This window comes from Streptomyces sp. LUP47B (assembly GCF_001746295.1).
Taxonomy (GTDB): Bacteria; Actinomycetota; Actinomycetes; order Streptomycetales; family Streptomycetaceae; genus Streptomyces.
Genome location: NZ_MJAH01000003.1, coordinates 455,995 through 511,676, shown reverse-complemented (window position 1 = coordinate 511,676; position 55,682 = coordinate 455,995). Strand labels below are relative to the sequence as shown.

Sequence of the window (55,682 nt, the reverse complement as noted above, 5' to 3'; positions counted from 1 at the left end):
AGGAGTCGGTGGCGTACATACGGGTGCGGGTGATCACGATCCAGGCGGCGAGTACTCCGACCGCGAGCATGGCCAGGGACAGTGCGGCCGCCTTGCCGAAGTCGCCGTCCTGGGTGGCGTAGGTGTAGGCGAGCTGGTTGAGGGACCAGGTGGGGCTGATCTGGCCGGGGGCGCCGGTGGACAGCACGGTCGGCTCGACGAACACCTGGCTGCCGGAGGCGAAACTGGAGATCAGCACGAAGGCGACGTACGTGCGGACCATCGGCAGCTTGATGTGCCACATGGTCCGCCAGGCCGAGGCGCCGTCGACCTGCGCGGCCTCCAGGACATCCTTGGGGAGCGCGTTGAGCGCCCCGTACAGGACCACGATCCAGCCGCCCGCGTGCACCGCGACGCCCATCACGGTGAGGACGGCGATGACGCTGCCGCCGGACAGCGCTTCCGTGGCGCTGTGGACGTCCATCAGTTTGAGCAGGGGTGAGAACGGGCTGCTGTCCGGGCTGACCATGAACAGCCACAGCAGTGCGGCTGCCGAGCCGGTGACCGCGCCGGGCAGGTAGTAGACGAGTTGGAGCGCACTCGTCGTACGGCCGGGGCGGGCGTGCAGGGTGAAGGCGAGGGACAGGACGGTCAACAGCAGGATCGGCAGCCAGAGCAGCAGATACGTCGCCACGTTGGCGGCCGCGTCGCCGAGCCGGTAGTCCTCGAACACGGTCACCCAGTCGCGCCCGCCGGTGAAGGAGCCGTTGTCGACGAACGAGGTCCACAGGGCGTATCCGGCGGGCGCGAGCCCGAACACCACGAGGAACGCGGTGTACGGGCCGACGAGGATCCATACGGCGGCTCGGCGGGAGGGGCGGCGCCGGCGGCGGGGTGTCACCGACGCCGGGGCCGCGGCGGCGGACGGGCGGGGTGTGGTGAGCGTTTTCATCCGACCGAGTACCCGGTGGTCTTGGCCGCCGCCTCCAGCTTGCCCTGCCAACTCGTCAGCGCGCTGCGGAGGTTGCCGTCCGAGTCGATCGCCTTGACGAGCGTGTCGTTGAAGCTGCTCTGCCAGTCGGCCTCGAAGCGGACCGCGCCGAAGCCGGGACGCAGTGCGTTCGCGGCCGCGGTGAGGGCGGGCATCGGGTCGAAGGCGTAGTACGGGTCCTTCGACTTGGCCTCGCCCCACTTCGTCGCGGCTGCCGTGAAGGCGGGGTAGGTGGGCTGCTTCGCCTGGAGGCTGACGTCGGTGGTCATCCAGCGCACCAGATCCGCGGCCTCCTTGGCGCGCTCGCCGGCGTGCGAGGAGACCAGGAAGGCGCCGCCACCGACCTGTCCGGCGTAGGGCTTGTCCTCGCCGGGCCAGGTGGGCATGGGGGCCGCGGCAATCCGGCCCTTGGGCACCTTGAAGGCGGGCGCGAACATGAAGTCGCCGAACCAGGCCGGGGCCGGCAGCATCAGGATCTTGTCGCCCTTGCCGAACTTGGCGAAGCCCGGGTCGATGGGCACGACGGTGGTGACGGCCTTCTCGCGGGCGAGCGGCTGGAGCAGATCCGCGACCCGGGTGCAGTTCGCCTGGCCCAGGTCGATGTGGACCTCGGTGAGGCTCAGCGTGTCGCGGGTGGCGCAGCCGCTGCTGCCGAAGTAGATACCGGCGCCGTACTTGCCGTTGACGGCTCCGACGATGGTGCCCGGGTGTTCCCGGGCCGCCTTCAGACCGGTCTGCTGGTACTCGGCCCAGGTGTGGGGGACTTCGTAGCCGTATCGCTTCATCAGCGTCGCGTCGTACCACAGGACGGTGGGCGCGATGTCGTTGCGCAGGCAGTACGTCTTGCCGCCGAAGGTGCAGGTGTCGAGGGCGCCGGGGGTGAAGCCGTCGCGGACGGACTTGGGGACGAGGTCGTCGAGCGGAGCCGCGTAGCCGAACTTCTCGCTCGCGAGGGTCGCCGCCTCGGCCGGGTTGGCCAGGAAGACGACGTCGGGCCAGCCGCTCTTGGTGCGGTTGGCGAGCGAGATCTTGGTGGGGACGTAGCCGGCGTCGGGCGGGATGGTGACGATGCGCATCTTCAGGTCGGGGTGGGCCTTCTTGTACTGCTGGGCCGCGGGCATCCGGGTGTTGTCCACCCAGACCAGCAACTCGCCCTTGCCGCCGCCCGAACCGCCGCCGGCACCGCCACCGGTTCCTCCGCAGCCGGAGAGGACCAGAGCCAGGGCCGCGGCCGCGACCGCGGAAGCCGTGCGCCATCTCTTCATGAGGGACCGCCTTTTCGCCAGGAGTCTTACGTCGGGAGCAAGGATTGCGATAGTTTTCGCAAAACTCGATCGCCCGGCAACGTAGGAGATTCATCCGATGACGTCAACGGTTCGGACAGGATCCGGTGAGGCGAGACGGCGCACCCTGGCCGAAATCGCCGATCAGGCAGGCGTTTCGGTGTCCACGGTCTCCAAGGTGCTGCACGACAGATCCGATGTATCGGCCGAGACGCGAGCCAAGGTGCAGCGCCTGCTCGGGCAGCACGGCTATCTGGCGAAACACCGCCCGGCAGCCACCGCGGCCCCGCCCGGAGGGCTGATCGACTTCGTCATCAACGAACTCGACAGTCCCTGGGCGGTCGAGTTGATCCGGGGCGCGGAGGACGTCCTGCACGACGCGGGCATGGGGCTGGTCGTCTCCTCCACCCACGGCCGGACCAAACGCGCCCGTCACTGGCTGGACTCGCTGGCCACCCGCTCCACGCGCGGAGCGATTCTCGTGGTGCCCGAACTGACACCGGAGCAGCACGAGGAGCTGAGCCGGCTCGGCATCCCCTTCGCCCTGGTCATGCCGATCGACGAGCCTGCGCCGGGCACGCCGTGGGTGGGCGCGACCAACTGGCCCGGCGGACTGGCCGCGACCCGTCACCTCATCGAGCTGGGACACCGGCGCATCGCGATCATCAGCGGCCCGGAGCGCCGGCTCACCTCCCGGGCACGGGTCGACGGCTATCGCTCGGCGCTGGCCGAGGCGGGTCTCCCCTTCGACGCCGGGCTGGTGCGCTACGGCGACTTCACCCACAACCTCGCGCACCAACACGCCCTGGAACTCCTGGCGTTGCCCGACCGTCCGACAGCGATCTTCGCCGGCAGCGACCACCAGGCGCTGGGCACCTACCGGGCCGCCGCCGAACTGGGCCTGCGCATCCCGGCCGACGTCAGCGTGGTCGGCTTCGACGATCTGCCGTTCGCGGACTGGGTGACCCCACGCCTGACGACGGTCCGCACTCCCCTGGCCGACATGACGGCGCTGGCGGCCCGGATGGTGCTCCGGCTGCTGTCCGGGGAGCAGCCGGAGACGACTCGGGTGGAGGTGGCGACGGAACTGGTGGTGCGGGAGAGCAGCGGACGCCGTCCACCGCACTGAGCCCGCTGTGCGGGCGGCGGTCCACTCGGCGAGGTGGCGCTCGATGCGGTCTGCGGGGCGGGCTCGAGTACCCCCGGTGACTGCTGTGCCCTGTTCGGTGAGACCGCTCTGCCTCAGTACCGTGCGCCGACCACCTTGGCGGCCACGGCGTCCAGGGCCGCGAGGTCATCGGCGCTCAACTCGACGTCGAGAGCCGCGACGTTCTGCTCCAGCCACTTCACTCGCTTGGTGCCGGGGACGGGGGCCACCGGGATGCCGAGTCGCCCGCTCCGAGCGGCGACCCAGGCGAGGGCGACCTGTCCCGCGTGGGCGCCTCTGGCCTCGGTGATCTCCTTCACCGTGTCGGCGATGGCCTGATTTGCGGCGGCGGCTTCCACCGTGAACCTGGGGAGCCGGCGACGTCCGTCGTTCGCCGCCGGCGCGCCCGCGTCGAGCGTTCCGGTCAAGAAGCCGCGTCCCAGCGGAGAGTAGGCCACCAAGCTCCACCCAGTTCTGCGACCGCACCGGCGACAAGGGTCTCCGGCTCACGCGTCCACAACGAGTACTCGCTCTGCACCGCCGCGACCGGGTGAACCGCGTGCGCCGTCCGCAGTTGCTCGCCGCTGACCTCGGAGAGGCCCAGGTGGCGGACCTTGCCCTCGGCGACAAGCTCCGCCATGGCGCCGACCGACTCCTCCAGCGGGGCCTCGGAGTTGACCCGGTGGAGGTAGTACAGGTCGATGCTGTCGGTGCCGAGGCGCAGCAGCAACGCGTCGGCGGCGGCCTGGATGTAGTCGGGACCGTTCCTGATGACGACGTTGCCGCGACCGAGGCGCGCCGCGACGGCGCTATGGCGTCGGCCCGGCGGTGGGTCGCCGGACAGACGGCCCGCTACCGAGGTGGATCGCCGGTGTGAGCGCTGGGGGCGTCCCCGCCACCGGATCGACGCCCACCGGCGCCCGCCCCGCCGTCGCCCGGAGCTCTTCGTCCCGCGCGAGGTCGGACCAGCGCCGGTGTCCGCGGTCTTCCGGCCGGCCGGTCTCCCGGTCCGGGCGTGGCCCGGGGCGCCGGGTTCGCCGTGGTGGAAGCCGTCACTCGTCGTTGACCCACCGCATGAGCCGTTCCGGGCGTGGCGCGGGGCGCCGGGCTCGCCGCGGCGGAAGCCGTCACTCGTCGTTCACCCACCGCATGAGCCGTTGCAGCGGGTAGAAGCCGTCGTGGGAGAGGCCCGGCGGCATGCCGCCCGCCCTGCCGAGGGAGACCACGCGTTGCACGCCGGCGCAGGCGAGGGCGTCGCGCAGTTCCGCCTTGCGGGTGTCGGGGTACACGCCGACCGTCTGGGTGGCGACCCCGGCATGGGCGACCGCCTCGGACAGTGCGCCGACCGGGACGACGTCGACGATCTTCCCGTCGGGGTGGAAGTCCACCGGTTCCGGCGAGCGGATGACCAGGCCCCGGCCGTCGTAGCCGCCCCACACCCGGTACTCGGGATCCATGGAGCGCAGGACGTCGATCTCCTCGCGGAGCTCCCCGGCGACACGGGGGCCGCCGGCCGAGCTGAACTCCCTTGCCACGCCCAGGCGTTCGCACAGCAGGGCGGCGTAGCGGTCGGCGTCGTCCCAGGATCCCTCGACGAACTGGAAGCGGCTGGCCACACAGGCCTGCTGGTTGAAGAAGGTGGCGTCGGCGGCGCCCGCGTCGGCCGCCCGGGCCAGGCTCTCCTCGGACGCGAAGGCCTCGCGGCCGATCATCGAGATGGAGGTCTTGGGGTCGAAGGAGACGAGCTCGAAGCCCGGGCCGACGTACTTCACCGCGCTGCGGATGGTGGCCTCGCCGCCCCAGGCGACCAGCTTGTCGAAGAACTGCGGGCGGAACAGCACGCTCTCCACCGTCTCGTCGCCGCCGCGCCAGTACACCGCGGAGAACGACCGCACCACCGGGTGCCCGGGGGCGACCGCGGCCATGGTGCGCAGGATCGCGGTCGCGGTGAACAGGTCGTTCGAGGGCAGTTTCAGGAGGTTGACGCCCTTGGTGAGGGCGCCGCGCACGACGGACATCGCCGCGACTCCGGGTGCGTTGCCAGCGATGATGTGCACCAGGCGGGGCGGGAACGCGCGGGTGGCCGCGATCCGGTCGTCGGGCAGGCGTACCTCACGCCAGCCGTCGAGGACGTCCGCACCGCCGAGTTCGTGGTCGATCTGGGCGTACAGGCCGGGGCGTTGGAAGCTGCGCCACAGCACGGCGTAGGCGCGCTCCAGCACCTCCGCGGGCAGCGGGCTGACCGGGATCATCCGCTCCAGGGCTTCGGCGAGCAGGCCCGCGCGGTCCGCCTTGAGGGCCTCGCCGGTCTCCACCAGCAGGTCGATGATCTCGGCCACGGGCACGTGGAAGGCGGGGCCCGGTTCGGTGCGGGGCCACACGAGGCGGTCCAGGTCGAGGGCCGGTGCGGTGAACCGGCCGAGATCGACCGGGGCACTGTCGTCGACCTCGCCCCGGATCACGTGGACGACGGCCACGGATGCGGCCGTGGTGCCGTCGAGTGTCGTGCCGCTCATCAGTGGATCATCCCCCGCACATAGGAGTCGAGTGTCGCGGCGCAGGTGATCTTGTCGTCGCCGCCGAGGTCGCCGTAGCGCCGGATGTCCGGCAGGACCGTCGGTCCCGTGCGGCCGCAGGCGCACGGCGAGAAGTCCACGAAGACCCGGTCGCCGCTGATCAGCCCGCCCCAGCGGCCCTCCAGGGAGACGTCGAGGAAGGCGAACCGTCCCTCCACGACACCGTGTTCGGGGTTGAGGAGCCTCTCGCCCGGCTCGTCGAGCACCAGCGGGATCACCCAGGGCGGCACGTGGTAGTTGCCCTCCTCGCAGGCGAGGCAGGAGCCCTGCAGCTCGGTCATGCCGTAGCTGCGGACGCGGCGTACCCCGTCGTAGAAGGCGGTGAGCTGCTGCTGGTAGTCGTCGGGCAGGGCGCGGCCCTTGTTGCCGCCACCGCTGAGCACCAGTGTGTCCGGGTGCAGGCTGCCGTCGGGCACGCCGCGGGCGCGCAGGGCCTGGATGAGGGTGAACTGCTGGTTGTTCATGCCGGCGATCAGCAGCGGTTCGTCGCGGTGTGCGGCGATGTCGTCGACGATCGCGGTCATGGCCGCGCCGAGTTCCCCCTCGCGGGACTCGGAGGCGGCCTCGAAGGAGCTGATCTCCTGCGGGGTGGCGGTGCCCTCCGCGATCCGGCGGCGCAGCAGCGCGCTGCTCATCAGCTCGGACACCCGCATCTGGTCGTCGGTGAGCAGCCGGGTCTCGCCGGGTTGGGCGAAGACGTCGGCGTGCCAGCGGAAGCCGTCGATGGACCGCATCGGGCCGCTCGCGGGGGCGAGCAGATAGCCGCGGCGGGTGGGTTTCGGCGGCAGGGGGTCGGGCCAGCAGGTGAGGTTCTCCAGGATGTCGTGCAGGAAACTCAGGTCACCGGCATCGCAGTTGAGGAAGGAGACCTTCCCGGAGGTGCCGCTGGTGATGTACGGGCGGTGGCCGGCCGCGGTGATGCGGTCGGTCCACTCGTCGATGTCGCGGACGCCGTCCATGTCGACGTCGCCCGGTTCGACCGCGGACACGGTGGTGTACCAGCGCAGGAGCTGGTCCCAGCGGCCCGCGGTGATGAGGGAGACGGGGTACGACTTGTAGCTGGTGTGCGAGAACAGCAGCGGTACGAGGTCGTCAAGGCTCGTGACCTCGTCCACGCCGGTCTCGTCCGCCCGGGTGCGCAGCAGCGGAACGCGCTCCCGGTGGGCGGTGAAGGTCTCCCGGGCGGCCTCCAGCTGCAACGCGCCCAGTTCGCCGGCGGGTTGGTCGAAGGTGTCGCCGGAGAGGACGAGTGATCGGATCTGCTCGCGTGCGCCTGGCACAGCGTTCACCTCAATCAGTTGCGTACGTTGTCTTTTCCGCTGTGGTCTGCGCGAGGTACGAGGACTCGATCGCGTCCAGGTGTCCGCGCAGTTCCTTCGGGGTGCCGGTCATGGTGACGCGGCCGCGGTGCAGGACGTACACGCGGTCGGCGATGTCCAGCACCTTGCGCACGTGCTGTTCGACCAGCAGTGCGCCGAGGCCGCGGTCGGCCGCCTCGCGCACCGCGCGCAGGAGGCGGTCGACCACCAAGGGGGCAAGACCTAGGGAGAGTTCGTCCGCGAGGAGCAGCTTGGGCGCGCGGCACAGGGCGCGGGCCAGCGACAGCATCTGCTGCTCCCCGCCGGACAGCATGCCCGCGCCGGTTCTGAGACGCTTTTCGAGCTCGGGGAAGAGTTCCAGCGCCTGCTGGGACCTCACCCGGCCGACCCGCAGGTTGTCCGCGGTGTCTAGCCGGGTGAAGACCGCCCGCTCACCGACGTACGCCAGGCCCTGGCGGGCCCGGCGGTGCAGCGGTGCCCGGCCGGGCTCGCCCAGCCAGCGCACCTCGCCGCCCATGGCGGCGAGGCTGCCGGAGAGCGCCCGGAGGGTCGTGGTCTTGCCCGCCCCGTTGGGGCCGAGCAGGGCGACGACCTCGCCGGGCCGGACCTCGAGGTCGAGGTCGCGGACCACGGGCTGGCTGCCGTACCCGGCGGACAGGGAGCGTGCTTCTATCAGGGGTGCGTCGGTGTCCGGCACGGGCCTGCTCCTCAGCTGGACGGCAGGGCCGTCAGGACCTTGCGGACGTCGACGAAGGTCGATCCGGGCTTGGCCCACTCGATCTTCCCGTCGCGGATGGTCAGTTCGGTGGCGGTGGTGTTGTGGATGCGGTTCAGCCCCTTGATCGGCAGGGCCGTGGACGCCTTCCAGCTCAGCGGCGGGGTCAGACCGCCGGTGTCGATGCCGGCGGTGGTGTCGAGCTCCTGCACCAGAGCCTTAGCCGTGATCGTCGGGAGCGTCTTGGCGGCCTCGGTGAAGACCTTGAAGGCCACCCAGGTCGTCTCGTTGGCGCCGTTGGTGGTGTCGATGTCCTTGTCGCCCTTGGTGGCTGCGAGGAAGTCCTTCCAGGCGGCGTCGGAGGTGGGCGGGAAGTAGCCGGTGATCGCGGCGCCCTCCAGTGGGCCGCCGGCTCCGCCGGTGCTCTCGGCGAGCTGCGGGGTGAGGTTGCCGACGACGCTGCCGAGCTTCGTCTTGGCGCCTGACTGCACGTACGACTTCACGAACAGGCCCGAGGCGGTGCCCATGATGACGCTCACGCAGTCGGTGCCCTTGGTCGCGGCGGCGACCTGCGGGGCGAGGTCGGTGGCGGTGAGCGGCACCTTGATGTCCTTGGGCGCCGCTCCGCCGGCGGAGACCGCGCCGACGGTGAGGAACTGCGAGACGACGGCGGCGGCGGCCACGTCGTAGCGCACGCCGGAGATCTTCTTGCAGCCGTTCTGCACCAGTTGCCGGCCGTGGGCCGTGAAGATCACCGGGGTGCCGCCGTTGACCGGGAACGACAGCGGGTTGGAGAACTCGGCCGCCGAGACTCCGGTGCCGCCGAGGTACGGGATGCCGGCCTTCTGCAGGATGGGCATGTAGCGATCACCGGCGAGGCTGTAGGAGCCCACCACCGCGGCGACGTTCTCGGAGACCGCCTGCTGGGCGCACTTCTCGGCCTCGTCGGGGTTGTTCTTCTCGTTGCAGGTCAGCACCTTCAGGGGTGCTCCCTTGATGCCGCCGTTGGCGTTGATCCACTTCTCGTAGGCCTGGGCGGTGAGCCGGACCCCGGGCTGGGCGCTGCCCTGGGTGTCCTCCGGCGTCCAGACCATCACCTTGACCGGTGTGCCCTTCAGGGTGGAGGTCTCCTCTTTCGAACTGCCGGACGCGTCTCCCCCGCAGCCGGCGGCGAGCAGGGCACCGGCGACCGCGAGGCAGCTTGCTGCGGCGGTTCTGCGTCGGCGTGAGTGGTTCATGGTTCCTCCGCTGGGCTCGTCGTCGAGATGGCGAACAGCATGGGGTCTGTTTTGTGGTTAGTGAAGTACTCTCGGCACAATTATTTAAATGAATGCACTGTCTCGCCCCTGCCCTCGGGAGGTTCCTCGATGGACGACGTCCTGCGTTTCGCCCTGCTCGGCCTCGGGCTCGGCGCCCTCTACGCGCTCACCGCGCACGGCATCGTGCTGGTCTACCGGGGCTCCGGCGTCCTGAACTTCGCGCACGGCGCGATCGGCATGGCCGGGGCCTACGTCCAGTGGGAGCTCGCCACCCAGCACGGCGTGTCGTACTGGCCCGCCACCGCGTGCGGCGTGCTCACCTCCGCGGTGCTGGGCGTGCTCACCCACCTGTTGGTGCTCCGGCCGCTGCGCAGAGCGTCCTCGCTCGCCCGTCTGGTCGGCACCCTGGCGGTCTTCATCGTGCTCACCGCGATCGCCGTCAAGCGCTACGGAGACAGTCTGGAGCTGGTGCCGGGCAAGCTGCCCACCAAGCTGCTGACGATCGCCGGGGCGACGGTCTCCGAGGACCGCATGTGGCTGATCGGCATCGCGCTCGTCGCGACCCTGCTCCTGCACCTGCTCTACAAGCGCACCCTGTTCGGCCTGGGCACCAGCGCGGTCGCGGAGGACGAGGCCACGGCCGCCTCGCTCGGCTGGTCCCCGGACCTGATCGCCACCGGCAACTGGGCACTGGGCTCGGCGCTCGCGGGCCTGACGGCCATCCTGATCGTGCCGGTCATCGGCCTGTCGGTGACCGGACTCACCACCCTCCTGCTGAGCGCCCTGGCCGCCGCCCTGGTCGGCAGGTTCTCCTCGTTCCCCGTCACGCTGGCGGGTGGCCTGGTCATCGGCCTCGTACAGTCCGAGCTGACCCGGTTCGGCTCCGACGTCACCGGGCTCGCCGCCTCGGTGCCCTTCCTCTTCATCGCCCTGGTACTGGTCGCACGCGGCCGGGCGCTGCCGCTGCGCGGCACGTTCCTGGACCGGCTGCCCGGTCTGGGCACCGGCAAGGTACGCCCCCTGCCGTTGGCGCTCGCCGTCGTGGCCGGACTGGCGCTGGTGAGCCTGGCGACGCCGCTGTGGGCCGACGCGATCACCACCACCCTGGTGTTGTCACTGATCATCCTGTCGATCGTCGTGGTCACCGGGTACGCGGGACAGGTCTCTCTCGCGGCCTACGCCCTGGCCGGGACCGGCGCCTTCCTCGCCGGACACGCAGCGGCCGACTGGGGATGGCCGTTCGAACTCTGCCTGCTCGCAGGTGTGTTGGGCACAGTGCCGATCGGCCTGCTGTTCGCACTCCCCGCGGTCCGCACCCGCGGCGTCAATCTCGCGATCATCACGCTCGGCCTCGGCACCACGCTGGAGGCGATGGTCTTCCAGAACACCGATCTGTCGACGACCCCCGGCAGCGACGGCATCGCGGTGGGCAAGCAGACGCTCTTCGGGATCAGCATCTCGGGCGTCGACCATCCGCAGCGGTACGCCGCCGTGGTGCTCGTGCTGTTCGTCGCCGCCGCGCTCGTGGTCGCCAACGTGCGGCGCAGCCGGACCGGCCGCCGGCTGATCGCCGTACGGGCGAACGAGCGGGCCGCCGCCGCCCTCGGCATCGACGTCCGCGCCGCCAAGCTCTACGCCTTCGGCCTGTCCGCGGCCATCGCCGCACTCGCCGGAGTGCTCACCGGTTTCCGCTCGACCTCGGTCGTCCTGTCCGACTTCGCGAGCTTCAACTCCATCACCGCGCTCGGCCTCGCGGTCATCGGCGGTGTCGGTTTCCTCGTCGGTCCGCTGTTCGGCGCGACCTTCGCCGCGGGCACGGTGGGTGCCCGGTTCGGAGACCTCGTGCTGCCCGGGCTCAGCGAGTGGATGCCGCTGATCGGCGGAATCATCCTGGTGCTGACCCTGGTGGGCAACCAGGACGGCATCGGGAAGGGGCTCGGCAAACGGCCGGCCAGGAACCGACGCACGCTGCCCCAGCAGCGGCCGGCGACCGTCCCGACCGACGAGCCGTCAGCCGCCCGGACCGTGACCCGCGCCGCCCCGCTCCCCCTCCAGGTGCGGGACCTCACCGTCCGCTACGGCGGTGTCGTCGCCGTCGACGGGCTCTCACTGGACGTCGGGCCGGGCCAGGTCGTGGGGCTCATCGGTCCCAACGGCGCGGGCAAGACCTCCGCCATCGACGCGGTCACCGGCTTCACCCGGGCCGCGTCGGGCAGTGTGCGCCTCGGCGACCGTGACGCGACCCGGCTGCCGGTCCACCGGCGGGCCGCCGCCGGCCTGAGCCGGTCCTTCCAGTCACTGGAGCTGTTCGAGGACATGAGCGTCCTGGACAACCTGTACGCGGCCTGCGACCGGCCCGGCCGGTGGGCGTACCTCACCGACCTGGTCCGTCCCGGCAGCCGCCCGCTGCCGGCCCACGTACTCGTCGCGGTACGGGAGTTCGGCCTCCAGAACAGTCTGGACCGGCCGGTGGGCGACCTGTCGTACGGAGAGCGCCGGCTGCTGGCCATCGCCCGCGCGGTGGCGGCCTCGCCGTCCGTGCTGCTCCTCGACGAACCGGCGGCGGGCCTGTCGGACGACGAGACCAGGGAACTGGCCCACCTGGTACGGCGGCTCGCCGAGGAGTGGGGCATGGGGGTGCTGCTCGTCGAGCACGACGTCGACATGGTGATGAGCGTCTGCGACCAGGTCGTCGTCCTGGACTTCGGCCGCCGGATCTGCGCCGGTACGCCGGAGGAGGTCCGTCGCGATCCGGCGGTACGGGCGGCCTACCTGGGCGACCTGGAGCCGGAGACGCTGGCCTGAGCGTCCGGACGACGCCGAAAACCGGAGGCGCTGGGATCAGCGCCTCCGGTGGCCGTAACAGGGACTTGTCAGGCGTCGCGCAGGTCCGCGACATACGGCTGATGGGACAGCAGCCCGCCGTCCACGCGCAGCGTGTGCCCGGTGATGAAGGCCGACTCGTCGGAGGCGAGGAACACCACCGCCGACGCGACGTCCTCCGGACGCCCCAGGCGCGGCGTGAGGTGATGACGCAGCATCGCCTCCCGGATCGCCCCGTGCGCCGAACCGGAACTGGCCGGGGTGATGATGAACCCCGGCGCGATGGCGTTGCAGCGCACGCCCTGCTTGCCGTACTGGGTGGCGACGTACTGCGTGAGGTTGATGAGGGCGGCCTTGGACGCCCCGTACGCGGGATTGCGCAGGTCGCCGGAGAGGCCGGCGCCGGACGAGGTGTTGATGATGGAGCCGCCGCCGCGCGCGACCATGTGCGGGACGGCGGCCTGGATGGCGACCATCGTCCCGCGCAGGTTGATGCGCATCGTGTCGTCCCAGACAGCCGGATCGGCGTCCACGACGGCGAGGTCCTGGCGGGCGGCCAGATGCGTGGCGGCCGCGTTGTTGTGCAGGACGTCGAGCCCGCCGTAGGTCTCGACCGCCGTGGCCACCATGGCCCGTACGCTCTCCACGTCACCGAGGTCGACGGCGACCGCCGTCGCGGAGCCCCCGGCGGCACGGATCTCCTCCGTCACCGCCTTGGCGCCGTCGAGGTTCAGGTCGGCGACCACCGTGTGGGCGCCCTCGGCCGCCAGGCGGCGGGCGGTGGCCGCACCGATGCCGGACGCGGCCCCGGTGACGACGGCAATCTTGTCCTGGAGTCGCGTCATTGCGAATCGCCTTCTCTATTCGGTGAGTTGACTTCCGACGACCGACACGAACGAGACGCACTCGCCGGGTCCGCCGCCGAGGTTGTGGGTCAGGGCGAGCGAGCGCCCCTCGGCCACGGACTTCAGGGCCCGCTCGGCCGGTGCCTCGCCCCGCAGTTGCAGCCACGCCTCGAACATCATGCGCAGGCCGGAAGCGCCGATCGGGTGGCCGAACGCCTTCAGGCCGCCGTCCGGATTGACCGGCAGCGAGCCGTCCAGGTCGAACGCCCCACTGGCGACGTCCTTCCAGCCCTGACCGCGCTCGGAGAAGCCCAGGTCCTCCATCAGCACCAGCTCGGTGGGCGTGAAGCAGTCGTGGACCTCGGCGAGCGCGAGCTCGGTGCGCGGGTCGGTGATGCCCGCCTGCCGGTAGGCCTCCTGCGCGGAGGCGACGACCTCGGGGAAGGTGGTGAAGTCGTACTCCGGGTCGAGGAGCCCGTCGGCCGGCCCCGCGGCGAAGGACAGCGCCTTCACGAAGATCGGCTTGTCGGTGTACCGGTAGGCGTCCTCGGCGCGTACGACGATCGCTGCCGCCGAGCCGTCCGAGACGCCCGAGCAGTCGAAGACGCCGAGCATGCCCGCGACGATCGGGGCCGCCTTGATGCGCTCCGGCGGCACCTCCTTGCGGAACTGGGCGCGGGGGTTGCGGGCCCCGTTGTAGTGGTTCTTCCAGGCGATCCGGGTCATGACGTCCTTCATCTCCTCCTGCGCCAGGCCGTACTTGTCGGCGTAGGCGGGGGCGAGGAGGGAGAAGTTGGCCGGGGCGGTGATCTCACCGCGGCTGTCGTCGCCCGCGCCGGGGATGGCGGTGCCGGACAGCCCGGACATCCCGGAGTCCTTGAGCTTCTCGACCCCGACGGCCATCGCGACGTCGTACGCCCCGGAGGCGACGGCGTAGCAGGCGTTGCGCAGGGCCTCGGAGCCGGTCGCGCACATGTTCTCGACGCGGGTCACCGGCTTGTTGGGCAGGTGCAGCGCCCGGCTCAGGGTCAGCCCGGACACGCCGGACGCCTGGGTGCCGAACCAGTACGCGTCGATGTCGTCGAGGGTGATGCCGGCCGAGGTGACCGCCTCGCCGACGGCGTCGATCAGCAGGTCGTCCGCCGAGCGGGTCCAGTGCTCGCCGAAGGGCGTGCAGCCCATGCCGACGATCGCGACCCGGTCCCTGATTCCGTGCGAGCCCATCAGCGTGTCTCCTCAGCCTCGCCCGTCCGTACCGGCCGGGCCTTCCAGAAGTAGTTGTGGACGCCGGACGCCGTGACCGTGCGCCGGAAGGTCATCTCCACCCGGGCGCCGATTGCGGCGTCGGCCTCGGTGGCGTCGGTGAGCTGGCAGCGGAACCGGCCGCCGCCGTCGTAGTCGACGACCACGACGAGCATCGGCGGGCTCGGCGTGGCCGCCAGCCGGTCGACGGTGAACGTGGCGACCGTGCCCCGCACGTGTGCCATCGGCTCGTCGGTCATGGCGTCGACACTGTGGCAGGAGGTGCACACCCGGTCCGGCGGCAGATGCCGGGTGCCGCACTTCTCGCACCGGGAGGCGACGAAGCCGTACTTCCAGGCGGTGCGGCGGTGTGCGGGCGGGGCGTACGGCGGCTCGGGGTCCGGCCGGCGGGGCGGTTCGCGGTCGAGCAGACCGCGCCAGGACAGATAGGTGGCGTACGGCATCGGGGCGCTGCCCTGCGCGATCTGCTCGGCGACCGGGCGGGCCGCGCGGTGGGCCGGGAGCGCGTCGGTGGTGCGCAGCAGCAGGACTCCGACGCCGTCGCCGAGCACGACGAGGGCGATGGTCTCGCCGGGCCGGGCCCGGTCGAGGACATCGGCGAGGAGCAGTCCGGGCTGGGCTGTGCCGGCATTGCCGATCGCTCCGGCCAGATCCGGGGTCACCGCCTCGGGACGGACACCCGCGGTGCGCCGTACCGACGCGCACGCGCGTGCGTGCAGGCCCGCGACCACGAAGTGGTCGATCGATCCGACGTCTACGCCCGCGTGGTCGAGGGCCGCGGTCAGCGCCTTGTCCGCGAGGGACACGTAGATCTCCTCGGCGAAGCGCTCCTCCCAGACCCGGGAGACGGGCGCCCCCGGCAGCCGCCAGCGGTCGAGGATCTCGTCGCTGACCGTGTCGTGGGCGAGCAGCTCCGCGATGACGGGGGCGCCGTTGCGGTGTCCGCCGAAGACGAAGGCCGCCGCGCCGTCGCCGCCCGCGACCTCGTCGGTGCCGCCGGGCAGGCCGGTGCGCAGGTCGGACAGGACCGTCAGCGTCGGAATCGGGGAGCGGGCCGCGGTCAGCAGCGCGCCGAGACCCGAGCGGACGGAGCCGGCCATGTCGGCGGCGAGCACGTGCTCGTCCAGGCCGAGCGCGGCGTGCACGGCGGTCGCGTTCGTCTTGTCGAGGTAGGCGGGGGCGGCGGTGGCGAGGAAGAGCTGGCCGATGCGTCCGCGCAGCCCGTCACGGGCCAGGGCGCCACGGGCCGCCTCGACGGCCATGGACGTGGTGTCCTCGTCGTAGCCCGCGACCGCGCGGGTGCCCTTGCCGCCCCGCGATCCCAGTACGGCGCCGACGTCGGCCCGGGCGAGACGGTGGTACGGCACGTAGGCGCCGTATGCGATGAGTCCGGCCATATCAGCGTCCTCCATGAGCGTGGGTGGTGTCGGTGGGCCGTTCGAAGACCGCGGCCAGGCCCTGGCCGCCGCCGAGGCACATGGTCTCCAGGCCGTAGCGGGCCTGGCGGCGGTCGAGTTCGCGCAACAGGGTGGCGAGGATACGGCCGCCGGTGGCGCCGACGGGGTGGCCCAGCGAGATGCCGGAGCCGTTGACGTTGAACCGTTCGAAGTCGGTCGGCGTCAGATCCCAGGCGCGGGTGCAGGCGAGTACCTGGGCGGCGAAGGCCTCGTTGAGTTCGATCAGGTCGATGTCGGCGAGCTTCAGGCCCGCCCGTTCCAGGGCCCGGGCGGTGGCGGGCACGGGGCCGATGCCCATCGTCTCCGGCGGTACGCCGACCACGGCCCAGGAGACCAGACGGCCCAGTGGGCGCAGGCCCAGCTCGGCGGCCCGGTCGGGGTGGGTCACGACGCAGAGCGCCGCGCCGTCGTTCTGGCCGCTGGCGTTGCCCGCGGTGACGGTGGCCTCCGGGTCCTGGCGGCCGAGTACGGGACGCAGCTTCGCGAGCTTCTCCAACGAGGAGTCGGGGCGCGGGTGTTCGTCGGTGTCGACGACCGTGTCACCCTTCCGGGTGCGTACGGTCACGGGCACGATCTCGTCGGAGAACCGGCCCTCCCGCTGGGCCGCGACGGCCTTCTCGTGGGAGCGCAGGGCGAGTTCGTCCTGTTCCTCGCGCGGGATGGCGTACTCGCGCCGCAGGTTCTCGGCGGTCTCCAGCATGCCGCCGGGGACCGGGTGGTTGACTCCTCCGGACGTGACGCGCCCGCGCGCCAGCCGGTCGTGCAGGGTGGTGCCGGCCCCGCGCACGCCCCAGCGCACCCCAGTCGTGTAGAACTCGGCCTGGCTCATGGACTCGACGCCCCCGGCCAGCACGAGGTCGCTCGCGCCGGTCTGCACCTGCATCGCGGCGGTGATGATCGCCTGGAGCCCGGAGCCGCAGCGACGGTCGATCTGCAGTCCCGGCACCTCCACGGGCAGACCGGCGTCCAGGGCGGCCACGCGGCCGATGGCCGGGGCCTCGCCGTTGGGGTAGCACTGGCCCAGCAGGACGTCGTCCACGGCGGCGGGCGGTACGCCGGTGCGTTCCAGCACGGCGCGTACGACCGTGGCGGCGAGCTCGGCCGCCGTCACGTCGCGGAAGACGCCGCCGTAGCCGCCGACGGGGGTACGCAGGGGTTCGCAGATCACTGCGTCACGCAGGGGGGCGGGCATCGGCTGGGCCTTTCTTCGGTCGTGTCGTGAGTCGTGCGGGACGTACGGGGATGCGGTCGGCGCTCACATGTACCGGCCGCCGGTCACCTCGAGCACGGCTCCGGTGACGTAGCTCGCCAGGCCGGAGGCGAGGAAGAGGACGGCCTGGGCGACCTCGGCGGGTTCGCCGGCGCGCCCCATCGGGATCTCGGCGAGCTTCGCGTCCCAGGCGGCCTTGGGCATCGCCTCGGTCATGGCGGTGCGGATCAGACCGGGCTGCACGGCGTTGACGCGGATGCCCGCTTTCGCGAGCTCCTTGGCGGAGGCCTTGGTGAGGCCGACGAGTCCCGCCTTGGCGGCGCTGTAGTTCGTCTGCCCGAAGTTGCCGACCTTGCCGGCGATGGAGGAGATGTTGACGATGCTGCCGCCCCGACCATGCGCGCGCATCGCCTCGGCGGCGTACCGGGTGCCGTTCCAGGCGCCGGTCAGATGGACGTCGACCACGGCGCGGAAGTCGGCGATTGCCATCTTGCGCAGGGTCGCGTCCCGGGTGATCCCCGCGTTGTTGACCATCACGCCGACCGGTCCGAAGGTGTCGGTACAGTGGGCGACGAGAGCCGCGACCTCGTCCTCGTCGGTGACGTCACAGCGCAGCGAGGTGGCCGCCACGCCGTTCTTGGCGAGGCGTTCGGCGGCTTCCGCCGCCGCGTCCGCGTTGATGTCGCCGAGGACGACGGACGCCCCCTCGGCGCCGAGGACTCCGGCGATCTCGAAGCCGATGCCCTGTGCGCCGCCGGTGATCACCGCGTTGTGGCCGTCCAGCAGTCCCATGTCAGCCCGTCCTGGCTCGACGCTATTCCTCTCAAATAGATAACCTATTATGCTGAAACAATCAATACAGCGATCGGCTGGGTGAGCGGGCCGGACGAGGAGAGACGCCAGGTGGACATCAGCTATCCCCCCGAGACCGAAGCGTTCCGCACCGAGGTCAGGGCCTTCCTCGCCGAGACACTGCCGCCGGACTGGAAGGGCATCGGCGCCCTCGACGAGGAGGCGGCCTGGGCCTTCGCCCGGGACTGGCGCCGGCTGCTGGCCGAGCGCCGCTACCTCTCACTGACCTGGCCCGAGCAGTACGGCGGCCGGGGCCTGACCAAGCTCCACCAGGTGGTGCTCATGGAGGAACTCGCGCTGGCCGGTGTGCCGTTCGGGTTGCCGCAGGACACCTTCGGCGTGAAGATGCTGGCCAACACGCTGCTGCGCTGGGGCACGGACGAGCAGAAGGCCCACTTTCTCCCCCGCATCCTCAGCGGCGAGGACACCTGGTGCCAGGGGTACTCGGAGCCGGACGCGGGCTCTGACCTGGCCTCCCTGCGGACGCGCGCGGTGCGTGACGGTGCGGAGTGGGTGATCGACGGCCAGAAGGTGTGGACCTCCGGCGCCCATCACTGCGACTGGATCTTCGTCCTGGCCCGCACCGACCCGGACGCCTCCAAGCATCGAGGCATCTCCTTCCTGCTCGTGCCGCTCGACCAGCCGGGCGTCGAGGTGCGGCCCTTCCGCATGATGAGCGGACAGCTGCACTTCAACGAGGTCTTCTTCAACGGCGCCCGCACCCGCGCCGACCTCGTCGTCGGCGGCGTCGACAACGGCTGGACCGTCGCCCAGAGCCTGCTCGGCGTGGAGCGCGGGGAGGAGGCGGCGACCAACCCGATCCTCTTCAAGGCGGAGGTGGAACGCCTCGTCGAGCTGGCACGCATGTACGGCAAGGACCAGGACCCGGTGATCCGGCAGCGCATCGCCTGGTGCTGGTCCAAGGTCGAGATCATGCGCTATCTCGGCTACCGGATCCTCACCGGCTGGCTCAAGGGCGCCGACCCGGGCCCCGAGACGTCGATCGCCAAGCTGTACTGGAGCGAGTACCACACCAAGGTCACCGACCTCGCGATGGACATCATGGGCCTGCACGGCCAGGTACCGGTCGGCCGCCCGCCCCTGCGCACCTACCGCACCGACGACCCCGGCGCCGCGAACTCCTCGGCGTCCTGGTCGACGACGTACCTCATCGCCCGCTCCGGCACCATCTACGCGGGGACCTCCCAGGTGCAGCGGAACATCCTCGCGGAGAAGGTACTGGGACTGCCGCGCGAGCCGAGGGCAGCGGCGGGTTAGGCCCCGGTCGGGGGCTGCGCCGACCGCTGGGGTGGGCCGCGCCGGAGGCTGGCCGGTTGCTGCGGTGGACCACGTCGGAGGCCGTATCGGCTGCGGCGGCGGACCRCGYCGGAGGCCGCATCGGCTGCGGCGCCGGACCGCGCCGGKGGCTGGCTGGCTGCGGCGGTGGACCGCGCCGGAGGCTGTGCCGGCTGCGGCGGCGGACCACGTCGAAGACCGCATCGGCTGCGGCGCCGGACCGCGCCGGAGGCTGCGCCGTATCGGCTGCTGCGGTGGGCCGCGCCGGGGTCTGGCCGGCTGCTGCGGTGGACCGCTTCGGAGGCCGCATCAGCTACGGCGGGTGGACCGTGCCGGAGGCTGTGCCGACTGCGGCGGCGGACAGCTTCGGAGGCTGGGCGAGCCGAGCGTGACGGGCTGGATCGTCATGCCCGTTGGGTCCCCGGCCGCAGTGGGTCTATCGTCGGGATCCTGGGACCAGACGATGGAGGGCGGCCGTGATGCCGCAGGACGAGGCCGTGATCGGCTGCACGGGGACAGTTCTGATCGGAACTCGCGGATCCGCGGGTCCCGGCGAGATCCTCGTGCGCGTCAGAGGCGGCTCCGAGACCTTCCTCGCCTGGTCCGAGGATCCCCTGCCCACCGGAGCGACCGTGCTCGTGATCGAGTCGCGTGGCTGTCGCGAGGTCGGCGTCATCGAGTGGGCGGATCCATTGGACGCGCTCGGCGGCGACCCTGCCGGCGCCGATTGAGGGGTAGTAGACAATGTTCGGTTACCGCGTTCCCGCTCCCGACGAGGCAATGCTGATCTCGGGGGGCCGGCGGGGACTGGGGGGCGCGCCGTTCCGAGTGGTGACGGGGCACGGCAAGTTCGTGCTCCCGATCTTCCGAAAGACCCGTTTCCTGACCCTGTCGATGTGCGAGTCCGAGGTCACCGAGACCTGTGTGACCCGGCAGGGCATCGCGCTGCACGTCCGTGCCGTCATCGCCTTCAAGGTCGGCAACGACCACGAGAGCATCATCAACGCGGGCCAGCGGTTCCTCTCCGACCAGGACCAGATGTCGGTGCTGACCGGCCGGATCTTCGCCGGTCACCTGCGGGCCATCATCGGCTCGATGACGGTCGAGGAGATCGTCACCGAGCGACAGAAGCTCGCCGCGGAGGTCCTGGACACCTCGAAGACCGAGATGGCGAAGATCGGCCTGATCGTGGACTCGCTGCAGATCCAGTCGATCGACGACGGCGACACCGGCTACATCGACGCGATGTCCGCCCCGCACAAGGCGGCCATCCAACGGCAGGCCCAGATCGCCCAGGCCCAGGCCACCCAGGCCTCGGTAGAGGCGGAGCAGGTGGCGGCCCGTAACCAGGCCGAGTACGCCCGGCAGACCGCCGTGGTCAAGGCGGAGTACTCGGCCGAGGTGGACCGCGCCCAGGCGAGGGCCGCGCAGGCCGGGCCGCTGGCGCAGGCCCACGCCCAGCAGGAGGTCCTCGACGCCCAGACGGAGCTGGCCCAGCGGCAGGCGAAACTGCGCCAGCAGCAGCTGGTGGCCGAGATCGTGAAGCCCGCCGAGGCCGAGGCCGAACGGATCAGGGTGCTCGCCGCCGCCGACGCGCAGCGGATGAAGATCCAGGCGGAGGCCGCAGCCTCCTACGACCGGGTCGCGCTCGACCGGATGCTGATCGACCAGCTCCCGCAGATCGTGAAGGAGGCCGCCGGCGGCCTCGCCGGCGCCAACGTCAACGTGCTCAACGGCGCGGACGGTCTCGGCGAGATCGCCGCCGGCCTGGTCTCGCAGGGCCTGACGATCCTGGACTCGGTCCGGCAGAACCTGAACGGCCAGGACTCCTCCGACGGCCGCCGTCCCGCGGACAGCAACGGCGACGGCAACGGCAACGGCCTGCTCCAGTTGCACGCGCGCAAGGACGGCAAGGGCGACGACGGCCGGGTCGACGTCGACTGAGTCGGTTCCCGCGATCGGCAGCCCCTAGCCGGGCCCGGGCAGGACGCGGCCTTGCAGACCCCAGGCGGGGTCGATGGGGACGCCGAGACGGTCCAGGACGGTGGGGGCCAGGTCGATGAGGCGGGGTGTGTCGAGCAGGGTGCCGCCGGGCATGCCGGGCTCGGCGAGGATGACGAAGACCTCTCGCTCGGCGCGGGTGTCGCCGCCGTGGCCACCCGTGTCGAGATGGCCGTGGTCCGTGGTGACGAGCACTGTCCAGTGCTCGTCGGCGCGGCCGGGGTGGGAGCGTCGGGCGGCGATCGCGTCCAACAGCCGCCCGAGGTGGGCGTCCTGGGAGAGGAGAGCGTTGTCGTAGGCGGGGCTGAGAGGGCCCGTGGCATGACCGGCTTCGTCGGCGGCGCCGAAGTACACGAACACGGCGTCCGGGTCGCCGTGCGTGAGCCAGTCCGCGGCGGTGTCGGCGACGACGCGGTCCGCGGCTTCGTAGCCCTCCGCCTCACCGTCGTGGAGTACCCGCAGGCCGATGGCGGGGCCGAGCGTGCCGCGGTGGACCAGCTCGGGCCACGACACCGCCGCCGCGGTACGCAGATCGGGCCGGGCGGTGACGGCGCGGCTGAGGAAGTCGGGATAGGTCGAGTAGTCGGCGCCGGTGAAGTCGTTCCCTGTCACCCCGTGACGGTCGGGCCACACCCCGGTCAGCACGCTCGACCAGCCCGGTCCGGAGTCGGTGTAGGCCATGCTGGTCGACGGCCCGTCCTCCGCCTGCCCGTCCACCTCGCCGTAGGGCAGCAGACTGGTGCCGTAGGAGCCTGCCGCCATGAGCCCCTGCAACACCGGCGCCGTGGACGGCGAGCGAAGCGACAGGGGGATTACCCGGCCCGGAGGCTGAGGCAGGGTCAGCCGGTCGAAGCGCACCCCGTCCAGTCCCACCACGAGCACCTTGCCGCGGTCACCGGGCGCCGGCCGCCCCGGCGGATGGACATCCGTCATTCCTCACCTCTCTGCCTCTCCACTTCCCTCGACGCGGGGGAGCCGCCTCCTCCCCGTCCGGGTCGACAACGGCTTCAGCTGCCCTGCACGGCACCTTCCGTCGCGCCCGCGATGAAGCCTCGGGCGAAGATCGAGAAGACGATCAGCATCGGGACGGAGGCCATGAGCACACCGGCCATCACCATGCTGTAGTCGGTGTTGTGGGCGACGTTGAGCTGGGCGAGCGCCACCTGCAGCGTGACGTGGCCGGGCTTGGTGAGCACGACGAGCGGCCAGATGTAGTCGTTCCAGGCGTTGACGAAGGCGTAGATGGCGAGGAAGGACAACCCCGGCTTGATCATGGGCAGCGTGATGTTCCAGTACTGACGGAAGAACCCGGCGCCGTCGATGCGGGCGGCGTCGAGGAGTTCGTCGGGCACGCCGGTCTGGATGTACTGGCGCAGCCAGAAGATGCCGAAGGCATTGGCGAGGGCGGGCGGGACCAGTGCCCTGAGCGTGCCGACCCAGCCGATCTTCGAGACGAGGATGAACTGCGGAAGGATGCCCAGCTGCAACGGCAGCATCATGAACCCCAGCAGCGCGGCGAAGAGCACCCTGCGTCCGGGGAAGTCGAACTTGGCGAAGGCGAAGGCGGCCAGGGAGTCGACGAACAGCACCAGGAGGGTGGTGACGGACGCGACGACGATGGTGTTGAGCATCGACCCGAAGAAGTCGATGGTCTTGAGCATGTGCCGGATGTTCTCCAGCAGATGGGAGCCGAAGGTCAGTTTCGGCGGGCTCTTGTAGATGTCCTGGGTGGTGTTGGTCGCCATGATGATCGTCCACACGAACGGGAAGACCGAGATCAGGACGGCCAGGATGAGGAAGACGTGCGCGCTCAGGCCCCTGGGGCGTCGGGACCGCCTCGCATCCACCGCCCTCGGCGTCGTGTCCGCTGCGGTCATGTTTTCCTCCCTCGTTGCACGATGCGCCAGTTGATGAGGACCAGCACGATGATCAGTACGAAGAAGGCCCACACGATGGCCGCGCCGTAGCCGTAGTCGTTGTTGACGAAGGCCGACTGGTAGAAGTACAGCAGCGTGGTCAGGCCCGCCTGGCCGGGACCGCCGAGGCTGGGGTTGGCGGCCTCGCTGGCGAAGAGGATCTGGGGTTCGCTGAAGCTCTGCAGGCCGTTGATGGTCGAGATGATGACGGTGAACAGGATGATGGGCCGCATGATCGGCATGGTGATCTGGAGGAAGGTGCGGACCGGGCCGGCGCCGTCCAGCTTGGCCGCCTCGTAGATCTCCTTCGGGATGGTCTGGAGCCCGGCCAGGTAGATGATCATGTTGTAGCCGGTCCACATCCAGGTCATCAGGAGCGCGATGACCAGTTTGATCAGCCACGGGTTGCTCAGCCACGGGACGGGCGAGATGCCGACCGTGTCCAGGATCGCGTTGACCAGGCCGAAGTTGTTGCTGAAGACCGCACCGAAGAAGATCGCCACGGCGACGATCGAGGTCACGTTCGGCACGTAGAGGGCGATGCGGTAGAAGCCCTTGAAGCGGCGCACCGAATGCAGCAGCGTCGCCAGGACCAGGGCACCGACGAGCGTGGGCACGGTGGAGAGGACCCAGATCACCAGGGTGTTGCGGATGGACAGCCAGAAGACCGGGTCCTTCCACAGGAACCGGAACTCCTGGAGCCCCACGAAGTGCATGTCGCCGATGCCGTCCCAGCGCTGGAAGGCCAGATACAGCGAGTAGAGGACCGGGAAGAACGAGAAGCCGAGGAAGACCAGGTAGAAGGGCGAGATCGCCAGGTACTGCCGCCAGTGGGACAGCACCCCGCGACGCCTGACCCGTGAGGCGCCCGGGGGCGGGGTGCGCCGCGGGCGGAACCGGGTCGGGCCCGGCCCGCCGCGGTGTTTGGGCACCGCGGCGGGTCCGGTGACCGGAGGTGAGGACACGTCAGCTCACCCCCTGCCGCTGGCCGATCTGCTTGGCCTGGCTGACCGCGTCCTTCCAGGCGTCGTCGGGCTTCTTGCCCTTGGCTTCGATGTTGGTCAGCTCGGTCAGGTAGGGAGCCATGACGGCGGCGTCGGCGGGCGCCTCATAGCTGGCCGGGATGGCCTCGGCGGCCGGGCCGAAGACCTCGATGATCTTCTGCCCGCCGAAGAAGGCGTCCGGACCCGTCATGGCCGGCATCGCGTAAGCGGCAGGACAGGCCGGGAAGATGGCGGCGTCGGTGAAGCCCCGGGCGTCGTTGGCCGGGTTCAGGATCCAGCTGATGATCTTGAACGCTTCTTCGGGGTTGCGGCACTGCTTGGGCAGGGCCAGGTAGGAGCCGCCCTGGTTGGCCGGTCCTCCGGGGTTCGGGCTGACATGCCACTTGCCCTTGGTGTTGGGAGCCGCCTGCTCGATGTCCAACGCGTGCCAGGCCGCGCCGAGTTCGGTGGTGAGGGTGCCCTTGCTGAGGGCCGCGTTGTGGGTGTTGTCGTTGATCTTTCCGTCGAGGCCGAGCTGGTAGGGGCGGACGGAGAGATCCCAGGCGGCGCGTATGTGGTCCTGGTCGCCGATGAAGTGGTTGTTCTCGTCGATGAACCGCTTGGTGCCCTGACCGACCGCGATGTTGAACACCGAGCCGAGGTTGTTGATCAGGTAGGTGCCGGGCAACGCCTTCTTCAGCTCGGCGCCGAGCGCGTAGTAGTCGTCCCAGGTCTTGGTCGCGGCGGCGACCTTCGCGGGGTCGGAGGGCAGCCCGGCCTTGTCGAACAGGTCCGCGCGGTAGTAGAGCGCGGTGGGACCGATGTCGATCGGGAAACCGATCTGCTTGCCGTCGGTGGTCTGGGCGAGCTTGGTCTTCCAGTCCAGATACTGCGAGGAGAGCTTCTTGAAGCCCAGGTCGTTCAGGTCAAGGAAGCGACTGCCGTTGGGCAGGAAGGAGGCGATGTCCTCCCCCTTGATGCCGGTGATGTCGGGCACGGCCGCGCCCGCCGCGAGGGTGGTGGTGAGCTTCTGCTTGAAGTCGCCGCCGATGGAGTTGGTGGTCAGCTTGACCTGGCTGCCGAAGTGCGTCCTGGACTCGGCGACCACCTTTTCACTGAGCGCGCCTCCCCAGTACCAGAGGGTCAGGTTCTTGCTGTCCTTGCTGCCGCTCGATCCTGAACTGCCGCCGCACGCTGCGGTGGCGCCGGCCGCGGCGGCCGTCAGGGCGGCGGCCTGAAGGAATCGTCTGCGGGAAAGATCCACGATCTTCTCCTAGTTCGGGGCGGGTTCTGCGCATCGGCCATATCCGGTATGTCCGACAGGACCTGTGAGTCGTGAGCCGTGGCGGGGGTGTGACTGGAGGGGGTGTGACGGGAAGGCCGGGTGGCTGAAGAGCATCGGCGTGGTTGGGAACCCTTCAGCCACCCGGGGTGTGTGAGCTGGTCCTCTCAGACGGTGCCGACGCGTCCACGACGGCGGGATACGCCGTTCATCCGCTTCGGCCGACCGGAGTGGGGTCCGGACCTCGCTTGAATTACGCAAGAGAGTGCACCCGATGCGCGACTTTGACAAGGGTCAAGCGGGTATCGAGACATTCATGCGTGACTTTGCTTGAGTTTGAAGACTTCGCGAGTATGGTCAGCGGCATGCTCGCTGACCGGAGACATCAGCTGATCCTTCGCGCCCTGCGCGCGGACGGGCCCATCTCGGTGGTCGCCCTGGCCGAGAAGGTCGGGGCGAGTCAAGCCACGATCCGTCGCGACCTCGTCCAACTGGAGGACGAGGGACTGCTCAAGCGGGTCTACGGCGGTGCCGCCCCCGTGGTGGGCGAGGACGACCCCTTCGCCGACGTGGCCGGCGTCCGTGTCGAGGCGAAGGACGCGCTCGCCGTCTGGTGCGCGAACCTCGTCAGGGACGGCGAGACCGTGCTGCTCGACATCGGCACCACGGCCCACCGGGTGGCCCGCCATCTGCACGGCCGGTCGCTGACCGTGATCACCAGCAACCTCGCCGTCTACGAGGAGCTCCAGGACGACAAGGACGTCCAGCTGATCCTGCTGGGCGGCGTGGTCCGCCGCGACTACCGCTCGCTGGTCGGCTTCCTCACCGAGGACAACCTGCGGCAGGTCCACGCCGACCGGTTGTTCCTCGGCACCAGCGGGGTCCGCCCCGACGGCCAGGTGCTGGACACCACCGCCGTCGAGGTGCCCGTCAAACGGGCGATGATCGCCGCCAGCGCCCAGGTGGTCCTGCTGGCGGACGCGGGCAAGTTCCCCGGAACCGGAATGGCCCGGGTGTGCGGTCCCGAGGAACTCGACGTCGTGGTGACCAACGCCCCGGTGGACGAGAAGACCGGTGGCCGTCTGCGTGAGGCGGGAGTCGAGGTGGTCGAGGTATGAGACTGACGATCCTGGGTGGCGGCGGCTTCCGCGTCCCGCTGGTCTACCGGGCCCTGCTCGGCGACCGCGGCGAAGGACGCGTCACCGACGTGACCCTGTACGACCTGGACGCCTCCCGGCTGACGACCATCGGCAAGGTCCTCACCGACCAGGCGGCCGGACACCCCGATCCGCCCCGGGTCACCCTCACCACCGACCTGGACGAGGCCGTCACCGGGGCCGACTTCGTGTTCTCGGCGATCCGGGTCGGCGGGCTCGCGGGCCGCGCGGCGGACGAGCGGATCGCCCTGGAGGAAGGCGTGCTGGGCCAGGAGACCGTCGGCGCCGGCGGCATCTCCTACGGGCTGCGCACCATCCCGGTCGCGCTCGAGATCGCCCGCCGTATCGCCGCCCTGGCCCCCGATGCCTGGGTCATCAACTTCACCAACCCGGCCGGCATGGTCACCGAGGCGATGACCGCCCTCCTCGGCGACCGCGTGATCGGGATCTGCGACTCCCCGGTGGGTCTGGGCCGCCGCGTGGCGGGGGCGCTCGGCGTCGATCCGACGCGCACCAGCCTGGACTACGTGGGTCTGAACCACCTGGGCTGGCTGTGCGGTCTGTACGCCGACGGCCGTGACCTGCTGCCGTCGCTGTTCGCGGACGAGGTCGCCCTGACCTCCTTCGAGGAGGGCAAGCTCTTCGGCGCCGACCTGCTGCGCACGCTCGGTGCGCTGCCCAACGAGTACCTGCACTACTACTACTTCCACCGTGAGTCGGTCGGCACCGCGCGGGCCGCCGAGCACACCCGGGGCGCCTTCCTCCACACCCAGCAGCAGCGCTTCTACGACTCCCTGGACACCGCGGGCGGCGGCCCGACCGCACCCCGGGCCGCCTGGAACGCCTGGGACGCCACCCGGCTGGAGCGCGAGACCACGTACATGGCGGAGAACCGTGACGCCGTCGGCATGGGCGAACGGGACTCCTGCGACCTGGAGTCGGGCGGGTACGAGCAGGTGGCCCTCGCTCTGATGCGGGCGATCGCCCGGGACGAGCGCACGACGCTCATCCTCAACGTCCGGGGCCGCGGCCGGATCCCCGCCCTGGACGACGACGCCGTCATCGAGGTCCCCTGCCATGTGGACGCCAACGGCGCACGCCCCATCGCCGGCGCCCCGTTGCCCGACCATGGCCAGGGCCTGGTGTGTGCCGTCAAGGCGGTCGAACGGGCGGTGATCCACGCCGCGACCACCGCGGAGCGGACCCACGCGGTCAAGGCGCTGACCATCCACCCGCTGATCGACTCGTACACCGTCGCCAAGCGCCTGCTGGACGCGTACCAACGGCACTTCCCCGAACTCGGGTACCTGGGCGGCTAGTCGGCTGACCCCGGGGTCGCTGATGGACGCTGCCCTGCGCTATGTCGCCATGTGGGTACGCCAGACACGACGGGCAGGTCGCGAGACAGCCGCGGATCGTCCTCCGCATTCAGGCGCCGGACGTCCCCGGTCCACGGCCCTCGAAGGTCTTGAGCGGCGGCACCGGACGCGGGCCCGTCCCCGGGACCCAGCCCGTGTCCAGTTTGCGCAGGCCCACGCCGTCCGGCGCCCAGATGTGGCAGCTGTTCAGCACACCGGCCGTGGAGCGCGGGTCGTGGGACTGCTCGCCGGCGTACCGCAGGCCCGCGTTCGCCGAGATGGCCGCCTGCACCACCGCGGGGCCCAGGACGCGGGCCAGCTCGTGCAGGTGCGAGCAGCCCAGCACCCCGCGGAACCGGTCCTGGATGGCCCGGTTGTATCCGGCGGCGACGCTGAGCCCGACCAGCCCGTCGAACACCGGGGTGATCAACGGGCACTCGGCGTGCGGGAAGGTCCGCATGTCCGCGTCGGCGTGCACGATGACCATGTCGGCGAGGCGTACCCGGACCGCGAGCACCATCCGGTGGACGACGTCGGCCGACGGTTCCGCCCAGGGGCGCACATCGCTCAGTTCCGCCTCGACCGAGATCTCGTCGCGGCCCTCCGCGTACGCGGTGACGGTGATCGTGCGGCGGTGCAGCGGGAGTTCGGAGCGCGTCATGACGACGCCTCCTGCGGAAGCGCCGGGGCCACGGCCGGAGTCTCCCCCAGCCCCGCGAACTCCGGCGGCCGGCGTTCGATGAAGCTGCGCACGCCCTCGCGGTAGTCCGGGGCGCGTTTCGCCGTGGCCAGCAGGGCGGCGGCGTGGTCGCGGCTCTCGGTGAAGGTCCTCGCCTGGTCGTCGGCGAGCTGCCGCTTGATGAGGGACATCGCGTAGGGGCTGGCCGAGCGGGCCAGTTCGGTCGCGTACGCGAGCGCCGCCGGGAGCAGCTCCGCCGGCTCGACCAGTCGGTTGACCAGCCCCATGGTCAGGGCCTCCGTCCCGGTGATCCGGCGCGAGGACAGCAGCAGGTCGGCGGCGTTCCCGTAGCCGATCAGTCTGGGCAGGATCCAGGACACGCCGTCCTCGGCCACCAGCCCGCGCGCACTGAAGGCGGCGGCGAACTTGGCGTGCGGTACGGCGAACCGGACGTCGCACATCAGCGCCTGGTTGAAGCCGATGCCGGCGCAGGCGCCGTTGACGGCCGCCACCACGGGCTTGGGGAAGGACATGGGCCGGGAGCGCGGGGGCAGCTGGTCGGTCGGCCATGGGCGGGCGCCCGACGAGGCGGCGTCCAGGACGCTCATGTCCATGCCCGGGCAGAAGCTGCGCCCGGCGCCGGTGAGCACCACGGCCCGCACCCGTGGATCGTGCTCCGCCCGGTCGAACAGGTCGTTGTAGAGCAGCTCCATCTCCAGCGTCCAGGCGTTGTGCCGCTCGGGCCGGTTCAGGGTCAGCAGCATGACCCCGTCGTCGGTGAGATCGGTGAGGATCTCCGGGGCCGGGTTCTCGGTCATCGAGGTCACTCCCGCGTATCCGTCGGCTGAACCGGCTTTATAGATAGATGAATCATCTATATACCAAACGACCGCCAGGGCACCAGATCAGGTCGTGCAAGGAGAAGATCACCGATGGCTTGACCTGGTACCCTCGATGCACTAAGACGATTCATTTAGCTATACGAGGAGCCCACCGTGGCCGAGGCAGCCCGCACCGCAGAAACGGCGACCGTGCCCGTCCCCGCCCGCAGTCGCGTCGGACGTCAGGTGCGGGTGCCGAAGACCGCCGAGCTGGTCGCCGCACACCTGCGTCGCCAGATCGTACGGGGCGAGCTGAAGCCCGGCGACGCGCTGCCCCCGGAGTCGGGCCTGATGGAGCAGTTCGGCATCTCGCGGCCCACACTGCGCGAGGCGTTCCGGGTGCTGGAGTCGGAGTCCCTGATCACGGTACGCCGCGGCGCCCACGGCGGCGCCCGAGTGAGCGCTCCGGACGCGGATGTCGCCGCCCGCTTCGCCGGCCTGATCCTCGAGTACCGGGGCGCCACCCTGGGCGACATCTATCGTGCCGCGGCCCTCATCGAGCCGCCCTGCGCCGGCCAGCTCGCCACCAAGCACACGGCCGACGACATCAAGCAGCTGCGCGACGCGGTGGCCGCCGAGAAGGCCGTCCTCGACGACCCGCTCGCCCTGGTCGACGCGCAGGACGCGTTCCACGCCCTGCTGATCGAGCTCACCGGCAACCAGACCCTGATCCTGCTGTGCGGCATGCTGCGCAACATCATCGACCGGGCCAACGCCTCGTACACGGCGGGCGCGGCCGATGCCGAGGCGCAGAAGGCGCAGGCACTCAAGGGACACCGGGCGCATGTGCGGATGGTCGGCCTGATCGAGTCCGGCAAGGCGGACGAGGCCGAGAAGCTGTGGCAGCGCCACATCTCCAGCGCGGACGACGTGGTGAACTCCGCGGGACCCAAGACGGTGCTCGAACTTCTCGACTGACCGGCCCCACATGGCCGCAGACCACCTCGCGGCGGACCCGCCCCGACTCCCCCCTTGCGCTCTTTAATCAGTTAGATAATTATAGAAGGCGTACTGAATAGTTCCTGGGGCCCGGAGGCGACGCCATGGCCGAACAGCGCAAGCCCATCTTCGACTGCGACCAGCACATGTATGAGGAGCGGGACTCTTTCACCCGCTACCTTCCGAAGGAGTTCCTCGGTGCGGCCGTCGCCCCGGTGACCCTGCCGGACGGGCGGGAGGTGATCCTCGCCGGGGACCGCATCGTCGTATGCCTTGAACCGGAGTTCGGGCAGGTCTACCGTCCCGGTTCGCTCAAGGAGATGCTCAAGGCGATGGCCTCGGGCAACCCCGAGGAGACGTACCAGTTCGAGCCGATGCACGAGTCGTACCAGAACCGCGAGGCCCGGCTGCGCGTCATGGACGAGCAGGGGCTGGACCAGACGATCATCTACCCGGGTGGCTGGGCGCTGGTCGCCGAGGAGTACGTGAAGGGCGTGGAGCCGCTCTACGCCAACTACCACTCCTTCAACCGGTACATGAACGAGGTCTGGGGCTTCAACCACCAGGGCCGCATCTACGCCCCCGCGCTGCTGTCACTGCGCGACCTGCCCAGCGCGGTCAAGGAGCTGGAGTACGTCCTGGAGCAGGGCGCCCGCTTCATCCTGCTGCCCACCGGCCCGGTCTACGGCCGCTCGCCGGGCGACCCGTACTTCGACCCGTTCTGGAAGCTGGTCAACGACGCCAAGGCCAGCGTCTGCTACCACATCAGCGAGTTCTACTACAACTCGCAGGTGGCGCCCTCCTGGGGCTACGACCCCAACCCGATCCACTTCCGGATGTCGGCCTGGCAGTGGCAGAACACCTACGGCCAGCGTCCCGTCGAGGAGACGCTGTCAGCGCTGATCTTCGACAACCTCTTCGGCCGGTTCCCCGACATCAACGTCCTGGTGTCGGAGTTCGGCTCCGAGTGGGTGCCGCACTTCGTGCGCCACATGGACAAGAGCCGGGGCATGGGCCGCAACGGCCCGTGGGTCGGCGGTCAGCTGGACGAGCGTCCCAGCCAGGTCTTCCGCAAGCACGTCCGCGTGGTGCCCTATCCCGAGGACGACATCGTGAACGTCGTCAAGCGCCTCGGCTACCACGAGTCCATCGTCATGGGCTCCGACTTCCCGCACGCCGAGGGTCTGGCCAACCCGGCCGACTTCCGCAAGCTCATCGCCGAGCTCGGTGAGTCGGCCCAGGACGACATCATGTACAACAACGCTCAGCAGCTGATCACCCGCTGAGCGTCACGGGGGAAAGACGTGGAGCCCGGTACCGGATTTCGGTACCGGGCTCAGTGCTGTCCGGCCCGTTCCGCACACGCAGCGGTGAATCGGCGCATCCGTACAGGGGCACTCGGCGGAAGCATGGGTGTGCGGGTGACCGAGAGTGAGAAGGGGTTGCGCATGCGGGGACTGCGGCCCACGGCGGCCGAAGCGGCGGGGTCGGCCGACCGGCCGTTGACGGCCCATGAAGCCGTCCGTGCCGTCGAGGCGGAGCTCGGGCGTGTTCTTGACGAACGTATGTGCCGGGCTCGGGAGACCGATCCGGTGTTCGCCCGCGATGTCGCCGACCGTGTCTCCACGTTCGTCCGGCGCGGCGGGAAGCGGCTGCGCACGGCGTTCGCGTGGTGCGGATGGCGGGCCGTCGGCGGATCGGGCGACGTCACAGCGGTCCTGCGGACGGGCGCGGCCCTCGAACTCCTCCAGGCGTGCGCCCTCATCCACGACGACGTGATGGACGGATCACCCCTGCGCCGTGGCGTCCCGGCGGTGCACGTGGATCTCGCCCGTATGCACCGGACCGCGCGGATGACGGGCCGGCCCGAAGAGTTCGCGCTGTCCGCCGCGGTCCTCGCCGGCGACCTGGCCCTGGCCTGGGCGGACGACCTGCTGACCGAGACGGCCCTCGGCTCACCACACGGCCCCGGGCTCTTCCGCGAGTGGCAGGCCATGCGCGGTGAGATGGTCGCCGGGCAGTACCGGGACATCCACGCCCAGGCCACCGGAACGTCCGGGCTCGACGAGGCGGTGAGCATCGCCACGCTCAAGAGCGCCCTGTACACGGTCGAGCGGCCCCTGGCTCTCGGCGCGGCACTGACCGGAGCCGACGCGTCCGCCCTGGACGCGTTGCGCTCCGCCGGACGGTGTGCCGGTCTTGCCTTCCAGCTCCGCGACGACCTCCTCGGTGCCTTCGGAGACCCCTCCGTGACGGGCAAACCGGCCGACGACGATCTGCGCACGCGCAAGCTCACCTACCTGCTCGCCGTCGGTGTCAGGCTCGCCGACTCCTCCGATGACGAGGAATCCGCCGACGCGCTCGCCCCGGGCACCCCCCTCCCGTCGGACGAGGCCGTGGCGCGGATGCGGGCGGCGCTGGAGCGGACCGGGGCGCGGGCCGTCGTGGAGTCGAAGATCACGCAGCTGGGAGCGACGAGTCTGCGGCACTTCGACCGGACCGGCGCGGAACCCTTCGTACGGCGGGAGTTCGCCACGCTCGTCGAACAGGCGGCGGGCGTCGCGCTGGTGCGCGCCGGGGAGGCCGCGTGAGGACCGTACCGGGGCCGACGGACCATGTCGTCGTGGTGGGCGCGGGGCTGTCCGGGCTCGCCTGTGCCCTGCACCTGCTGGGTGCGGGCCGCCGGGTGACGGTCGTCGAACGGGACGCCGGTCCGGGCGGCCGGGCCGGCCGCGTACGCCTCGGCGACTACGAGGTGGACACCGGACCCACGGTCCTGACCATGCCGCACCTGGCCGACGAGGCCTTCGCGGCCGTCGGCGACAGCCTCTACCGCCACGTCGAGCTGACGGCCCTGCACCCCGCCTACCGGGCGTGCTTCGCGGACGGGACCTCCCTCGACGTGCACACCGACGGCGAGGCGATGGAGGCCGAGGTCAGACGGTTCGCCGGACCGGCCGAAGCGGCCGGATACCGCGGACTGCGGGACTGGCTGGAGCGGCTGTACCGGGCGCAGATGCGGCGCTTCATCGACACGAACTTCGACTCGTCCTTCCAACTGCTCCACTCGGACCTGGCCCGCCTCGCGGCGCTGGGCGGCTTCGGGCGGCTGGACCGGCGCATCGCCCGCTTCCTGGCCGACCCCCGCCTGCGCCGGGTCTTCTCCTTCCAGGCCCTGTACGCCGGCGTCGCCCCGGCCAGGGCCCTGGCGGCCTACGCGGTGATCGCCTACATGGACACCGTGGCCGGCGTCTGGTTCCCCCGGGGCGGTATGCACGCGCTGCCCCGCGGGATGGCGGATGCGGCGGCCGACGCGGGTGCCGCGTTCCGCTGGTCGGCCGAGGTGACCTCGCTGGAGCGCTCGGCCGGACGGGTCCGTGCCGTACGGCTGGCCTCCGGCGAGCGGATCGCCTGCGACGCGGTGGTGCTCTCCTGCGAGCTGTCCACCGCGCACCGGCTGCTGGGGCGCGCGCCTCGACGGCCGGTGGGGCTGCGGCACTCACCGTCCGCCGTGGTCCTGCACGCGGGGACCGACCGCACGTGGCCCGGCCTCGCCCACCACACCCTGTCCTTCGGCGGGGCCTGGGAGGGCACGTTCGACGAGCTGACCCGCTCGGGGCGGCTGATGAGCGACCCGTCCCTGCTGATCACCCGGCCGACGACCCACGATCCGGCCCTGGCGCCGCCGGGCGGACACCTCCACTACGTGCTGGCGCCCTGCCCCAACACCGACATCGGCCCCGCCGCCGAGGCGTGGCGTGACCTGGGGCCGCGCTACCGGGACAGCCTGGTCGCCGAGTTGGAACGCCGGGGCCTGGACGGATTCGCGGACAGCGTCCAGGAGGAGCTGCTGGTCACCCCGCTGGACTGGACCGCGCAAGGTCACGCGGCGGGCAGCCCCTTCTCCGTCTCCCACACCTTCGCCCAGACCGGCCCGTTCCGCCCGCGCAACCTGGTGCGCGACGTCGACAACGTCGTGCTGGCCGGCTGCGGCACCACCCCCGGTGTCGGCGTTCCGACCGTGCTCATCAGCGGCAAACTCGCGGCGGCGCGTGTCACCGGGGGCGTCCCGCGCCGATCCGACCGCACCGGCCCGGCGCCACGCGCCGCACGTGTTCCCGCCCCCTCGACCGTGGAAGACGCCCATGACCCGTCGTGAACTGGACGCCGCCGGGATCACCGACCCCGCCCTGCGCGCCGCCTACACGTACTGCCGGCGGCTCAACGCCCGCCACGGCAGGACCTACTTCCTGGCCACCCGGCTGCTCCCGGTGGAGCGCCGCTCCGCGGTGCACGCGCTGTACGGCTTCGCACGCTGGGCGGACGACATCGTGGACGACCTCGACGGGCGCCGGACGCCTGAGGAGCGCGACCGGCGCCTGCGCCGCCTGGAGAGCGATCTCGCGCACGGGCTGCGTACCCGCGGCGGAGACGAGCCGGTGGTCCGGGCCGTGGCCGACACCGCCGACCGGTACGGCATCGAGACCGCGCTGTTCGCGGACTTCCTGGCCTCGATGCGCAGCGACCTGCACGTCACGGACTATCCGACCTACGCCGAGCTGCGGGCCTACATGCATGGCTCGGCCGCGGTGATCGGACTGCAGATGCTGCCCGTGCTCGGCACGGTCGTGCCGCGCGCGCAGGCGGCGCCGCACGCGGCCGACCTCGGGGTGGCGTTCCAGCTCACCAACTTCCTGCGGGACGTGGGCGAGGACCTGGACCGCGGCCGCGTCTACCTGCCGGCGGACCTGCTCGCCGCCCACGGCGTGGACCGGCCACGGCTGGAGTGGAGCCGCCGCACCGGACACGGCGACCCGCGGATCCGCGCGGCGCTGATCGCCGCCGAGGCCATGACGAGAGAGGTCTACCGGGCGGCGGAACCCGGCATCGCCCTGCTCGACCCGCGGACCCGCCCCTGCATCCGCACCGCGTTCACCCTGTACGCCGGCATTCTCGACGCGATCGCGGACCAGGACTACACGGTGCTGCACCGCCGTGCGGTGGTGTCCCGCGGTCGCCGCGCGGCCACGGCCGCCGCCGGTGTCGTACGCATCGCGGGCGGTCGGTGGCGTGCCCGCACCGCCCATGGGGTGCCCCGGGCGAGTAGCGAGGTAATCCCGACGAAAGGACCGGCGCGATGAGTGACCGACCGGAACGGGCAGGCTGGACACCGCCGTTGCGGCGACGCCGGCGGTCGGACTGGGCGACGCAGACGCCCACCTGGCGGGAGGCACGCCCGGCGCTGATCGCCGACGCGCTCAAACGGGCATCGGCCCGCCGGTCCGGAAACTGGTTCGTCGTCGGCGCCTCCCGGGACGTGCGCGCCGGTGGCCGCCCGTACGGCAGGACGGTGGGCGGTGTCGAGGTGGTGCTGTGGCGGTCGGACACCGGCGCGGTGCACGCCGGCCCGGGCGCCTGCCCGCACCTCGGTGCGCCCCTGCGCGACAGCCGGGTGGTGTGCGGCACGCTGGTGTGCCACTGGCACGGACTCACCCTGGACGGTGGGTCGTTCGCCGGCTGGGATCCCTATCCGGTCCATGACGACGGGGTCCTGGTGTGGGTCCGGCTGGACGCGGTCGGCGGCGAGGAGCCGTTGGAGCGTCCGATGGTGCCGGAACGGCCGGCGGCGGGCATCGGAGTGGACGCCGTGTTCACGACGGTCGGGCGGTGCGAACCGCAGGACGTGGTCGCCAACCGGCTCGACCCGTGGCACGGCTCGTGGTTCCACCCCTACTCGTTCGTCGACCTGACGGTGGCCCGGCCGCCGACGGCCGAGGACGACACCTTCGTCGTCGACGTCTCCTTCCGGGTGACCGGACGTCTGGTGGTGCCGGTCCGGGCGGAGTTCACGGCGCCCGGACCGCGTACGGTCGTCATGCGGATCACCGAGGGTGAGGGGTCCTCGTCCGTGGTGGAGACCCACGCCACGCCGCTGACCCGCGAGGCGGAACAGCGGCCGCGGACCGCGGTGGTCGAGGTGGTCGTCGCCGCCTCCGACCGACGCGGCTTCGCCCTCGCGCGGGCGGCCGCGCCCGTGCTGCGGCCCCTCATGCGGCGGACGGCCGGCCGACTGTGGCGCGACGACCTGGCGTACGCGGAGCGGCGATGGGCGCTGCGCAGCACGGGACGGTTCCCGGGGTAGCGCTGCGCGCGCGGTCAACCGGCGGCCGGAGGGGGCTCAGCGTCTCCCGGGCGTGCCCAGTGCGCGTAGCACAGGGGTACGGCCCGCCCGGGCACCGTCCACAGCACCTGGCCCCGGACGCCCCAGGCGGGACGGTTCCCGGGCTAGCGCTGCGCGCGCGGTCAACCGGCGGCCGGAGGGGGCTCAGCGTCTCCCGGGCGTGCCCAGTGCGCGCAGCACGGGGGTACGGCCCGCCCGGGGCACCGTCCACAGCACCTGGCCCCGGACGCCCCAGGCGGGACGGTTCCCGGGCTAGCGCTGCGCGCGCGGTCAACCGGCGGCCGGAGGGGGCTCAGCGTCTCCCGGGCGTGCCCAGTGCGCGTAGCACAGGGGTACGGCCCGCCCGGGGCACCGTCCACAGCACCTGGCCCCGGACGCCCCAGGCGGGACGGTTCCCGGGATAGCGCTGCGCGCGCGGTCAACCGGCGGCCGGAGGGGGCTCAGCGTCTCCCGGGCGTGCCCAATGCGCGTAGCACAGGGGTACGGCCCGCCCGGGGCACCGTCCACAGCACCTGGCCCCGGACGCCCCAGGCGGCGAGCAGGGACCCCGCTGCCAGGAAGCCCGTGGTGGCGGCGCGCTCCATCAGGGCCACCGGCAGGTCGCAGCGGATCGCGTCACCGGCCAGCGTCACCCCGGGGTGGGGCGTCACCACGGTGGGCCGCCGGGAGTGGGAGCCGACCGGGAAGAACGGGCAGTCGGAGCGCCACTCGTGCCGGGCGTCCACGACCCGTGCGTGCCGTGTCTCGGGGTAGACCCGGCGCAGACTCTCGACGAGGCGGTTCTGCATCGCCTCCGGTGCGGTGCCGGCGGGGACGGCGTAGGCGTGCAGTTCGACCACCGAGCCACCGGTCCGGGCGGCCCAGCGGGCGGCCTCGCCCTCGTAGCGGTTCAGGACGCTGATGTTGTCGAGGCCGTCGTAGCCGCTGGTGCCGAGGAATCCGGGGCGGTCGGCGCGGACCGGCCGGTCCAGCCAGAGCCGGGAGACGAGGAAGGCGGGGGCGGTGACGAGGGCGGCGACGTCGTCACGCCAGGCGGGGGTGCCCAGGCCGGGTGACGCCGCGACGACCGCGCGCAGCGCCCCGGGGTCGAGTGCGAGTACGGCAGCGTCGTACCGGTAGGCGGCGCCGTCGGTCCGCACCTCCACTCCCCCGCCGTCGCACGGGTGGGCCCCGTGCACGGGGGTGCCGGTGCGGACCTCCGTCCCGAGGCTGCGGAGATAGTCGCCGAGGGGCTCCCACAGGGCTTGGGGGAAGGGCTCGTTCGGCACGTCGAAGAGCAGGCCTTCGGAGGAGCCGAGGAAGTAGATGTGGAACATCAGCAGCAGTTCCGCGGCGGACAGTTCGCGCGGGTCGGCGAAGAAGCTGCGCGAGAACACCTCGAAGGCCAGGTGGTGCGCGGCCTCGGGGAAGCGGACGCGCTCCAGGAAGGCCGTCGCGCTCATGTGGTCGAAGCGTTCGTAGACCTCGGGCACACGGACGTCCAAGAGGGGCAGCGCGGCCTTGGCGTTCATCGCGGCGAGGTCGCGCCAGCCGAAGGTGGGGCTGAGGGCGACGAAGCCGAGCGCGCTGAACGGCGGTGTCCGCGGGACGCGGGCGAAGCTGTCGGTCAGCCCGCCGCTGTGCCGCAGCGGGTAGTCGGGCAGCGGCCGAAGCCGGCCGAGGCCGGGGTCGGTACGCCGCAGCAGGCCGCGCAGGTTGTAGTACTGGCGGAAGAAGGCGTGGAAGCCGCGGCTCATGGTCGCCTCGGAACCGTCGGCGAGGCGGGTGCGCCACCCCGCGAGCCGGCCGCCGAGCGACTCCTCACGTTCGTAGAGGGTCACGCGGGCGCCCCGTTCGGCCAGCAGGGTGGCCGCTGCGAGACCGGCGATCCCTCCGCCGACCACGGCGACGCCCGGCGCGTCCGCAGGGGCGAAACGGTCCCGGCCGGGCGCGGGCATCACGATCTCGGCCTTGCGGTCCCGGCCCCTCCGGGCCGCTCGCGGCGGGGCGCTCACCGGGCGTCCCCCGCCGCGGCGGAGCCGTTGCGGGCCAGGAAGGTGTGCACGATGCCGGTCTGCCATCCGGCGGCGGGTGCCGCGCGCACGCCCGTGAATCCGGCGCCGGTCAGACGCGCGGTGAAGTCGGGGACCGTGTCGAAGTCGAGGACGCTTCGCCACAGGTGACGGTAGAGGGCACGGTCACCGCTGAGGGTGCCCGCCGGGATGATCACTCCCCGGCACACGGCCGTCCACACGGCGCGGTGCGCGGGTGAGCCGCTGAGACTGTACTCGTGGACGGCGAGCCGTCCGCCCGGCCGGAGCAGCGACCGTACGGTGCCGAGGACGCCGTCCGGGTCGGTGACGTTGCGGAACAGGTAGGCGGCGAACACCGCGTCGTACGGTTCCGCATCGGCCGTCGCCGCCTCCTCGGCGGTCAGGTGCAGGAAGCGCACCTGGTCCGGCCAGGGTTTGGCCAGTGCGCGCCGCAGCATCCCGGCCGAGGCGTCGACGGCCGTGATCCGGGCGCGGGGTGCGGCCCGCAGCAGGGCCCGGGTGGAGGCGCCCGTGCCGCAGCCGAGGTCGAGGATGTGCAGGCCGGCCCCCGACCGGGGCAGCCGGAGCCGTCGGGCCGAGCGCAGGAGGTCGGTGCGGTAGCCGGGGTTGAGGGCCGTGAGGCGGTCGTAGGTGTGCGACGCGTGGTCGAAGGCGTGTGCCAGGTCCTGGTCGCGCAGCAGTGTCATCGGGGGCTCTCTCCGGTTCATGGGTCGGGCTGGGACCGCCGGGGCAGGAAGGGGAGTTCGACGGCGGTCCGGAGCATGGGCCCCACGGGGGTGTGCAGGCCGATGCTCCACTCCTCGCCGAGCGAGGTGTCACCGTCGAGGAAGCGCAGCAGACGTTCCGGCGGAACGCGTCGGAACAGGCCGGTGAAGAAGCCGGGCCCGTCGATCCGCCCGGTGTCCAGCGCTCGTAGCAGCACCGCGTCCATGGCCAGTGCCCGGCGCCCGTGCGGTGCGGGCACGATCGCGCGGCCGTCGCGCAGGGCGGCGGCGACGGCCCTGCTCTGCCGCTGCACGGCGGCGAAGGTGTAGCCGGTCGACGGGCGGGTCGCACCGCCCGCGGTACCGATCCGGAAGACGGCGGGCCCGGTCCGGCGGGCGAAGCGCGCGTCGGTCATGGGGATGACGCCCTGCTCCGCCGATTCGACGGTGAACGCCCCGAGGCCGAGGACGTCGCGACAGTAATGGGCCAGAGCGGCCTCGTACGCCGTCGTGGTCAGCGGGGCACGGGAGAACTCGGTGTACTCGACGAGCGCCCGGTCCGGCGCCAGCGGCAGCGTGTAGCCGAAGGCGAGCCCGTGGCGCGGCTGCGGCACCCGGAAATCCATCAGATCGGCGACCGCGGGGTCGAAGCGGTCCGTATCGGTGCGCACGTACCAGCCTCGGAAGTGCTGCAGCAGCAGCGTCCGGGCCGGGGGCAGGGAGCGCAGCGGGCGGGAGTCGAACACGTGGCGGGCGCGGAGTGTCAGCGTCCGGCCGTCGGACGTCGTGCAGCGGACCTCGGCGCCGTCGGCCGTGTCCTGCACGGTGTCCGCGGTGGCGCGCAGGACGCGCGAGCCGGGTGAACGGGCCAGCCGGGAGTGCACCAGCTGTTCGAACGCCGTGGACCGGAGCATGCGGTAGCGCAGCGGAGACGGGTCCACGGTGATCGTCCGGCCGTCGGTGCCGTGAACGCGGAGCCGGGACCAGGAGGCGCTGACCGCCTCGGCGAAGTCGCCGGTGCCGCGCTCCCAGTAGCACCAGGTCCGTTCGGGCGGCCGTCGCGGCCCGTCCGGCGCTTCCACCAGGGTGACGGTGGAGGAGCAGGCCGCCGCCAGGTGGTGCGCGAGGCTGAGTCCGGACGCGCCGCCGCCGACGATGATCACGTCGGAGGTCTCCGCGGGGGCCTCAGTACGTCGGCTCACCGGACACGCCGTTCGGCGGTGGCATCGCGTACCGCGCGGGCGCTGAACGCGGGGTCGTACGCGTCGGACTGGCCGCCGTCGGTGGCGGCGGCTCCCAGCACCGGTGCGCCGTTGGTGTCCACGTCTCACTCCTGATCGCAGAGGCCACGCCGGCGGCCTCCCTCTCCTCGCCCTGTCTTCCGTGCCCGGGCCGCCGGTGGATGCGCCGGACACAGACCAGCCGGAGTGGAGCCGGCGCTCTCCGCACGTCCGCCCGACCAGGTACCCGGCGGACGCACCAGGTCACCTCAGAGCGATGGACTCCACCGCTGTGAGTGCCTGTGCCAGCCCGGACGGATGCGGCGACCCCGGCACGGTCTGCCCGGCCCAGCCGGGCCCGAGCGTCAGGACGACCGGCTTCCTGCGGGCGCCCCGCACCCCCCATTCGAGCGCGGCCACGTGCTGGGCCAGCGGCCGGCTCGCGGTGGTACGCGACTGCGCCCACAGACCCACCGCGGCCGGACCGGTTCTGCGTACGGCGGCCACGAGTGACTCGACGGGCAGCGCGCCACCGAACATGCGTACCGGCAGGCCCCGTTCGGCCAGGGCGGCGGCCAGGACCTCCAACGGCAGCGTGTGGTTCTCGCCCGGTACACAGGCGAGAACTGTCGTGGCGCCGGGCCGGTCGGCGACCGCGGGCGGGGCATGGCGCCGCAGCACACCGGACACGTGCCAGGACAGGAAGTGCTCGACCTCGACGTATCTCTCGCCCGAGGTCTCCCACTTGCGGCCGACCGCCTGCAGAGTCGGCATGATCACCTCCGACCACGCCGCGACCAGGCCGTGTTCCTCGATCGCGGCGCCAAGCAACCCGTCGAGCGCGGCGGCGTCGAGACGCAGGGCCGCACGGGCGACTCCCTTGCACTCCTGACGTACGTCGCCCAGGCGCAGGCCGGTGCCGGCCCGGCTCCGGCCGCGGACGGGCAGTGGGGGCCGGACGTGAACCACCTGGGGGGCGGGCGCCTGGAGACCCTCCTCGCCCAGGGCCAGACGGGCGGCCTCGGCGGGCGGCAGTCCGGTCGCCGTCAGCGCGCACATCCGCTCCAGCCGCGCCACGTCGACGGCGGTCCAGCGGCGATGCCGGCCGCCCGTGTGCGCCGTCGGGCCCAGACCGTAGCGGCGGTCCCAGGACCGGACCGTGGTCGGTGCCACCCCCAGACGCCTCGCCACCTCACCGGTGGTCAGCCCGCCGCCACGCGACGCGCCCCGATGATCACCGTCATCTCTGTCCGGGCTCATATCCTCCATCGTACGACGCACAAACGACGCATGTTGTCTGCGTCGTTTCAGCTCACAACACTGGCACGCAGGCGCTCGGCCACTGTGCCGCCCGCCGACCGCAAGCGGTTCGGCAGGCGGCATTCCGGCCCCATCACGGGACGCACGGCAGGAGGGACAAGCCCATGACCACGAACACGCGATCCGCCGGTGTTCGCACCCAGGCCGCGGAGGAGACGCCGTGCGACGACGAACTGGCACGCGGTCTGTGCGCCGCGGACGAGACCGCGTTCGCGGCCGTCTACCGGCGCTGGGGCTCACTCGTCCACACCATGGCCACCCGCTCGCTCGGTGACGCCCATGAGGCCGAGGACGTGACCCAGCAGGTGTTCCTCGGCGCCTGGCGCGGACGGGACGGCTACCGTCCGGAGCGGGGACCGCTGGGCGCCTGGCTGGTCGGCATCGCGCGCCGGAAGATCATCGACGCGCTGTCGGCCCGGACGAGGCGTCTCACGCTGATCGACTCGATGGCCTCCGACGCCGACGCGTACCGTCACGAGGCGGGCGCCCCGGACGACGTCCTGGACCGGGTGCTCCTGGTCGACGCCCTGTCCCGGCTGCCGCGCCACCAGCGCGAGGTGCTGTGCATGGCGTTCTACGAGGACCTCACCCAGGCCCAGATCGCCGAGCACACCGGCATCCCCCTGGGCACCGTGAAGAGCCACGCCCGGCGCGGCCTGCATCGGCTGCGTGAGGGGATCGAACGAGGCCGCGCGGGCGGGAACGGCGCGTAGGCACGCACCGGAATCCGGCGCCGAGCGCATCCAGGGCGGCGCCCGCGCGCGAGACGGCCACGAGACTCCGCAGCCGTGCGGAGCGGGTGCGACCGCCCTACTGGTCGGTGAGATCCGCCGCGAGGTTCGCGATGTTGGTGAGCAGTGCCGTGCCGCGCCGGGAGTGGTCGTAGCCGGCGAGGGGGTAGCCGTTGCTCAGGCAGGCGAAGGACAGGCCGGTCTCCGGGTCCAGGAAGCCGAGTTGGTAGGCGGCTCCGGCGCTGCCGAAGAGGGCGGGCGAACCGGTGGACGGCAGGTTGCTGCCCGCGTCCGGGCCGGCCACGGTGACGAACAGGCCCATGCTGGTACGGCGGTTGGAGCCGCCCCCGTAGATCTGCTCCCCGTGCGGGTGGTCCGTCAGCCGGATCCGGGTGCCCTCCGCCACCGCCTCCGGCTTCCACAGGCCCGAGTGCTCCAGTGCCTGGAAGTACAGGGCGACATCGGCGGCCGTGGCGACCAGCGCGTGGCTGGGTTCCCCGGCGGCGAGCACTCGCGGGTCGGACAGGTACCAGGGGCCCCAGGGGTCGGGTTCCTGCTCGTCGCTCGTGCGGTCGGTGGCGGTCATCGGAGCGACGCTGCCGGCCTGACGGTCCACCGGGACGCCGAGTTCGAGCGAGGACAGGCCGAGCGGCACGGCGATCCGGTCACGCAGGTAGTCGGCGAACACCAGGCCCGTACGCCGCTCCACGATCTCGGCGATCAGCCAGGCCGCCGAGGTGAGGTGGAACTGGAAGCGGCTGCCCGGCGGGTAGTCGAGCCGCCAGCGGCCGAAGGCGGCGAGGCGCTGCTCGCGGTCGAGCATCTTCGGATAGCCGAGCGGTGCGAAGGGGAAGCCCGCGGTGTGGGTGAGCACCTGCTCGACCGTCACCGTCTCCTTCCCGTTCGGCGCGAACTCCGGGATGATCGCGGCAACGTGCTCGCCCACGTCCAGCAGGCCTTCGCCGATCAGCTTCCAGACCGCGCCCGCGACGATGGACCGCCCGACGGACTGCAGGACGTATCGCGTGGACGGTTCGGCGTCCCCCCAGGTCTCGAAGGCGACCAGCCGTCCGCCCCGCGCGACTGCGACCTGCACGGACGGCAGCGGTCCGTGCTCGACCTCCAGACGGATCCGACTCAGGAGCACGTCCAGCCGGTGCGGGTCGACACCGACGGCTTCGGGGGCGACGACCGAGTGGTCAAGCGTCACGTGGTTCTCCTTCGAGCGCGGTGGGTTCCCGAAGGCTTCGGCGTACGACCTTGCCGTTCGCGTTGCGCGGCAGGTCGTCCACGAACCACCAGCGGACAGGGACCTTGAACCCGGACAGCCGGGCGCGGGTGTGGCTTCTGAGTGCCGCGGGCTGCGGTGGGGCGCCGGGATCGGCGGGGACGACGAAGGCGACGACGGTCTGGCCGAGCCGCTCGTCCGGTACGCCGGTGACCGCGACGTCCGCCACCCCGGGGTGCGCGGACAGGACCGTCTCCACCTCGAGCGGGTGGACGTTCTCGCCACCGCGGATGATCATGTCGGTGCGTCGGCCGAGCAGGTAGAGATACCCGTCCTCCGCCACGCGGCCCAGGTCGCCGCTGTGCAGCCAGCCCTCGGCGTCGATCTTGAAGAGGTGGTCGGCGCGGGCGTGGATCTCGCCGACGCCGTCCGGCCCGGGGTCGTGGACCCTGATCTCGACACCGGGTGCGGGCCGCCCCACCGACCGCAGCAGCTCGGTGCGTCCTGCCACCGCCTCCCGGTGGTCCTGCGGGGTGAGCACGCTGATCGGCGAGCCCTCCGTCTGTCCGAACATGTTGAGCATGCGGACGCCGGGCATCGCCTCGTACGTCCGGCGCAGGGTGCCGGGGCGGACGGGCGCGCCACCGTACTGGAGGGTGCGCAGCGTCTCGTGACGGGCCTGTCCGGCCGCCAGCAGGGTCTCCAGCATCGCGGGGACCATGCTGGTGTGCGTGGTGCCCAGGTCCCGCAGCAGGGCCCAGCCCTCGACGGTGAAGCGGGGCAGGCCGGTGACGAGGGCGCCGGCGGCGAGGGCGACGGCGATGTTGCCCAGGCCCGCGATGTGGTGGAAGGGCGCGCTGCCGCCGTAGAAGCTGTCGGGGTCGAGCCCGCACAGCCGCCCGTTCACACCGGCCCGGGCGGCCAGGCGCCGTTGGCTCATGGGGACGGGCTTGGGCAGGCCCGTCGTTCCCGAGGTGTGCAGGACGGTGGCGAGGTCGTCGGGTCCGGCAGTCAACTCCCTTTCACCGAGCAGAAGTTCGGGCACGATGGCGATCCGTCGGCCGGACAGTTCGGCGACCTGCCTGCCGAGGTCGGCGAACTCGGGCTGCGCCAGCAGGACATGAGCCCGCGTCTCCTTGACCACGGCGGCGATCTCGTACGCCGTCATGCGGACGCCGAGCGGTGCGAGCGGGTGGCCGGATCCGGCGCCGCCGATCACCAGGGCGAGGGCGTCGGCGGAGGTGGCGACCAGTGCGGGCACCGGTTCGCCGGGCTCCAGGCCGAGGGTGTCCAGCCAGTCGGCCGCGCCGGCCGCACGGTCGAGGAGTTCGCGTCCGCCCCAGGTCAGGTCGCCGAACCGGACGGCGGGGCGGCCGTGGTCGTAGGCGCGGCTCACCATGGCGGTCCAGGTGGCTGTCGCCCCGGCCTCCTGTACGGCGCCCACCGGGTCAGGGCTCCAGGCGGGCCGCCGCGGTGCCGGTGACCACCTCGGCGCCGTCCTGGTTGACCGTGCGCAGGACGAAGTGGGCGACCGGACCGGTCGGGGTGTCCTCGATCGACTCGACGGTGGCCGTGGCGGTGAGGGTGTCGCCGGGCCAGACCTGGGCCTTGAAGCGCACGCCGTAGCGCAGTAGTGCCTCGGTGCCGACCCAGTCGGTCAGGACCCGGCCGGTCATGCCCATCGTCAGCATGCCGTGGGCGAACACGCCGGGATAGCCCGCCGCATCGACGGCGAACCTCTCGTCGGTGTGCAGGGGATTGAAGTCGCCGGACGCGCCCGCGTACTGCACGATCCGGGTGCGCTTGAGGTCGTCGACGAGGACGCTCTCGCGGGTCTCGCCGACCTTGATGTCGTCGGGGCTCAGGCTCATCGGGCGTCCTTCGGGGTCGCCGGGCCCTCGGGGACGACGGCCACGGTCACGGCACTGACGACCGGTTCGCCGTCGGCGTCCCGGTACTCGGTGATGCGCTCGCTGAAGAGCAGGCGGCCGGTGCGGCCCTGCTTCTCCCAGCTGCGGCCGGTGGAGAGGTGCGCGTAGAGGGTCTCGCCGGCGCGCACCGGACGGTGGTACTCGAAGTGCTGCTCGGCATGGAGCCCGCCGGCGCCCTCGGCCATGACGCCGGCGCCGCGTCCCGACCCGAACCACTCCTCGTCCGGCTTGGGACGCAGGTGGTAGTCGGGGTCGTAGTGGGCGCTCGCCATGGTGAAGGTGGGCGGTGCGACCGCCGACTCGCCCGTGTACGCCGGGTTCTCGTCACCGATGGCGCGGGCGAACATCATGATGTGCCCGGCCTCGACGGGGAAGGGTTGCCCTGTCATCTGCGTGTGCTCCTAGCATCGGTTCAGTACGGCAGAAACGCGTCGCGCGTGGCCTCGTCCGGGTCGAAGTCCGGCGGCAGTCCCTCGAACTTGGGCTCCCGCTTCTCCACGAAGCTCGACACGCCCTCCCGGAAGTCGGGCGAGCCCGCGAAGAACTCCATGGCGGAGTAGGACCGGGCGAGGGCGTCGGTGAAGGGGCGGTCGAGGTCGCCGTACACCTGGTGGCGCAGGACGGCCATGGCGCGCGGGGAGCAGTTGCGGGCGATGTCCCGGGCGTAGGCGCGGGCGGCGTCGAGCAGGTCCTCGGGCTCGACGACGCGGCTGACGAGGCCGAGGTCCTTGGCCTCGTCGGCGTCGAAGACGCGGCCGGACAGCAGCAGGTCGAGCGCGTTCTCCAGGCCGATCACGCGCGGCAGGACGTACGGCATGTTGTACTCGCCGGCCAGGCCGCGTCGGGTGAAGGCGGTGGTGAAGCGGGCCCCACGGGCGGCGAAGCGGATGTCGCAGATGAGCGCCTGGACCAGGCCGATGCCCGCGCAGGCGCCGTTGACGGCGGCGATCATCGGCTTCGGCATGTTGCGCCTGCTGTACATCGGTACGCGGGCCTGGAGGTTGAGGGACTCCCCCGGCTGCGAGTTCTGCTCCAGGCGCTGCATGTCCATCCCCGGGCAGAAGGCCCTGCCCGCCCCGGTGATGATCACCACCCGGACGGCGGGGTCCTGCGCGGCTTGGTCGAGGAGCGCGAAGAAGCGGCGCTCCATGGGGATGCTCCACGCGTTCTTGCGCTCAGGCCTGTTGAGGGTGACGGTGGCGACGCCGTCCTCGTCCACCTCGTACAGGACCAGGTCCAGGTCCTCGGGGGCCACTGCGGTTTCCTCGGGCATCACGTCACTCCTCGTCCAGCGGTTCGATCGGATCGCCGACGCCGGGCCGCTCCCCGGAGATGGTCACCACCACCTGCCCGCGGGCGCAGATGCGTCCGTCGGCCCGCACGTCCACGTCGGCGAAGTGCACCCGGCCGCCCCGCCGCACGCAGCGCGCGTACGCGACCGCCTCACGGCCGCGGGCGGGTGCCAGGTACTGCACCGACATCGACACGGTGCTGAGCCGGCTGCCCTTGGTGAAGTCGTGCCCGGCGATCACGGCTCCGGCGCCGGCGGTGTCGATGAGCGCGGAGATGACGCCGCCGTGGAAGACGCCTTCGTGGGCCGAGAGGGACTCGGCGTAGGGGAGCACGATCTCGACCGCTTCCGCGTCCCAGCGCGTCACCCGGATGCGGCAACGCCGGTTGAAGGCGACCCCGCGCTCCCAGCGGGCCCGGAACCAGGCCCGGCGTTCTCGCTGTTCCTGATCGGTGAGGGTCCTCGCCGCGACGGTCATCAGCCCGCCCTCCGGTCCCGGCCTGGCGGCCGATCCATATAGTTACATGAATTGAATAGATGAGGCAATCGCGTCGGCCGCAGCCGAGCGCTAGATGTATTATTTATATAACTGATTCATCGTCCGTGAACAGAGGGAGACCCAGATGCCGTCGACCGCACTGGCCGGGATCCGCGTGCTCGATCTGTCCCGCATCCTCGCCGCGCCGCTGGCCACCCAGATGCTGGCCGATCTCGGCGCCGAGGTGATCAAGGTCGAGCGGCCCGGATCGGGGGACGACTCCCGGACGTACGGCCCTCCCTTCGCCCCCGGACCCGACGGCGACCGGACCGACACCGCCGCCTTCTACCTCGCCGCCAACCGCAACAAGCGGTCGGTCACCGTCAACCACGCCGCCACCGAGGGACAGCAGCTGATCCGCGCCCTCGCCGCACGCTCGGACGTACTGGTCGAGAACTTCCGGACGGGCACGCTGGCGAAGTACGGCCTCGACCACGAGAGCCTGCGCGCGCTCAACCCGCGCCTCGTCTACCTCTCGGTCACCGGCTTCGGCCAGACCGGCCCGTACTCCGACCGCCCCGGCTACGACGGCATCTTCCAGGCCATGTCGGGGATGATGAGCGTCTCCGGGCACCCCGAGGAGCCGATGAAGGTCGGCGTCAGCATGATCGACATCCTCACGGGGCTCTACGCCTCCACGGCCGTCCTCGCGGCCCTGCGCCACCGGGACCTCACCGGCGAGGGCCAGTTCATCGACCTGTCCCTGCTGGACTGCGGCCTGGCCTCGCTGTCCCACTTCGCGATGAACTACCTGGTCTCCGGCGAGGTTCCGCAGCGGCGCGGAAACGGCGGCTACGGCGGGATCCCCTCGCAGGCCTTCCCCTGCAAGGACAGGCCGATCTTCCTGGTCGCGGGCAACGACAAGCAGTTCGCCGCGTTCTGCGCGGCGGCCGACCGCACCGACCTCCTCCAGGACGAACGGTTCGCCACGACCTCCGCCCGGATCGCCCACCGCGAGGAGATCCTGCCGGTGCTGGCGGCGATCCTGCGCACCCGCACCCGGGACGAGTGGCTGACCGTGCTCGACGCACACGACGTGCCCGCGGGCCCGTACAACGAGATGCCCGAGGTCTTCGCCGACCCGCAGATACAGCACCGGGGGATGCTGATCGAGGTCGAGGACCCGGCCTCGGGGCAGCTGCCGATGCTCGCCAACCCCATCCGGTTCACCGCGACGCCGGTCGAGGGGTACGCCCCGCCGCCGGCGCTGGGTGAGCACACCGACGAAGTGCTCACCGCTCTCGCGGGGTTGACGGAGGACCAGTTGGCCGGGCTGCGCGCCCGGGGCGTTGTGTGAGGTGGGTGGGGAAGGGGGCCAAGCTTCGGGGATGGGACGGGTAGGGGCGGCGGCGGCGAGAACTCCTGCTCACCCGATCAGCGTGCGCCCACCCTCCAGCATCAGCGTCGCTCCGGTCAGATATGCCATGTCGTCACTGACCAGAGCGACCACCGCCCGCCCGATGTCCGTCTCCGGATCGCCCATCCGCCCCAGTGGAATCCCGGCCAGCACCCCTTCCGCCCGCTCCGGATAGGCGGCGAAGTACTCTTCCGCCGCCGGGCTCAGCGCGGCCGGACAGATGACGTTCACCCGGATCCCGTACGGGCCCCACTCTCGCGCGGCGACCCGGCTCAGGCCGCGGATGGCCTCCTTGGCCATCGCGTACGCCGCGAAGGTCGCCTCGCCCTGCACGGCGGCCGACGAACCGAGGTTCACCACGCTGCCGCGGCTCTCCTTGAGATGGGGCAGGGCGGCCTGCATCGCGTGGAAGGCGGCCAACGGTCCGCTGCGGTAGGTGAGTTCGACATCCTCGTACGATGTCTCCGCCAGCTTGCGCTGCACCGAGGACTGCGCGTTGTTGACGAGCACGTCGAGACCGCCGAACTCCCGTACCGTCTCGGCCACCATGCGGTCGACGTCGTCCCGCTCCCCCACGTCCCCGACCACGGTGTGCGCCCGGCCGCCGCGCTCGGTGATCTCCCCGGCCGTGTCCTTCAGCTTGCCCTCGGTGCGGCCGGTGATCACCACTGCCGCCCCCTCGGCGGCCAGCGCGAGCGCGATGCCGCGGCCCACGCCCTGCCCGCCGCCGGTGACCAGCGCCGTCTTACCTGACAACCGTGCCATCACGTTTCCTTCCAGAAGGCCGACCAGGAGGGGAAGGCCTCGGGCAGCGCCGGCTCCCCGGCGCCCTCCCAGCCCTTGAATCCCACCGCCTGAGGGCGCTCGGTCACGTCCGCCGCGTACCAGTGCCGCTCGCGGCGCCGGGAGAAGTACCAGTCACCGTCCACGCGCGCATAGTCGTCCCAGTAGCAGATCGCCATCACGATCCACCGGTCCCCCACCTCGTGCTCGGCCCGGCAGTAGACCGCGCCGGTCGCCGTGTCCCGTCCGGTGAACTCGACGCGGTGACCGCAGATCTGGTGGACCGACCGGTGGAAGCCCCGCACCTGGGGTTCGATGTGCTGCCGCAGGACAGTCCGCCCGCGGCCGTGTCGTCCCATGTCCACGTCCGGCCGGAAGCAGCCGACCCAGGCGTCCAGGTCACGGCCGTCCACGGCGAGCGCGTAACGGATGGGCAGTTGCTGGATGGCGAGCTGCGACTCGATGCGATCGAGACGCTCCTCGAGCGACGTCACGGGCGCGGCTCCTTCGGCAGACCCAGGACCTGTTCTCCGATGATGTTGCGCTGGATCTCGCTCGACCCGCCGTAGATCGTCTCCGCGAGGGCCAGCAGGAAGGAGCGCTGCCGGCGGTCCAGGCCGTAGTCCTCGCCGACGATCTGCCCTGCGGGGCCCGCCAACTCCGTGGCCAGCTGGCCGAGTTGCTGGTGCCGGGTCGAGGCGTACAGCTTCGCGGTGGTGGCCTGCGCGCCAGGCGTGCGGCCGGCGGTCAGTTCGGCGATGGTCCGCAGGTTGGTGGTGCGCATGATGCGTACGGAGATCCAGGCGTCGACGATGCGGCGGCGCAGCATCGGATCGTCGAGCGCACCCCGCTCGCGGGCCAGGTCGATCAGCGCCTCGGCCTCCCGCTCGAAGGCGAGCTGCTGGGGCAGCAGCGTGGTGCCGCGCTCGATGCCGAGCGTGGCCATCGCGGTGCGCCAGCCCTGGCCCACCTCGCCGACGACCATGTCGGCGCCGGTGCGCGCGTCGGAGAGGAAGATCTCGGCGAACTCGTCCTGGCCGGCGAGGTTGCGGATGGGGCGGATCTCCACGCCGGGCTGGTCCGTTGGCACCAGCAGCATGCTCAGGCCCTTGTGCCGCGCGGACTGCGGGTCGGTGCGGGTGAGGACGTAGACCCAGTCGGCGTGGATGCCGAAGGACGTCCACACCTTCTGTCCGCTCACCACCCACTGGTCGCCGTCCCGCTCCGCCCGGGTGCGTACGGACGCCAGGTCGGAGCCGGCGCCGGGCTCGCTGAAGCCCTGGCCCCACAGTTCCTCGACGCCGAGGATCGGCGGCAGGAAACGCTTCTTCTGAGCGTCGCTGCCCACCTTGAGGAGCATCGGGCCGAGCAGGTCGAGCGCGTTGACGGTGGCCCGGTACGGGGCGTTCACGCGGGCGTACTCGTACTCGAAGACGATCTCCTCGAGCAGCCCGAGCCCGCGTCCGCCGTACTCCTGGGGCCAGCCGATGCCCAGCCAGCCGCCGGCGGACAGCTCGCGGTCCCAGGCGAGGCGGACCTCCCAGGCCGCGCCGTCGGTGGGGCCGCCCACGCCCCGGTTCTCGGCGAACTCCCCCACGAGGTGGTCCGCCAACCAGTCCCGCACCTCGTCGCGGAAGCCGCGTACCGCGGGCCCGAAGTCCAGCTCCATGTCAGCTTCTCCCTCTCAGATGCCGAGCCGGGTGGCGAGCAGTTCCCGGTGGTACGACGGTGTGCCGAGCAGTACCTCGGAACTCTTGGCCCGCTTGAAGTACAGGTGCGCGGGGTGCTCCCAAGTGAAGCCGATGCCGCCGTGGACCTGGATGTTGTCCGCGGCGACCTTGGTGAAGGCTTCCGAGCAGAAGGCCTGCGCCAGGGCTGCGGCCATCGCGATCTCCGTCTCGTCGCCCGCGTCCAGTGCCCACAGGCCGCCGTACGCGGCCGAGCGGGCGGACTCGATCTCCATGAGCATGTCGGCGCACTTGTGCTTGATCCCCTGGAACGAGCCGATGGGCCGGCCGTACTGCTCACGGATCTTGGCGTACTCCACGGCGGCGTCCAGGGCGGCCGCGGCTCCCCCGACCTGTTCGGCGGCCAGGAGTACGGCGGCGCCGGCGAGGGTGCGTTCGAGGGCGGGCCATGCCCCGCCCTCGGGGCCCAGGAGGCGGGCGGGGGTGTCCGTGAACTCGATCCGGGCCTGTTTGCGGGTCTGGTCGAGGGTCGGGAGAGGGGTGCGGGTGAGGCCCGGTGCGTCGGCGGTCCCGACCGCCAGCAGGCTGATGCCCGAGGGGGTGCGGGCGGCGACCAGGAGCAGGTCGGCGAGGTGGCCGTCGGGGACGTACGTCTTCACGCCGGTCAGCCGCCAGCCGCCCGTCCCGTCACGGGCGGCGGTGAGCCCGATGCCCTGCTCGTCCCAGCGGCCGCCGTCCTCGGTGAGCGCCAGCGTGGCCACCGTCTCGCCGGACGCGATGCCCGGCAGGAGGTCGCGTCGCGCCTGCTCGTCGCCGCAGCGCAGCAGTGCCTCCGCGGCCAGGGCCACCGTCGCGAAGTACGGCCCGCACAGCAGCGCGCGGCCCGCCTCCTCGAAGACGATGCCGAGATCGACGTAGCCGAAGCCCGAGCCGCCGTACTCCTCGGGGACGGCGAGGCCCTGCAGGCCGAGTTCGCCGGCCATCCGCCGCCAGACGACGGGGTCGTGACCGTGCGGGTCGCCGGCCAGGCGGCGCACGGTCGCCTCGTCCGAGTGCTTGGCGAGGAACGACCGGACGACCTTGCGCAGTTCGTCCTGTTCCTCGCTGAAGGTGAGATCCATGCCGAGCTTCCCGTCCTCCGTGCAACGTCACGTGCGGGCTGCTTGCCGCACACCCTTCGATACAGTTAGATAATTATAGTATCCACACTGAATACACCAGGAGCGCGACGTGACCGATCCCTACGCCCCGTTCACGAGCCTGACCTTCGAGCGGCCCGCGCCCGGCGTGCTGCGGATCGTGCTCGACGCCCCGAACCTCAACGCCGTGGATCCGCGGATGCACGGCGAACTCGCCGACATCTGGTCCGTCGTGGACCGGGACCAGGAGACCCGCGCGGTGGTCGTCCAGGGGGCGGGCCGGGCGTTCTCGGCGGGCGGGACCTTCGACTCCATCGACGCCATGACCGAGGACTACGCGGTGCGCGCCCGGGTGATGCGGGAGGCGCGGGACATGGTCTACGGGGTGCTCAACTGCTCCAAGCCGGTGGTCTCCGCGATCCACGGCCCGGCGGTCGGGGCGGGGCTCGTCATCGGCATGCTCGCGGACATCTCGATCGCGGCTCGCACGGCGAAGATCGTCGACGGGCACACGCGGCTCGGCGTCGCGGCCGGTGACCATGCCGCCATCTGCTGGCCGCTGCTGTGCGGCATGGCCAAGGCCAAGTACTACCTGCTGACCTGCGAGACGCTCACCGGTGAGGAGGCGGAGCGGATCGGGCTGGTGTCCAAGTGCGTTGACGACGCCGAGGTGCACACCGAGGCCCTGCGCGTGGCCACCGCCCTGGCCGCCGGGCCCACCAGCGCCATCAGCTGGACCAAGCGGTCCCTCAACCACTGGTACCGCACCGCCCAGCCGATCTTCGAGGCCTCGCTGGGGCTGGAGTTCTTCGGGTTCGGCGGGCACGAGGTCGTCGAGGGGCTCGCCGCGCACCGCGAGAAGCGGCCCGCGGACTTCGAGGGAGTCAGCGACAAGCACCCGCTCGACCTGTGACCACCGACCGTACGAGAGGAACCGAACATGGCACCGCAGCAGACCACCACCGAGGCCCCCCTGCTGGTCAAGGGGTTGACCTATGAGGAGATGCCGGTCGGGCAGGTCTTCCGGACCGCCCGCCGCACCGTCACGGAGACCGATCTGGTCAACTTCGTCACATGGGGCGGCTTCACCGAGCCGCTCTTCTGGGACGCCTCCCACGCCGCGGACGGCGGCTACAGCGGGCGACTGGTCCCGGGCGGACTGACGTACTGCCTCGCCGAAGGGCTCGTCCTGCAGACGAACGTGCTGCACGGCACGGGCCTCGCCTTCCTGCACATGGAACTCGACGTGCTGGGCCCGGTGTACGTCGGCGACACCCTGTACGCCGTCGTGGAGACCACCGGGTCCCGGCCCTCCAGCAAGCCGGGCCGGGGCGTGGTGACCAGCCGGATCGCCGTGCGCAACCAGCGGGACGAGGACGTCCTCGTCTACACGCCGGTGCGGCTGATCCGCGGCAGGGACTACGAGGCTCCGGCGTCGTGAGCGCGGGGCCAGGACCGGCTACGAGGCTTCCGGCATCCTGAGCCCGACGCGGGGCTACGGGGTCCGCTGCCTGGCTACGCGGTTCCGCCGTCCCGAGCCCGGGGTCCGGACCGGCTACGAGGCTTCCGGCATCCTGAGCCCGACGCGGGGCTACGGAGTTCCGCTGCCTGGCTACGAGGTCGCGCCGTCCTGAGTTCGGGGCGCGGCCGGCACCAGGCTCAGGCCGGTGGTCCGTCCCGCTTCGGGTGCGGGGGCGCCGGCGAAGGCGCCGCTGCGCAGCCAGTCGGACGGGATCGGGGGACGCGGCGGGGCCTCGTGGTCCGGGACCGCCATCGAGTAGAGGCGGGTGTAGCGGAACTTGGCCTCCAGGTTGTCGAGCACCGACCAGTACTCGTAACCGCACACCTCCACACCGGCCGCGGTGAGTCCGGAGAGCCAGGACAGCCGAGCGCGCAGCAGGGCCCGGCGCCGGTCGTCGTCGCTGTGTCCCGTGGCGTCGACGAGGTCCAGGTCGCCCATGCCGTTGTCGATGACGGACAGCGGCGGCAGCACGTCGCCGTACAGGTCGCAGAGGCCGGCGACGGCGTCGGCGAGTCCTTCGGGGATGATCGGCCAGCCGTAGGCGGTGGTCTCCACGTCGTCGAACGGGACGATCGCGAAGCCCAGGCCCACGAGCAGGCGGTTGACCTCGTTGAGGGCGCTCAGACAGGTTGTCGTCGGCAGCACGCGGGGCAGGTTCTCCGGCGCGGTGACGCGGAACGGGGTGTGCCAGGACAGGCCCAGCAGGTCCTGCTCGGTGGTGATGGTCTCCAGGTCGCCGGCGCGCACGCAGCCGGTGTCCTCGACCGGTGAGTCGCCGTCCTCGGTCACCATGTGCTCGCCGAGCAGCATGGGGTCGAGGAAGAGACGGTTGGTCCAGCTCTCCAGGCGTTCCAGGGCGAGACGGTCGTAGGGGTCGTCGGTGGCCGGGTAGCCGCCCACGAGGGTGACCGTGGTGCCGATCCGGCCTCGCGCACCGCTCGCCCTCAGGGCCTGGGTGGCGAGTCCGTTCGCGAGCAGAATGTGGTGGACCGCGGGCAGTCCGGCCCGTCCCGCGCCCCGGTTCGGGGGATACATTCCGGCCACGTGGTCCGCGAGCGTGGGGCCGGCGAGGTCGGTGGAGGTGATCCAGCGTTCCACCCGGTCGCCGAATCGGCGGCCCAGCTCGGCGGCGTACGCGGCGAAGTGCTCGGCAGTGTCGCGGGAGAGCCAGCCGCCGGCCGCGTCAAGCCATGGCGGCAGTGAGCGGTCGAGCAGGGTGAGACCGGGCCGGGTGCCCTGCGCGAGCAGTGCGTCCAGCGCCCGGTCGCAGCGGTCCAGGGCGTCCTGGTCCCAGCCGCCCGGGCCGTCGGGCTGGAGCTGCGGCCATCCGGCGACCATGCGGTGGGTGTCCGCGACGACGCCGGTCAGCTGCCGGAGGTCGTCGGTCCACTGCCGGAAGTGCCCGCCGCGTTCCGGCGGGGGCGGCGGTGGCGCCGCGATGGTGTCCGCGGTGGCGACCCCCCAGTCGGCACAGCGAAGGGATTCGTGCAGGAAACCATCGCTCATGGTTACCGTCCAGGCGGTCAATGGTTTAGCGCATTCAGCTGAATGTCCGCCGACCGGACGCTAACAGGTCAAAACCACTACGACAATGTTTCGGCCAGATATCCCGATACGTGATCAGGCCGTCCCCAGGATGAGGTCGGCCGCCCGCCACGCCATGGCCATGATCGGTGCGTTCAGATTTCCGGACACCATGGTCGGCATGACCGAGCAGTCGACGACCCGCAGGCCCTCGATGCCGCGTACCCGCAGCCGGCCGTCGACGACGTCCTCCTCGTCCGGGCCCATGGCGCAGGTGCCTA

General features: G+C 71.5%; 53 protein-coding genes (2 of these 53 only partly in view). 17 read left to right on the top strand and 36 right to left on the bottom strand.

Translation table 11 applies throughout. From position 1 onward, the window contains the following. Both BFN33_RS12820 and BFN33_RS12815 read right to left on the bottom strand, forming a co-directional pair. A protein-coding gene (locus BFN33_RS12820; protein ID WP_069760073.1) for a carbohydrate ABC transporter permease crosses the window boundary here: on the bottom strand, positions 1-931 show its 5' portion. The gene continues 14 nt to the left of window position 1, outside the view; 931 of the gene's 945 nt are visible here — the first part of the coding sequence; it begins with the start codon at positions 929-931; the stop codon falls past the left edge of the window. Beyond that, on the bottom strand, positions 928-2,235 hold the full coding sequence (locus tag BFN33_RS12815) for an ABC transporter substrate-binding protein (RefSeq protein ID WP_069760072.1): 1,308 nt from the start codon (positions 2,233-2,235) through the stop codon (positions 928-930). Before BFN33_RS12815 ends, BFN33_RS12820 begins: the two co-directional genes overlap by 4 nt. A 97-nt stretch (positions 2,236-2,332) precedes the next feature. Here BFN33_RS12815 and BFN33_RS12810 point away from each other — a divergent pair, with 97 nt between their 5' ends. Further along, positions 2,333-3,382, top strand: coding sequence for a LacI family DNA-binding transcriptional regulator (locus tag BFN33_RS12810; RefSeq protein WP_069760071.1), 1,050 nt, complete (start codon positions 2,333-2,335; stop codon positions 3,380-3,382). Positions 3,383-3,495: 113 nt separating this feature from the next. On the opposite strand, the gene BFN33_RS53670 is transcribed toward BFN33_RS12810, so the two are convergent. From BFN33_RS53670 to BFN33_RS12780, 6 genes are all read right to left on the bottom strand, one after another. Beyond that, positions 3,496-3,828: an aldo/keto reductase gene (locus BFN33_RS53670; RefSeq protein ID WP_256122737.1), complete on the bottom strand. Its 333-nt coding sequence runs from the start codon at positions 3,826-3,828 to the stop codon at positions 3,496-3,498. Next, positions 3,825-4,244 carry an aldo/keto reductase gene (locus BFN33_RS53665; RefSeq protein ID WP_256122749.1) on the bottom strand — a complete coding sequence of 140 codons (420 nt, stop codon included), beginning with the start codon at positions 4,242-4,244 and terminating at the stop codon, positions 3,825-3,827. The genes BFN33_RS53670 and BFN33_RS53665 overlap by 4 nt, the downstream gene beginning before the upstream one ends. 283 nt (positions 4,245-4,527) lie before the next feature. Then, a complete protein-coding gene (locus tag BFN33_RS12795; protein ID WP_069760068.1) occupies positions 4,528-5,916 on the bottom strand; it encodes an acyl-CoA reductase in 1,389 nt (462 codons plus the stop codon). Next, entirely contained in the window at positions 5,916-7,256 is a 1,341-nt protein-coding gene (locus BFN33_RS12790; protein WP_069760269.1) for a hypothetical protein, read from the bottom strand. The genes BFN33_RS12795 and BFN33_RS12790 overlap by 1 nt, the downstream gene beginning before the upstream one ends. A 10-nt stretch (positions 7,257-7,266) precedes the next feature. Then, positions 7,267-7,992, bottom strand: a complete 726-nt coding sequence (locus tag BFN33_RS12785; RefSeq protein ID WP_069760067.1) for an ABC transporter ATP-binding protein — start codon at positions 7,990-7,992, stop codon at positions 7,267-7,269. Positions 7,993-8,003: 11 nt separating this feature from the next. After that, positions 8,004-9,248, bottom strand: coding sequence for an ABC transporter substrate-binding protein (locus BFN33_RS12780; RefSeq protein WP_069760066.1), 1,245 nt, complete (start codon positions 9,246-9,248; stop codon positions 8,004-8,006). 129 nt (positions 9,249-9,377) lie between these two features. On the opposite strand from BFN33_RS12780, the gene BFN33_RS12775 reads away from it, so the two are divergent. Continuing rightward, positions 9,378-12,074 carry an ATP-binding cassette domain-containing protein gene (locus BFN33_RS12775; RefSeq protein ID WP_069760065.1) on the top strand — a complete coding sequence of 899 codons (2,697 nt, stop codon included), beginning with the start codon at positions 9,378-9,380 and terminating at the stop codon, positions 12,072-12,074. 68 nt (positions 12,075-12,142) lie between these two features. Here the strand turns inward: BFN33_RS12775 and BFN33_RS12770 are convergent, their stop codons facing one another. From BFN33_RS12770 to fabG, 5 genes are all read right to left on the bottom strand, one after another. Beyond that, the gene (locus tag BFN33_RS12770; protein ID WP_069760064.1) at positions 12,143-12,937 is read right to left on the bottom strand and encodes an SDR family NAD(P)-dependent oxidoreductase; all 795 of its coding nucleotides are present in this window, start codon (positions 12,935-12,937) and stop codon (positions 12,143-12,145) included. Positions 12,938-12,952: 15 nt separating this feature from the next. Next, entirely contained in the window at positions 12,953-14,161 is a 1,209-nt protein-coding gene (locus BFN33_RS12765; protein ID WP_069760063.1) for an acetyl-CoA acetyltransferase, read from the bottom strand. Then, positions 14,161-15,597 carry an OB-fold domain-containing protein gene (locus BFN33_RS12760; RefSeq protein WP_069760062.1) on the bottom strand — a complete coding sequence of 479 codons (1,437 nt, stop codon included), beginning with the start codon at positions 15,595-15,597 and terminating at the stop codon, positions 14,161-14,163. The genes BFN33_RS12765 and BFN33_RS12760 overlap by 1 nt, the downstream gene beginning before the upstream one ends. A gap of 1 nt (position 15,598) precedes the next feature. Beyond that, positions 15,599-16,849, bottom strand: coding sequence for an acetyl-CoA C-acetyltransferase (locus tag BFN33_RS12755; protein ID WP_218108977.1), 1,251 nt, complete (start codon positions 16,847-16,849; stop codon positions 15,599-15,601). Between the two features lie 63 nt (positions 16,850-16,912). Next, positions 16,913-17,659, bottom strand: a complete 747-nt coding sequence (fabG, locus tag BFN33_RS12750; protein ID WP_069760061.1) for a 3-oxoacyl-ACP reductase FabG — start codon at positions 17,657-17,659, stop codon at positions 16,913-16,915. 111 nt (positions 17,660-17,770) lie between these two features. On the opposite strand from fabG, the gene BFN33_RS12745 reads away from it, so the two are divergent. The 3 genes from BFN33_RS12745 (at position 17,771) to BFN33_RS12735 (ending at position 20,959) form a co-directional block, all read left to right on the top strand. Further along, the gene (locus BFN33_RS12745; protein WP_069760060.1) at positions 17,771-18,997 is read left to right on the top strand and encodes an acyl-CoA dehydrogenase family protein; all 1,227 of its coding nucleotides are present in this window, start codon (positions 17,771-17,773) and stop codon (positions 18,995-18,997) included. A 497-nt stretch (positions 18,998-19,494) separates the two neighbouring features. Next, complete coding sequence (locus tag BFN33_RS12740; protein WP_069760059.1) at positions 19,495-19,746, top strand: hypothetical protein; 252 nt, start codon at positions 19,495-19,497, stop codon at positions 19,744-19,746. Positions 19,747-19,759: 13 nt separating this feature from the next. Further along, positions 19,760-20,959: a flotillin family protein gene (locus BFN33_RS12735; RefSeq protein WP_069760058.1), complete on the top strand. Its 1,200-nt coding sequence runs from the start codon at positions 19,760-19,762 to the stop codon at positions 20,957-20,959. Positions 20,960-20,983: 24 nt separating this feature from the next. On the opposite strand, the gene BFN33_RS12730 is transcribed toward BFN33_RS12735, so the two are convergent. The 4 genes from BFN33_RS12730 to BFN33_RS12715 all read right to left on the bottom strand — a co-directional run bounded on the left by BFN33_RS12730 (position 20,984) and on the right by BFN33_RS12715 (position 25,179). Then, positions 20,984-21,949 (bottom strand): alkaline phosphatase family protein, encoded by a 966-nt coding sequence (locus tag BFN33_RS12730; protein WP_069760057.1) that lies wholly within the window; start codon positions 21,947-21,949, stop codon positions 20,984-20,986. Between the two features lie 74 nt (positions 21,950-22,023). Then, positions 22,024-22,893 (bottom strand): carbohydrate ABC transporter permease, encoded by an 870-nt coding sequence (locus BFN33_RS12725; protein WP_069760056.1) that lies wholly within the window; start codon positions 22,891-22,893, stop codon positions 22,024-22,026. Further along, positions 22,890-23,774 carry a carbohydrate ABC transporter permease gene (locus BFN33_RS12720; RefSeq protein ID WP_069760055.1) on the bottom strand — a complete coding sequence of 295 codons (885 nt, stop codon included), beginning with the start codon at positions 23,772-23,774 and terminating at the stop codon, positions 22,890-22,892. The genes BFN33_RS12725 and BFN33_RS12720 overlap by 4 nt, the downstream gene beginning before the upstream one ends. A gap of 124 nt (positions 23,775-23,898) precedes the next feature. After that, positions 23,899-25,179: an ABC transporter substrate-binding protein gene (locus tag BFN33_RS12715; protein ID WP_069760054.1), complete on the bottom strand. Its 1,281-nt coding sequence runs from the start codon at positions 25,177-25,179 to the stop codon at positions 23,899-23,901. A 383-nt stretch (positions 25,180-25,562) separates the two neighbouring features. Between BFN33_RS12715 and BFN33_RS12710 the strand changes: the two genes are divergently transcribed. Both BFN33_RS12710 and BFN33_RS12705 read left to right on the top strand, forming a co-directional pair. Then, entirely contained in the window at positions 25,563-26,315 is a 753-nt protein-coding gene (locus tag BFN33_RS12710; RefSeq protein WP_069760267.1) for a DeoR/GlpR family DNA-binding transcription regulator, read from the top strand. After that, positions 26,312-27,673, top strand: coding sequence for a 6-phospho-beta-glucosidase (locus BFN33_RS12705; RefSeq protein ID WP_069760053.1), 1,362 nt, complete (start codon positions 26,312-26,314; stop codon positions 27,671-27,673). Before BFN33_RS12710 ends, BFN33_RS12705 begins: the two co-directional genes overlap by 4 nt. 109 nt (positions 27,674-27,782) lie before the next feature. Here BFN33_RS12705 and BFN33_RS12700 read toward each other — a convergent pair whose 3' ends face one another. Together BFN33_RS12700 and BFN33_RS12695 are read right to left on the bottom strand one after the other, a co-directional pair. Then, on the bottom strand, positions 27,783-28,373 hold the full coding sequence (locus tag BFN33_RS12700) for a DUF2889 domain-containing protein (RefSeq protein ID WP_069760052.1): 591 nt from the start codon (positions 28,371-28,373) through the stop codon (positions 27,783-27,785). Then, positions 28,370-29,209, bottom strand: coding sequence for an enoyl-CoA hydratase-related protein (locus tag BFN33_RS12695; protein WP_069760266.1), 840 nt, complete (start codon positions 29,207-29,209; stop codon positions 28,370-28,372). Before BFN33_RS12695 ends, BFN33_RS12700 begins: the two co-directional genes overlap by 4 nt. A gap of 177 nt (positions 29,210-29,386) precedes the next feature. Here BFN33_RS12695 and BFN33_RS12690 point away from each other — a divergent pair, with 177 nt between their 5' ends. The 6 genes from BFN33_RS12690 to BFN33_RS12665 all read left to right on the top strand — a co-directional run bounded on the left by BFN33_RS12690 (position 29,387) and on the right by BFN33_RS12665 (position 36,353). Next, positions 29,387-30,190 (top strand): FadR/GntR family transcriptional regulator, encoded by an 804-nt coding sequence (locus BFN33_RS12690; protein ID WP_069760051.1) that lies wholly within the window; start codon positions 29,387-29,389, stop codon positions 30,188-30,190. A gap of 125 nt (positions 30,191-30,315) precedes the next feature. Next, complete coding sequence (locus tag BFN33_RS12685; protein ID WP_069760050.1) at positions 30,316-31,497, top strand: amidohydrolase family protein; 1,182 nt, start codon at positions 30,316-30,318, stop codon at positions 31,495-31,497. A 162-nt stretch (positions 31,498-31,659) separates the two neighbouring features. After that, positions 31,660-32,802: a polyprenyl synthetase family protein gene (locus tag BFN33_RS12680; RefSeq protein ID WP_069760265.1), complete on the top strand. Its 1,143-nt coding sequence runs from the start codon at positions 31,660-31,662 to the stop codon at positions 32,800-32,802. Then, positions 32,799-34,370: a phytoene desaturase family protein gene (gene crtI, locus BFN33_RS12675; RefSeq protein WP_069760049.1), complete on the top strand. Its 1,572-nt coding sequence runs from the start codon at positions 32,799-32,801 to the stop codon at positions 34,368-34,370. Before BFN33_RS12680 ends, crtI begins: the two co-directional genes overlap by 4 nt. Next, complete coding sequence (locus BFN33_RS12670; protein WP_069760048.1) at positions 34,357-35,352, top strand: phytoene/squalene synthase family protein; 996 nt, start codon at positions 34,357-34,359, stop codon at positions 35,350-35,352. Before crtI ends, BFN33_RS12670 begins: the two co-directional genes overlap by 14 nt. After that, positions 35,349-36,353: a DUF5914 domain-containing protein gene (locus BFN33_RS12665; RefSeq protein WP_069760047.1), complete on the top strand. Its 1,005-nt coding sequence runs from the start codon at positions 35,349-35,351 to the stop codon at positions 36,351-36,353. The genes BFN33_RS12670 and BFN33_RS12665 overlap by 4 nt, the downstream gene beginning before the upstream one ends. Before the next feature lie 479 nt (positions 36,354-36,832). Here BFN33_RS12665 and BFN33_RS12660 read toward each other — a convergent pair whose 3' ends face one another. The 5 genes from BFN33_RS12660 to BFN33_RS12645 form a co-directional block, all read right to left on the bottom strand. After that, complete coding sequence (locus BFN33_RS12660) at positions 36,833-38,329, bottom strand: FAD-dependent oxidoreductase (protein WP_256122748.1); 1,497 nt, start codon at positions 38,327-38,329, stop codon at positions 36,833-36,835. Positions 38,330-38,382: 53 nt separating this feature from the next. Continuing rightward, positions 38,383-39,111: a class I SAM-dependent methyltransferase gene (locus BFN33_RS12655; RefSeq protein ID WP_069760045.1), complete on the bottom strand. Its 729-nt coding sequence runs from the start codon at positions 39,109-39,111 to the stop codon at positions 38,383-38,385. A 17-nt stretch (positions 39,112-39,128) separates the two neighbouring features. Further along, complete coding sequence (locus tag BFN33_RS12650; protein ID WP_069760044.1) at positions 39,129-40,331, bottom strand: lycopene cyclase family protein; 1,203 nt, start codon at positions 40,329-40,331, stop codon at positions 39,129-39,131. Next, positions 40,328-40,453 carry a hypothetical protein gene (locus tag BFN33_RS54250; protein ID WP_256122736.1) on the bottom strand — a complete coding sequence of 42 codons (126 nt, stop codon included), beginning with the start codon at positions 40,451-40,453 and terminating at the stop codon, positions 40,328-40,330. The genes BFN33_RS12650 and BFN33_RS54250 overlap by 4 nt, the downstream gene beginning before the upstream one ends. Before the next feature lie 160 nt (positions 40,454-40,613). Continuing rightward, complete coding sequence (locus BFN33_RS12645; RefSeq protein ID WP_176742371.1) at positions 40,614-41,609, bottom strand: MerR family transcriptional regulator; 996 nt, start codon at positions 41,607-41,609, stop codon at positions 40,614-40,616. A 164-nt stretch (positions 41,610-41,773) separates the two neighbouring features. Here BFN33_RS12645 and BFN33_RS12640 point away from each other — a divergent pair, with 164 nt between their 5' ends. After that, positions 41,774-42,382, top strand: coding sequence for an RNA polymerase sigma factor (locus BFN33_RS12640; protein ID WP_069760042.1), 609 nt, complete (start codon positions 41,774-41,776; stop codon positions 42,380-42,382). 97 nt (positions 42,383-42,479) lie between these two features. Here the strand turns inward: BFN33_RS12640 and BFN33_RS12635 are convergent, their stop codons facing one another. From BFN33_RS12635 to BFN33_RS12610, 6 genes are read right to left on the bottom strand one after another with little or no spacing between them, the layout of a single operon-like run. Then, a complete protein-coding gene (locus tag BFN33_RS12635) occupies positions 42,480-43,610 on the bottom strand; it encodes a serine hydrolase (RefSeq protein ID WP_069760041.1) in 1,131 nt (376 codons plus the stop codon). Then, positions 43,600-45,072, bottom strand: coding sequence for a class I adenylate-forming enzyme family protein (locus BFN33_RS12630; protein WP_079140790.1), 1,473 nt, complete (start codon positions 45,070-45,072; stop codon positions 43,600-43,602). The genes BFN33_RS12635 and BFN33_RS12630 overlap by 11 nt, the downstream gene beginning before the upstream one ends. Positions 45,073-45,076: 4 nt before the next feature. Beyond that, positions 45,077-45,499, bottom strand: coding sequence for a MaoC/PaaZ C-terminal domain-containing protein (locus BFN33_RS12625; RefSeq protein WP_069760040.1), 423 nt, complete (start codon positions 45,497-45,499; stop codon positions 45,077-45,079). Continuing rightward, positions 45,496-45,948, bottom strand: coding sequence for a MaoC family dehydratase N-terminal domain-containing protein (locus BFN33_RS12620; RefSeq protein ID WP_069760039.1), 453 nt, complete (start codon positions 45,946-45,948; stop codon positions 45,496-45,498). The genes BFN33_RS12625 and BFN33_RS12620 overlap by 4 nt, the downstream gene beginning before the upstream one ends. 23 nt (positions 45,949-45,971) lie before the next feature. Beyond that, positions 45,972-46,832 (bottom strand): enoyl-CoA hydratase-related protein, encoded by an 861-nt coding sequence (locus BFN33_RS12615; RefSeq protein WP_069760038.1) that lies wholly within the window; start codon positions 46,830-46,832, stop codon positions 45,972-45,974. Between the two features lie 4 nt (positions 46,833-46,836). Then, positions 46,837-47,328, bottom strand: a complete 492-nt coding sequence (locus tag BFN33_RS12610) for a PaaI family thioesterase (RefSeq protein ID WP_069760037.1) — start codon at positions 47,326-47,328, stop codon at positions 46,837-46,839. 145 nt (positions 47,329-47,473) lie between these two features. On the opposite strand from BFN33_RS12610, the gene BFN33_RS12605 reads away from it, so the two are divergent. Beyond that, on the top strand, positions 47,474-48,685 hold the full coding sequence (locus BFN33_RS12605; RefSeq protein ID WP_069760036.1) for a CaiB/BaiF CoA-transferase family protein: 1,212 nt from the start codon (positions 47,474-47,476) through the stop codon (positions 48,683-48,685). Positions 48,686-48,754: 69 nt separating this feature from the next. On the opposite strand, the gene BFN33_RS12600 is transcribed toward BFN33_RS12605, so the two are convergent. From BFN33_RS12600 to BFN33_RS12585, 4 genes are read right to left on the bottom strand one after another with little or no spacing between them, the layout of a single operon-like run. Further along, entirely contained in the window at positions 48,755-49,510 is a 756-nt protein-coding gene (locus BFN33_RS12600) for an SDR family NAD(P)-dependent oxidoreductase (RefSeq protein ID WP_069760035.1), read from the bottom strand. Beyond that, positions 49,510-50,022 carry a nuclear transport factor 2 family protein gene (locus tag BFN33_RS12595; protein ID WP_088245317.1) on the bottom strand — a complete coding sequence of 171 codons (513 nt, stop codon included), beginning with the start codon at positions 50,020-50,022 and terminating at the stop codon, positions 49,510-49,512. Before BFN33_RS12595 ends, BFN33_RS12600 begins: the two co-directional genes overlap by 1 nt. Continuing rightward, positions 50,019-51,197: an acyl-CoA dehydrogenase family protein gene (locus tag BFN33_RS12590; protein ID WP_069760034.1), complete on the bottom strand. Its 1,179-nt coding sequence runs from the start codon at positions 51,195-51,197 to the stop codon at positions 50,019-50,021. The genes BFN33_RS12595 and BFN33_RS12590 overlap by 4 nt, the downstream gene beginning before the upstream one ends. Positions 51,198-51,212: 15 nt before the next feature. Beyond that, positions 51,213-52,337: an acyl-CoA dehydrogenase family protein gene (locus BFN33_RS12585; protein WP_069760033.1), complete on the bottom strand. Its 1,125-nt coding sequence runs from the start codon at positions 52,335-52,337 to the stop codon at positions 51,213-51,215. Positions 52,338-52,446: 109 nt separating this feature from the next. Between BFN33_RS12585 and BFN33_RS12580 the strand changes: the two genes are divergently transcribed. Together BFN33_RS12580 and BFN33_RS12575 are read left to right on the top strand one after the other, a co-directional pair. Continuing rightward, positions 52,447-53,268 (top strand): enoyl-CoA hydratase/isomerase family protein, encoded by an 822-nt coding sequence (locus BFN33_RS12580; protein WP_069760032.1) that lies wholly within the window; start codon positions 52,447-52,449, stop codon positions 53,266-53,268. A gap of 27 nt (positions 53,269-53,295) precedes the next feature. Beyond that, positions 53,296-53,796: a MaoC/PaaZ C-terminal domain-containing protein gene (locus BFN33_RS12575; protein ID WP_069760031.1), complete on the top strand. Its 501-nt coding sequence runs from the start codon at positions 53,296-53,298 to the stop codon at positions 53,794-53,796. Positions 53,797-53,967: 171 nt separating this feature from the next. Here the strand turns inward: BFN33_RS12575 and BFN33_RS12570 are convergent, their stop codons facing one another. Beyond that, a complete protein-coding gene (locus tag BFN33_RS12570) occupies positions 53,968-55,383 on the bottom strand; it encodes a family 1 glycosylhydrolase (RefSeq protein WP_069760030.1) in 1,416 nt (471 codons plus the stop codon). Positions 55,384-55,497: 114 nt separating this feature from the next. After that, on the bottom strand, positions 55,498-55,682 hold the 3' end of the coding sequence (locus BFN33_RS12565; protein ID WP_069760029.1) for a GMC family oxidoreductase. The gene runs 1,417 nt beyond the window's last position; 185 of the gene's 1,602 nt are visible here — the last part of the coding sequence; its start codon lies beyond the right edge, outside the window; the stop codon is at positions 55,498-55,500.

What these genes read in the sequence shown, in the direction of transcription:
- BFN33_RS12815 (WP_069760072.1), bottom strand. Translation starts at nt 2,235, where the DNA reads ATGAAGAGATGGCGCACGGCTTCCGCGGTCGCGGCCGCGGCCCTGGCT.
- BFN33_RS12810 (WP_069760071.1), top strand. Translation starts at nt 2,333, where the DNA reads ATGACGTCAACGGTTCGGACAGGATCCGGTGAGGCGAGACGGCGCACC.
- BFN33_RS12795 (WP_069760068.1), bottom strand. Translation starts at nt 5,916, where the DNA reads ATGAGCGGCACGACACTCGACGGCACCACGGCCGCATCCGTGGCCGTC.
- BFN33_RS12780 (WP_069760066.1), bottom strand. Translation starts at nt 9,248, where the DNA reads ATGAACCACTCACGCCGACGCAGAACCGCCGCAGCAAGCTGCCTCGCG.
- BFN33_RS12775 (WP_069760065.1), top strand. Translation starts at nt 9,378, where the DNA reads ATGGACGACGTCCTGCGTTTCGCCCTGCTCGGCCTCGGGCTCGGCGCC.
- BFN33_RS12770 (WP_069760064.1), bottom strand. Translation starts at nt 12,937, where the DNA reads ATGACGCGACTCCAGGACAAGATTGCCGTCGTCACCGGGGCCGCGTCC.
- BFN33_RS12765 (WP_069760063.1), bottom strand. Translation starts at nt 14,161, where the DNA reads ATGGGCTCGCACGGAATCAGGGACCGGGTCGCGATCGTCGGCATGGGC.
- BFN33_RS12760 (WP_069760062.1), bottom strand. Translation starts at nt 15,597, where the DNA reads ATGGCCGGACTCATCGCATACGGCGCCTACGTGCCGTACCACCGTCTC.
- BFN33_RS12755 (WP_218108977.1), bottom strand. Translation starts at nt 16,849, where the DNA reads ATGCCCGCCCCCCTGCGTGACGCAGTGATCTGCGAACCCCTGCGTACC.
- fabG (WP_069760061.1), bottom strand. Translation starts at nt 17,659, where the DNA reads ATGGGACTGCTGGACGGCCACAACGCGGTGATCACCGGCGGCGCACAG.
- BFN33_RS12740 (WP_069760059.1), top strand. Translation starts at nt 19,495, where the DNA reads ATGCCGCAGGACGAGGCCGTGATCGGCTGCACGGGGACAGTTCTGATC.
- BFN33_RS12735 (WP_069760058.1), top strand. Translation starts at nt 19,760, where the DNA reads ATGTTCGGTTACCGCGTTCCCGCTCCCGACGAGGCAATGCTGATCTCG.
- BFN33_RS12730 (WP_069760057.1), bottom strand. Translation starts at nt 21,949, where the DNA reads ATGACGGATGTCCATCCGCCGGGGCGGCCGGCGCCCGGTGACCGCGGC.
- BFN33_RS12725 (WP_069760056.1), bottom strand. Translation starts at nt 22,893, where the DNA reads ATGACCGCAGCGGACACGACGCCGAGGGCGGTGGATGCGAGGCGGTCC.
- BFN33_RS12710 (WP_069760267.1), top strand. Translation starts at nt 25,563, where the DNA reads ATGCTCGCTGACCGGAGACATCAGCTGATCCTTCGCGCCCTGCGCGCG.
- BFN33_RS12705 (WP_069760053.1), top strand. Translation starts at nt 26,312, where the DNA reads ATGAGACTGACGATCCTGGGTGGCGGCGGCTTCCGCGTCCCGCTGGTC.
- BFN33_RS12700 (WP_069760052.1), bottom strand. Translation starts at nt 28,373, where the DNA reads ATGACGCGCTCCGAACTCCCGCTGCACCGCCGCACGATCACCGTCACC.
- BFN33_RS12695 (WP_069760266.1), bottom strand. Translation starts at nt 29,209, where the DNA reads ATGACCGAGAACCCGGCCCCGGAGATCCTCACCGATCTCACCGACGAC.
- BFN33_RS12685 (WP_069760050.1), top strand. Translation starts at nt 30,316, where the DNA reads ATGGCCGAACAGCGCAAGCCCATCTTCGACTGCGACCAGCACATGTAT.
- BFN33_RS12680 (WP_069760265.1), top strand. Translation starts at nt 31,660, where the DNA reads ATGCGGGGACTGCGGCCCACGGCGGCCGAAGCGGCGGGGTCGGCCGAC.
- BFN33_RS12670 (WP_069760048.1), top strand. Translation starts at nt 34,357, where the DNA reads ATGACCCGTCGTGAACTGGACGCCGCCGGGATCACCGACCCCGCCCTG.
- BFN33_RS12665 (WP_069760047.1), top strand. Translation starts at nt 35,349, where the DNA reads ATGAGTGACCGACCGGAACGGGCAGGCTGGACACCGCCGTTGCGGCGA.
- BFN33_RS12660 (WP_256122748.1), bottom strand. Translation starts at nt 38,329, where the DNA reads ATGCCCGCGCCCGGCCGGGACCGTTTCGCCCCTGCGGACGCGCCGGGC.
- BFN33_RS12655 (WP_069760045.1), bottom strand. Translation starts at nt 39,111, where the DNA reads ATGACACTGCTGCGCGACCAGGACCTGGCACACGCCTTCGACCACGCG.
- BFN33_RS12645 (WP_176742371.1), bottom strand. Translation starts at nt 41,609, where the DNA reads ATGAGCCCGGACAGAGATGACGGTGATCATCGGGGCGCGTCGCGTGGC.
- BFN33_RS12640 (WP_069760042.1), top strand. Translation starts at nt 41,774, where the DNA reads ATGACCACGAACACGCGATCCGCCGGTGTTCGCACCCAGGCCGCGGAG.
- BFN33_RS12625 (WP_069760040.1), bottom strand. Translation starts at nt 45,499, where the DNA reads ATGAGCCTGAGCCCCGACGACATCAAGGTCGGCGAGACCCGCGAGAGC.
- BFN33_RS12620 (WP_069760039.1), bottom strand. Translation starts at nt 45,948, where the DNA reads ATGACAGGGCAACCCTTCCCCGTCGAGGCCGGGCACATCATGATGTTC.
- BFN33_RS12615 (WP_069760038.1), bottom strand. Translation starts at nt 46,832, where the DNA reads ATGCCCGAGGAAACCGCAGTGGCCCCCGAGGACCTGGACCTGGTCCTG.
- BFN33_RS12610 (WP_069760037.1), bottom strand. Translation starts at nt 47,328, where the DNA reads ATGACCGTCGCGGCGAGGACCCTCACCGATCAGGAACAGCGAGAACGC.
- BFN33_RS12605 (WP_069760036.1), top strand. Translation starts at nt 47,474, where the DNA reads ATGCCGTCGACCGCACTGGCCGGGATCCGCGTGCTCGATCTGTCCCGC.
- BFN33_RS12600 (WP_069760035.1), bottom strand. Translation starts at nt 49,510, where the DNA reads ATGGCACGGTTGTCAGGTAAGACGGCGCTGGTCACCGGCGGCGGGCAG.
- BFN33_RS12590 (WP_069760034.1), bottom strand. Translation starts at nt 51,197, where the DNA reads ATGGAGCTGGACTTCGGGCCCGCGGTACGCGGCTTCCGCGACGAGGTG.
- BFN33_RS12585 (WP_069760033.1), bottom strand. Translation starts at nt 52,337, where the DNA reads ATGGATCTCACCTTCAGCGAGGAACAGGACGAACTGCGCAAGGTCGTC.
- BFN33_RS12575 (WP_069760031.1), top strand. Translation starts at nt 53,296, where the DNA reads ATGGCACCGCAGCAGACCACCACCGAGGCCCCCCTGCTGGTCAAGGGG.
- BFN33_RS12570 (WP_069760030.1), bottom strand. Translation starts at nt 55,383, where the DNA reads ATGAGCGATGGTTTCCTGCACGAATCCCTTCGCTGTGCCGACTGGGGG.